This is a genomic window from Pseudomonas sp. CFBP 5748 (assembly GCF_053850495.1).
This window is the reverse complement of the sequence record NZ_JBSPTN010000004.1, coordinates 110,058-166,082: the sequence shown is the minus strand read 5'-3', so window position 1 is coordinate 166,082 and position 56,025 is coordinate 110,058. Positions and strand designations below refer to the sequence as shown.

The window sequence follows — 56,025 nt, the reverse complement described above, 5'->3', positions numbered from 1 at the left end:
CAGCACCGCCGCCTGCCATTCGGAAATCTGCAAGCCCAGGGACGGCAGGCCGAAGAAGATGAAAAACAGCTGCACCAGGAACGGCGTGTTACGGATCAGCTCCACGTACACGCCGAAGATCGCCGAGAACGGACGTATGTTCCACGCCCGCACCACGGCCCCGACGATGCCCAGGCCAACCCCGAGCAACGCGCCGATGGCCGTCAGTTCCAGGGTGAACAAGGCACCGCGCAGCAGCAGCTCGGTGTTTTGCACCACCGGCAGAAAATCGAACTGATAAGCCATGCTCAGCCTCTCAAGCGACGGTCAGAGGTCGGCCGGCAGCGGCTGCTTGAGCCAGGTCTGGGAGTTCTTTTCCAGGCTGCCATCGGTCTTGGCGGTGGCGAGGATCTGGTTGACCTTGTCCAGCAGCGCGGGCTCGTTTTTGTTCACGCCGACGTACACCGGCGAGTCCTTGAGTTTCACCTTCAGCGCCGGGACACGCTTGGGGTTGCGCTCGCTGATGGCGACCATTACCACGTTGCCGCTGGCAATCAGGTCCACCTGGCCGGCCAGGTAGGCGGCGATGGTCGAGTTGTTGTCTTCGAAGCGCTTGATGGTGGCGCCTTCGGGGGCGACCTTGGTCAGCTCGATGTCTTCGATGGCGCCACGGGTGACGCTGATGGTCTTGCCCTTGAGGTCATCCAGGCCATTGATGGCTGCGTCGGGCGGGCCGAACACCGCCAGGTAGAACGGCGCGTAGGCACTGGAAAAGTCGATGACCTTTTCCCGCTCGGGGTTCTTGCCCAGGCTGGAGATGACCAGGTCGACCTTGCCGGTGGTCAGGAATGGGATGCGGTTGGTGCTGTTGACCGGCGTCAGTTCAAGTTTGACCTTGAGCTGGTCGGCCAGCAGTTTCGCAGTGTCGATGTCCAGGCCACGGGGCTTCATATCCGGGCCTACCGAGCCGAACGGGGGAAAGTCCTGGGGGACGGCGACCTTGAGCGTGCCACGCTTGACCACGTCTTCCAGGCCATCGGCGTGGGCGGGTAGCTGACAGAGCATCAGGCTGGCAAACAGGGCAGTGAGCAGGGCGCTGCAACGCTGAATCATGGCGAATCTCCGCAATCGGTGATGTGATTTCTGCGTTCGGACAGAGCACAGGCCATGCCAAACCGCCCGTTATTGCGCCAAAGCCACGGTTTTGCTGGTGGGAGACGGTCTGACTGGTCTGAACAGTTGCGCTGCATTTCGCACCGTTATCGGGCGTCGGTATTTGTCGCCGAACCCTGCTGGGGCACGACTTGCCGGGCGCGTCGAATAGCTTTACAACTAGCCGCTCACTGGCCCGGTTCGTCTGAAAAATCATGAATTCCATCTCTCGCGCCGTCCCTGAAGTGGCGCTGCAAGCCATTCGCAAACTGATCGCCGATGAAGGCTTCGGGCCTGGCGATGTGCTGCCGTCGCAACGGGACCTGGCGCTGCAACTGGGTGTGAGCCGGGCGTCGCTGCGCGAAGCGCTTTCGTCGTTGAGCGCCCTGGGACTGATCAGCGTGCAGCCGGGCAAAGGGGTGTTCGTGCAATCGCCGGTGGAGCTCTTGCAGAACGAGCCGACGTCGCGCTGGCCCTTCGCGGCTCAGGCTTCGCCAGTGGATATCTTCCAGTTGCGCTACGCCCTGGAAGGTTTCGCGGCGGGGCTGGCGGCGGTGACGCTGAGCGCCGATGAACTCGACACACTGCAAGACAACGTGGAAGCCATGCGCCGGGAGTTGAAGATCGGGGATTTCGACGCCGCGGCGCGCCTGGATTTCGAATTTCATCGGCGAATCCTGCTGGCCAGCGGCAACCAGGCCATGCTGAGCATTCTCACGGCCAGCGCCGAACTCTTCCTGGAAAGCCAGAAACTACCGTTCATCAGGGCGGAGCGGGCGATGGAAACCTGGCAGGAACATCGCAAGATTCTTCGCGCATTGGCTCGCCGCGCTTCGGGCGCCGCACAAAAAGCCATGCAGGAACATGTACGTAACGCTGCGCTGCGTACCGGGATTTCCTTCGTGGCCCCGGCTGCCTCGTGACTGGCGCTATACCCAAATACATCCGCCACCATAGCGAGACTCAATCAACTGCGGCTTCCTGAACCCGGGAAGGGCCGCTATGATGGGCCACGTTTTTTTGCTGACAACCCCGGAGATTTCCATGAGCAGCGATCTGATCAAACACGTTAGCGACGCTAGCTTCGAGGCTGACGTACTCAAGGCCGAAGGCGCGGTACTGGTCGACTATTGGGCTGAGTGGTGCGGTCCGTGCAAAATGATCGCCCCGGTCCTGGACGAAATTGCCGAGACTTACAAAGGCAAGCTGACCATCGCCAAGCTGAACATCGACGAAAACCAGGAGACTCCGGCCAAGCACGGCGTGCGTGGTATCCCGACTCTGATGCTGTTCAAGAACGGCAACGTCGAAGCCACCAAGGTGGGTGCGCTGTCGAAGTCGCAACTGGCTGCTTTCCTCGACGCCAACATCTAAGCGCCGAATGCCATTGAAAAAGCCCCGCAAATCGCGGGGCTTTTTCGTTATTCGGGGCTAGACGCTCGCAAACCCAGGTGTTACATTCGGCCCCGCACTGGTTTCTCCATTGCCCCCTGCAAGCCGTCGCCGACGCACTCCTTTCGAATAAGTACGCGATCCTGTCGCCTTCTCCGCGGCGCGGCCTCATTAAGCCAAAAGCTTAATTTCCCCCCTCCATAAATGATTACGTCATTCCTATATGAATCTGACTGAACTCAAGCAAAAGCCGATTACCGAACTGCTCGAATTGGCCGAACAGATGGGCATAGAAAATATGGCCCGTTCGCGCAAGCAGGACGTGATTTTCTCCCTGCTCAAAAAGCACGCGAAAAGCGGCGAGGAAATCTCCGGTGATGGCGTGCTGGAGATTCTCCAGGACGGCTTCGGCTTTCTCCGCTCTGCAGACGCTTCCTATCTCGCTGGCCCAGACGATATCTACGTCTCGCCGAGCCAGATCCGCCGTTTCAACTTGCGCACCGGTGACACCATCGTTGGCAAGATCCGTCCTCCGAAGGAAGGCGAGCGTTATTTCGCGCTGCTCAAGGTCGACACGATCAACTTCGACCGTCCGGAAAACGCGAAGAACAAGATTCTCTTCGAGAACCTGACCCCGCTGTTCCCGACCGTGCGCATGAAGATGGAAGCCGGCAACGGTTCCACCGAAGACCTCACCGGTCGTGTCATCGACCTGTGCGCACCCATCGGCAAAGGCCAGCGTGGTCTGATCGTGGCACCGCCGAAAGCGGGCAAGACGATCATGCTGCAGAACATCGCGGCCAACATCGCCCGTAACAACCCTGAAGTTCATCTGATCGTGCTGCTGATCGACGAGCGTCCGGAAGAAGTGACCGAGATGCAGCGCACCGTGCGCGGCGAAGTGGTCGCCTCGACGTTCGACGAGCCGCCGACCCGCCACGTGCAGGTTGCCGAAATGGTGATCGAGAAGGCCAAGCGCCTGGTCGAGCACAAGAAAGACGTGGTGATCCTGCTGGACTCCATCACCCGTCTGGCCCGTGCCTACAACACCGTGATCCCGAGCTCCGGCAAGGTGCTGACCGGTGGTGTCGATGCCCACGCCCTGGAGAAACCGAAGCGTTTCTTCGGCGCCGCGCGCAACATCGAAGAAGGCGGCTCGCTGACCATCATCGCCACCGCGCTGGTTGAAACCGGCTCGAAGATGGACGAAGTGATCTACGAGGAATTCAAAGGCACTGGCAACATGGAATTGCCTCTGGATCGTAAGATCGCCGAAAAGCGCGTCTTCCCGGCCATCAACATCAACCGTTCCGGCACCCGCCGCGAAGAGTTGCTGACGGCCGATGACGAGCTGCAGCGTATGTGGATCCTGCGCAAACTGCTGCATCCGATGGACGAAGTCGCCGCCATCGAGTTCCTGGTCGACAAGCTGAAACAGACCAAGACCAACGATGAGTTCTTCCTGTCGATGAAACGCAAGTAAATCGAACAGGCTAGCAAGAGCCGGGGAAACCCGGCTTTTTGCTATCTGCGCATTCACTAATTTGAGCGGGCGGCGTTAAACTCGGGCCCCGAACGCCACGGCCACCATGAGGCTTTTGCATGCAGTATCGCGACTTGCGCGACTTTATCAGCGGGCTGGAACAGCGCGGCGAACTCAAGCGCATCCAGGTGCCGGTGTCTCCAGTGCTGGAAATGACCGAGGTCTGCGACCGCACTCTGCGGGCCAAGGGGCCGGCATTGTTGTTCGAAAACCCAACCGGTTATGACATTCCGGTGCTGGGCAACCTGTTCGGCACACCGGAACGCGTGGCCCTGGGCATGGGCGCCGAAGCGGTTAGCGAACTGCGCGAGATCGGCAAGCTGCTGGCGTTCCTCAAGGAACCCGAGCCGCCGAAAGGCCTGAAGGATGCCTGGTCCAAGCTGCCGATTTTCCGCAAGATCATTTCCATGGCGCCGAAAGTCGTCAAGGACGCCATCTGCCAGGAAGTGGTGATCGAGGGCGACGATGTCGACCTGGCGATGCTGCCCGTGCAGACCTGCTGGCCAGGCGATGTGGGGCCGCTGATCACCTGGGGCCTGACCGTCACCAAAGGCCCGAACAAGGATCGCCAGAACCTGGGTATCTATCGCCAGCAGGTGATTGGCCGCAACAAGGTCATCATGCGCTGGCTGAGCCATCGCGGCGGCGCTCTGGATTATCGCGAGTGGTGTGAAAAGCACCCTGGCCAACCATTCCCGGTGGCAGTGGCCCTGGGCGCGGACCCGGCGACTATTCTCGGCGCCGTCACGCCCGTGCCTGACAGCCTCTCCGAATATGCGTTCGCCGGCCTGTTGCGCGGCAACCGTACCGAGTTGGTGAAGTGCCGTGGCAACGACCTGCAAGTGCCGGCCACCGCCGAGATCATCCTTGAAGGTGTGATCCATCCCGGCGAGATGGCTGATGAAGGCCCGTATGGTGACCACACCGGATACTACAACGAAGTCGACAGTTTCCCGGTATTCACCGTCGAACGCATTACCCATCGGATCAAACCGATTTACCACAGTACCTACACCGGCCGGCCGCCGGATGAACCGGCCATTCTCGGCGTGGCGCTGAACGAAGTGTTCGTGCCGATCCTGCAGAAGCAATTTCCGGAAATCACCGATTTCTACCTGCCGCCGGAAGGCTGTTCGTATCGGATGGCCGTGGTGACCATGAAGAAGTCGTATCCTGGGCATGCCAAGCGGGTGATGCTCGGGGTCTGGTCGTTTTTGCGACAGTTCATGTACACCAAGTTCGTTATCGTCACAGACGACGATATCAACGCACGGGACTGGAACGATGTGATCTGGGCCATCACCACGCGCATGGACCCCAAGCGCGATACGGTGATGATCGAGAATACGCCGATCGACTACCTCGACTTCGCCTCGCCGGTGTCCGGCCTGGGGTCGAAGATGGGGCTCGATGCCACGCATAAATGGCCCGGTGAAACCACCCGTGAGTGGGGCCGGGTTATCGTCAAGGATGAAGCCGTTACCCAACGGATCGATGCCATCTGGAATCAGTTAGGAATAGATTGATGCGTGTAACCTTGCAGCCGTCCGGAGCGGTGCTGGAGATCCGGCCCGCAGAGCGGATTCTCGATGGCGCGCGGCGCCTGGGCTATGAATGCCCGCAAAGCTGCCGCAATGGCAACTGCCACGTCTGTGGTGCGTTGTTGGTGGAAGGCCGTGTGGAACAGGCTGGCGAGGTGCGCGATCACGGTGAGATTTTCACCTGCATCGCCGAGCCTCTGGAGGACTGTGTGGTGTTGTGGGATGGCGTGCTGGCGCCGGGTGAGTTGCCGGTCCGCAACCTGGCCTGTCAGGTCATCGAGTGCGCCGAGGTGGGCGGCGATGTCTGGCGGGTACGCCTGCGTGCGCCCGCGGGCAAGCCGCCGCGTTATCACGCGGGGCAGTATCTGTTGATCGAACGCGAAAACGGCGAAAAGTCGGCGTTCTCCCTGGCCTCCGCGCCGCACTCGGGGCGCGACCTGCAGTTGCACGTATTAGTGCGCGAAAGTAGTGCGCAGGCGCTGCTGGAGCAACTGCGGCGCAACCCCAACGTGCGCGTCGAAATGCCTTTCGGCGATACCCACCTGTCCGAGTTGCCGGACGGTCCATTGGTGCTGATCGCCGCCGGTACCGGGATGGCGCAGATGCACAGCCTGATCGAGCACTGCCGCGCTGCGGGGTTCAAGCACCCGGTACACCTGTATTGGGGCGTGCGACGACCGGAAGACTTTTACGAAATCGAGCATTGGGACGAGTGGAAAAAGCTGCCGAACCTGTTCCTGCACAAAGTCGTCAGCGATTTGTGTGGATGGCAAGGGCGCTGCGGGATGCTCCATGAGGCGGTGTGCGAGGACATCAGCGACCTCTCTAGTGTGCATGTCTACGCCAGCGGTTCGCCCGCCATGATCTACGCCACGCTCGACGCGCTGGTGGAGGCTGGAATGGACGCCCACCAAATGCGCGCCGATGTGTTTGCGTATGCGCCGCGGGCTTGAGCCATTCTTGAAACTTGATTGAGGTCTGCTTTTTTGTGGCGGTGGGTGTGGGAACAAAGCTTGCTCGCGATACAGGCGCCTCAATTTCTGAAAGACCGCATCGCCCTCATCGCGGGCAAGCCTTGCTCCCACGGCGGGGATAAATCCCCTCACCACAGGTGATATATCTGCCGATATATCGATTCGATATTTAGCCCCAGGGCTAGATGTCGTTAAGGTATATGCCCGCGCCCTCGGCATTCATGGCATCCAACTTGCGTGGATTCCCATAAGTGTCAGCGCCCTGACGGCGCGCTATCCAACTTCCTGCCCCGCGAGGAGCCACACGCTACCGGCCATGACCGCTATCGAATCCGTCATTCCCTGTGCACCGTATCCGCCACGCCTTGACCTGGGGCCGCAGCTGACCCGTGAACAACTGCTTGCCTCGATGCAATCGACCATGAGTCGTCACCAGGGCGGTCCGGTCTGGCTGTTCGCTTACGGTTCCTTGATCTGGCGGCCGGAATGCACGGCGGTGGAGCGGATGCGCAGCCGGGTTCATGGCTATCATCGCGGTTTGTATTTGTGGTCTCACGAACACCGCGGCACCCCGGAATTGCCGGGGTTGGTGTTCGGTCTGGATCGCGGTGGTTCGTGCAGCGGGTTTGCTTATCGCTTGCCGCAGGAGAATCTCGAGGACTCGCTGTTTGCCCTGTGGCAGCGCGAGATGCCGTTCCCGTCCTATCGTCCCCATTGGCTCAGTTGCCGTCTCGAAGATGGCAACCGGGTGCAAGCCCTGGGTTTTGTGCTGGAACGGCACCTGCCCAGCTATGCCGGCAACTTGCCGGACCATGTGCTGAGCCAGGTGTTCGAAAGCGCCTGCGGGCGTTACGGCAGCACCCGCGATTATGTCGAGCAGACCATCCACGCCCTGCGTAGCCACGCCATGCCAGACCGGAATCTGGAGGCGCGGCTCAAGCGCTGTAAATCGGCGTTGGATCAGGCGATCGCTTCGCGGCTCTGACTGGCGACTTGCTTGTGCCACAGGGTTGGCGCGAGGAACGCCATCGCCAGCAGGCAAGCTCCCACCAACAGCACAAAGCCACCGTTCCAGCCGAAGTGGTCCACGGTGTAGCCCATGGCGGCACTGGCCGCCACTGAACCACCCAAGTAGCCGAACAAACCGGTGAAACCTGCGGCGGTGCCGGCGGCTTTCTTCGGCGCCAGTTCCAGGGCCTGCAAACCGATCAGCATCACCGGGCCGTAGATCAGAAAACCAATGGAAACCAGGGCAATCATATCGACGGTCGGGTTGCCGGCCGGGTTCAGCCAGTACACCAGCGTTGCCACGGTCACCATCGCCATGAATACCATGCCCGTCAGGCCACGGTTGCCACGGAAGATCTTGTCCGACATCCAGCCGCACAGCAGCGTGCCGGGAATGCCGGCCCATTCGTACAAGAAGTACGCCCAGGACGTTTTATCCACGGTGAAGCCCTTGGCTTCCTTGAGGTAGGTCGGCGCCCAGTCCAGCACGCCATAGCGCAACAGGTAAACGAAGACGTTGGCCATGGCGATGTACCAGAGCATTTTGTTGCGCAGCACGTATTTGACGAAGATTTCCTTGGCGCTGAATTCGTTCTCGTGACTGGCGTCGTAGCCTTCCGGGTAATCGTTCTTGTATTTCTCGATGGGCGGCAGGCCTACCGATTGCGGGGTGTCGCGCATGGTCACGAAGGCAAACAGGGCAACCAGCAGGGCCACGGCAGCCGGTACATAAAACGCCGCATGCCAGTCGTTGAACCAGCCCATCCCCAGCAGGAACAGCGGGCCGATCAGGCCGCCGCCGACGTTATGCGCCACGTTCCACACCGAGACAACGCCGCCGCGTTCTTTCTGCGACCACCAGTGCACCATGGTCCGTCCGCTCGGCGGCCAGCCCATGCCCTGGGCCCAGCCGTTGATGAACAGCAGAATGAACATCATGGTCACGCTGGACGTCGCCCAAGGCGCGAAACCGAAAACGAACATCACCCCAGCCGACACCAGCAAACCGAATGGCAGGAAGTAGCGCGGGTTGGAGCGGTCGGACACCAGGCCCATCAGGAACTTCGAAAGCCCGTAGGCGATGGCGATGGCCGACATGGCCAGGCCCAGCTGACCGCGGGTATAGCCCTCATCGATCAGGTACGGCATGGCCAGGGAGAAGTTCTTGCGCAGCAAGTAATACCCGGCGTAGCCAATGAAGATGCCGGCGAAGATCTGCCAGCGAAGGCGTCGGTAGGTGCTGTCTATTTTTTCTTCAGGCAGAGACGCCTGGTGTGCGGCAGGACGAAAGAAAGCAAACATTCAAGGGCTCCAGGTTCTTGTTATGACTGCGAATGCGAATGTTACAGTTTCGTTACCGAAAATAGCATTGCTTGTTGGTCGATAAACAGAGAAAAAAGCCCTGGGTAATGTTCTTAAATGAACACGTCGCTCCGGCATACGCTGATGACGTCGTAGGAATTGTCTTGTCTGGATTTTTCGCGCTCACATGTCTTGGTGGCGGGACAGAACAGTGGGAAACGTCCTTCAACTAAACGGGAAGTCTCGCCATTTAGCCAATGAGGTCCGGTCTTTACCCTTCACCTTTCTGCCAGCGCTGGCATTCAGGTGAGGGGTCAAGGTATGAGGTGGTGCGTTGTGATGCTGTTGCTGTGCTTGTCCGGTACGAGTTGGGTGATGGGTGTGTTGTTGGTGCCCAAGAGTCCTTGGACGGTGGGCAATGAACATCGGGAGCAGACGCACGTCCTGGCGCCGTTCGAGTTCCGCCTGGATGACGGGCCTTTGGATGACAGTAAATGGAGCCAGGCCTGGGAGTGCTCGGACATCAATGCACTTGGGGCTAACTATGGATGCAAGGTTTGCTCCCGTTCCGTTCCACGCGCAGCTACTTGTCCAATGTGTTTTTCGTCAAGCAGATGTCGGATGTCGAGCGTCTGGCCTTGATCGCCTGCTTCAACAGGCACGTGCCCATGATCGCGAAGCACTGCGGGAGTTTTCCTGCGTCACGGTATGTGAGGATGTTGCCGAAGGAGATTCGCGCGTTGTTCTAGTGCTTGCCAATAGCGGTCCGCGGCTTCAGGCACCCGGACCGCTGTGACGCTTCAACGCACCTGCACAACCACCTTCCCCACCGCCTTGCGCTGCCCCAGGTCATTGATCGCCTGGGCGGCATTGCTCAGTGGATACACCTGCGACACCAGTGGCTTGAGCTTGCCTTCGGCGAACCAGCCAAACAGTTGCTGGAAATTGGCGGCGTTGTCCTGGGGCTGGCGTTGGGCGAAGGAGCCCCAGAACACGCCCACTACGGCGGCGCCCTTGAGCAGGGCGAGGTTCACCGGCAGCTCGGGGATGCGCCCGCTGGCAAAACCGACTACCAGCAGCCGGCCATTCCAGGCGATGGCGCGGATGGCCTGGTCGAACAGGTCGCCACCCACCGGATCGTAGATCACATCGGCGCCCTGGCCGTCGGTGAGTCGCTTGATTTCATCCTTGAGGCTGGTTTCGCTGTAGTTGATCAACTCGTCGGCGCCAGCGGCCTTGGCCACGGCGAGTTTTTCTGTGCTACTGGCGGCGGCGATGACCCGGGCGCCCATGGCCTTGCCGATCTCTACCGCAGCCAGGCCAACCCCGCCGGATGCGCCGAGCACCAGCAGGGTTTCGCCGGGTTGCAAGTTGGCCCGTTGCTTGAGGGCGTGCATCGAGGTGCCGTAGGTCATGCTGAAGGCGGCAGCGGTGTTGAAGTCCATGGACGCCGGGATTGGCAACACGTTATAGCCTGGCACCGCCACCTGCTCGGCAAAGCTGCCCCAGCCGGTCAGCGCCATGACCCGATCACCGACCTTCAGGTGGCTGACATTTTCACCCACCGCACTGACCACGCCCGCCGCTTCGCCACCAGGGGAGAACGGGAAGGGTGGCTTGAATTGATATTTGCCCTCGATGATCAGCGTGTCAGGGAAGTTCACCCCGGCGGCGTGCACGTCCAGCAGCACTTCGTTCTTCTTCGCGACGGGGCTGGCGACGTCTTCCAGCACCAGCGATTCGGCGGGGCCGAATTCTTTGCACAGCACGGCTTTCATCAGGGCTATTCCTTTGGGAGTGATGGCCGATAAGTGTAGGTGTGAGAGTCGATGGGTCAACGAGCATGCCTTGCCCTGATAGCTGGCCATAAGCTTGTGCTTGAACGGCGGGGCGGTATGCTGGGCCGCAAACCGGATGAGGAGTCAAATGTGAAAGCGTGGATCATGTTGATGCTGGCCCTGTCGTTGCCTGCGGCGGCGATGGCCGAAGAGGCCAAAGAAGGCGAGGCGCCGAAAGTCAGTTACATCACCCTTAGCCCGCCCTTTGTCGGCAATTATGGGCTCGACGGTACAGCCAAGCTGAAGGTCTACAAGGCCGATGTGGCCTTGCGCGTGACCGGTGATGCTGCCGTGGCGGCGGTAAAGGCCAACGAGCCGCTGATTCGCAACCAGTTGGTTGCGCTGTTTGCCCAGCAGACTACCGAGGCGATGAACAACCTGGAAGCCAAGGAAAAGCTGCGTCAGGAAGCGTTGAAGCAGACCCAGCAGGTGATGAACGACGAGACCGGCAAGCCGATGGTGGATGATCTGTTGTTCAACAACCTGATCATTCAATAAATCGCCAGAGTCGCCGCCTTTGGCAGTGCCGCAATTTTCTCGGGGCTGTCAAAGGCGGCTTTTTTCATCACGACGCCAGGCTTTTGCGAAACCGCCCCAGGGCGACGGCAAAGAACAGGAGCCCGATCGCCGCCAACGCCAGCACGTCCGGCCATACCACCTCAACGCCTGCGTCACGGAACAGGATCGCCGCGCTGAGGCTGACGAAATGGGTCGAGGGCGACCCTTGCATCACCCATTGCAACCATTGCGGCATGCTGTCCAGCGGCGTGCTGCCGCCCGACAACAGCAGCATCGGAATAATGACGGGGATCGACAGTAGCCCGAACTGCGGTGTCGAGCGGGCCAGGGTGGCGAGAAAGATGCCCAGTGCGGTGCTGGCGAACAGGTAGAGTGCGGTCACCAGCAGAAAGAGAAGCATGGAGCCGGCAAGCGGCACCCCCAACGCGAACTTGACGATAATTTCCAGCGACGCCCAGGTGCAGAGCACCACTACCAGCATGTTGCTCCAGATTTTCGCCAGCATGATCTCCAGTGCCGTCAGCGGCAGTACCAGCAAGTGATCCAGGGTCCCGTGCTCGCGCTCGCGTAGCAGCGCGGTGCCCGTCAGGATGATGGCCAGGATGGTGATGTTGTTGACGATCTGGATCACCGCCAGAAACCACCCGCCCTCCAGATTGGTGTTGAACAACGAACGGGTAGTCAATTTCACGGGGGTTAGTTCGCTCGCTTGCGCCTGGCCGCTGTAGGTCAGCAGTTCCTGTTGGAAAATCCGCCCGATGTAACCGGCGCCCATGAATGCCTGGCTCATGGCCGTGGCGTCGACGTTCAATTGCAGCGCCGGTTCGCGTCCGGCGAGCAGGTCGGCCTGGAAGTTGGCGGGCACGTTAATGACAAAGGTGTAGCGGCCACTGTCCATGACCTTGTCCAGTTCGGCATAGGGCAGCGCCACCGGGCTCTGGAACTCCGGTGGTTGCAGGACCTGGGCCAGTTGGCGTGACAGGTGGCTCTGGTCTTCATCCACTATCGCCACGCTGGCGTTGTGGACGCCGATCACCGAGCCTGCGGCCGGCATGTAGATCGCCACGGTAAAGGCATAGCCTAGAAACAGCAGCAGGACCGAGTCGTAGCGCAGGCTGGTCAGTTCCTTGAGCCCAAGACGCCAGATATGTGAAAGCGTATGCATCAGGCCTCCTGCTTTTTCAGCATGACCAGGCTGAGCCCGGTGAACCCCAGGAAGAACCCGAATAACGCCAGGCATTGCGGCCACAGCTGGCGCAGATCCAGGGCCTTGGTGAAAGTGCCGACAGCGATGTCCAGGAAATAACCGGCGGGAAACAACTGGCCCATTACCGAGGCGGCGCCTTCCAGGGATGAGCGCGGCACGATCAGCCCCGAGAATTGGATTGTCGGCAGGCTGGTGATGATCATGGTGCCGAGAATCGCCGCGATCTGGGTGCGAGTGAACGCCGAGATCAGCAACCCCATGCTGGTGGTCGCCAGCACATAGAGCAGGCCGCCCAATGCCAGCGTCAGGCCACTGCCCTTGAACGGCACGCCGAACAGCCAGCGGTTCATCGCTGTCAGCAGGGCCAGGTTGATCAGGCTGACCGCCAGGTAGGGCACTTGTTTGCCCAAGAGGAACTCCAGGCGGGTCAGCGGGGTGGCGTAGAAGTTGGTGATCGAACCCAGTTCCTTTTCCCGCACGATGCCCAAGGCCGTCAACATGGCCGGAATGAATGCCAGGATCAGCGCCATGACTCCTGGGCCGATGGCGTTGACGCTGACCACGTCCTGGTTGTAGCGGAAGCGGGTTTCCAGCTTGGCCGCGGCCTGGCGGTTTCGCGCCGGGCTGCTCTGTTCGACCAACTGTTCGAGATTGGCTTGATGCACAGCCTGGACGTAGTTGCGACTGGTCTCGGCGCGAAACGGCATGCCGCCGTCGAGCCAGGCGCCGACGGTGGGTTGGCGACCGGCGTACAGGTCACGACCGAAGCCGGGTGGTATTTCCAGGGCCAGTTTGATTTCCGAACGTTGCAGGCGCCGATGCAACTCGCTGGCGCCTTGGATGACCGGCTGCTCGTCGAAATAGCGCGAGCTGCGAAACGCTTCCAGATAAGCGCGACTTTGCGGGCTCTGATCCTGATCAAACACAGCGAAGGCGAGTTTTTCCACGTCCAGGGAGATGCCGTAGCCGAAGATCACCATCATGAACAACGCGCCGAGCAGGGCGAACGCCATCCGCACTTTGTCTCGCAGCAGCTCCTTGCCTTCGCGGCTGGCGACGGCCCACAGTCGACCAAGGCTGAGGCCGTGTCGGTCCTGGGGGGCGCCGGCGGTGTCGAGGGCCACGGGGGTGGTGTCTTGTGGCGTCTCGCCCTGGGCTTGTTCCAGGCAGGTGACGAACGCCGCTTCCAGGGTCTGGCCGTTGAACTGCGCCTGCAGGGCTGCCGGTGTGTCACAGGCCAGGACTTTGCCAGCGTGCATCAGCGAAATGCGGTCGCAGCGTTGAGCTTCGTTCATGAAGTGCGTGGAGAGAAAAATCGTCACGCCCTGCTCGCGAGACAGCTCGATCAGCAGCCGCCAGAAGTCATCCCGCGCGGCCGGGTCAACGCCTGAGGTCGGTTCGTCGAGGATCAGCACTTCCGGGCGATGCAGCACCGCCACCGCCAGGGACAAGCGCTGGCGCAGGCCCAGGGGTAACGCACCGGAAGGTTGGTCGGCGAGGTCCTGCAGATTGAAGCGCTTGATCAGCTCTTCGATGCGGGCGCCGCTTTGGGCCTTGGGCAGGTCGAACAGCTCGGCGTGCAGGGCCAGGTTCTGCCGTACGCTCAACTCCCCATACAGCGAAAAGCTCTGCGACATGAACCCCACGCGTTTGCGGGTGGCCAGGTCCTTGGCGTCCACCGGCTTGCCCAGCAGGCGGGCCTCGCCTTCGCTGGCGGGCATCAGCCCGGTCAGCACTTTCATGGTGGTGGTCTTGCCGCATCCGTTGGAACCCAGGAAACCAAAGATCTCACCGCGACCGATCGCGAAGCTGACCTTGTCGACTGCGGTGAAGTCACCGAAGCGCAGGGTAAGGTCATGGGCTTCGATGGCGATGTCGGCAGTACCGTTGGTCCTGGGAGGGATCGTCAGCGGCTCGGCGTTGTGGCCGCTGTCGCCCTGGAAATGAGTGAAGGCCGAGTTGAGTTTTCCATCGGGTGTGACGGCAGCCAGTTCGGCACTCAACCCCTTGGCGATCAAGCGCCCGTTGTCGAGCATCAGGCAATGCTCGAATTGTTCGGCTTCTTCCATATACGCCGTGGCGACCAGCAGGGTCAGTTGCGGTCGTTGTCGGCGTACGTCTTCTATCAGTTCCCAGAAGCGTCGGCGGGACAGGGGATCCACCCCGGTGGTGGGTTCGTCGAGAATCAAAAGGTCGGGTTCATGGATCAGTGCACAGCACAGGCCGAGCTTTTGTTTCATGCCCCCCGACAGCTTGCCCGCCGGGCGGTCGGCAAAACGTTGCAGGTCGGTCGCCAGCAACAACTTGCCCATACGCTGTGCGCATTCGGCCCGCGAGAGCCCGAACAATGTACCAAAGAACCGGATGTTCTCGCGGATCGACAAATCAGGGTAAAGGTTGCCCCCCAGACCTTGAGGCATGAACGCAATGCGTCGATAGAGGGTGTTGCGATGGTGGCGATCCTCGATCGATGCACCCAGTACCTGCAATTGACCGCATTGGAGTTTCTTCACCCCGGCAATCAGCCCCAGGAGGCTCGATTTGCCGGCGCCGTCGGGGCCAATCAGACCGCAGCGAGTGCCGGCGGGCAGGCTGAAGGCGATATCGCTCAAGGCCACATGCTGGCCGTAGCGATGTTCGAGACCCGAAGCCTGTAGCGCCGTTTCGCTCTGGGTGGCGCTCATTGCAGGTTGGCCGGCCAGTCGATGGGGGCGGTGCGCACGTAGCCGGCGCCGGGCATGCCGGGTTTGGCCTGGGGCACTTCACCGGGCTGGGTCAGGTGCACTTTGACGCGGAACACCAGTTTCTGGCGCTCATCACGGGTCTCGACTTCCTTGGGGGTGAATTGGGATTTGGCCGCGACGAAGCTGACCTTGGCCGGCAGCGGTCGCTGAGGCAGGGCGTCGAGTAGCAGTCGCGCTTCATCGCCTACCGCCAGTTTCCCGGCCACGGATGCCGGCAGATACAGGTTCATGTATTGGTCGTTCGGATCGATCATCAGCAGCACCCGGCCGCCGGCGCCCAGCACTTCGCCCGGTTCGGCCAGACGCAACTGGATCACGCCGTCGAGGGGGGCGCGCAAACTGCTGTCGTCGATTTCGCTGGTCAGTTGGGCCACCTGGGCCTGGGTCGCGCCGATGGCGGCCGTCGCCGCCGATACCTGGGCCCGGGCTGCGTTAACCGCAGCGTTGGCGGTGTCGACGCGGGCTTGCTGCTGGTCAATGACCTGGGCGCTGGCGTAACCGCGTTTGAACAGTTCCTGGCTCCGTTTGAGTTCCTGGTGAGCGAGCAATTGTTCGCTCTGGCGCAGTTGCACATTGGCCTCGGCGGCGGCGAGGTTTTCCCGGGCGCGCACCACTTCGGCCTCAGCCTGGTTGCGCTGGGCCTCCAGGGTGCGGGTGTCCATGCGCGCCAGCAATTGGCCCTTGAGGACGTTGTCGCCTTCATCGACATGAACCTCGGCCAGGCGTCCGGGCGTCTTGCTGGCGATCTGGACTTCGGTGGCCTCAAGGCGCCCGTTGCCCATGCTCAGGCCTTCTGGCAAGCGATCATGCAGCGACTTCCAGTAGCCGAACCCACCGGCGGCCAGCAACACAGCCAGCAGGGCGAGGGCAAAAAAACGCGAGGTACGAGGGTTTGTCGACATGTCCGGCATCCTGCGGCTGTAGCATTGCAGTTTGCTGGATCAGTGCCCGGTCCAGCTTGATGTCCATCAACTCATGGGTGATCAGCGCAAGGCAATCACCGCCGCCCACTGTTCGGCGGTTACCGGCATCACCGACAGTCGCGAGCCTTTCTGCACCAGCGGCATTTCCGCCAGGGCGGTCTGCTGCTTGAGATAGTCGAGCTTCAGCACGTGGGGGAAGGTTTCGACATGGGTTACGTCGATCGCGGTCCAGGGGTTTTTATCCGGGCTGGCCTTGGGATCGAAGTAATGACTGTCAGGTTCCAGTGCCGTTGGATCAGGGTAGGCCGCTCGCACGATCTGTCCGATGCCGGCGATACCTGGCTCCGGGCAACTGGAGTGGTAGAAAAAGAATGAGTCGCCCACCGCCATGGTCCGCAGGAAATTGCGCGCCTGGTAGTTGCGCACCCCGTCCCAGCGCGCCTGGCCGAGCTTTTCCAGGCCTCGGATGGACAACTCGTCGGGCTCGGACTTCATCAACCAATAGGCCATGATTTCTACTCCTGGGCGGTGTTGAGAAAAAAAGTTCAGCGATTTTATGACAAACCGACAGTCGGTTGACGCCAGAGTTTGCGTGTCAGAGCAGGTTGCCGCAAAATGCCGGCCTTCCAAGCTTGACGCTGCTGCACGGCCAATAAGAAAACCGCTGCTGTCATCGTGTGTGATGTGCCTTGAGGGGGGCAATCGATGAAACGCAAACCGGATTTGCTGTGGATCCTGGTCATTCTGTTCGGCCTGGGGGTCGTGACCACGGGTTACGCTCAAAGCTTGTGGGCCAACAAGACCGACGCGCCGGTGGACATCATCCAACCCGCGCCATCGATCAAACGCTGAACCTGTCTTCCAGGCGCCGCTGATTCTCGCGGCGTCTATTGCACCAGATACCAATGCCTGTCGCTGACCGTTCCCTGCAGCGGTACGTCCCAGCTTGCCTGCGCCAATCGTTCGACCTTCTGACATTCATGGGCCAGCCCCAGCAGCGTTGGCTTGCGCCATTGCTTGCGTCGCGCCAGATAGGCCAGGCTGCGGTCATAGAAGCCGCCGCCCATGCCCAGTCGGCCCCCCGCATCGTCAAACCCCACCAGCGGCAATAACACCAGATCCAATGTCCAGACCTTGCGCTGCCGGGCGATGTTCTTGCGTGGTTCAGGGATACGAAAACGGTTGGGCTGCATTTTTTCGCCAGGTTGGATGCGTTGAAAAACCATCTTGGTCCGGGGCCATGGACTGAGCACCGGCAGATAAGTGGCCTTGCCCCGGCGCTGGGCGGCGCGCAGTAGCAGGCGCGGGTCGATCTCGCCATCGTTGGGCAGATACAGGGCGATGTGGCGGGCGCGACGAAACAGCGGATGCTGGGCCAATTGCTTGTAGAGCCCGTGGGCGGCTTGCCGTTGCTGGGCGGGTGTCAGGGCGCGACGGGCCTGGCGCAGCAGGCGTCGAAGTTGCGGGCGGGGCAGCAGCGCGGGTTCGGTCATATCGATGCTTCACGGAGTCGGTGACGGAGCACAGCGTAACCGCAAAACAGGGCCTTCAGAAATGTCGACGGCGCAAACAACAATGCCAGTCCACTTGGACTGGCATTGTTTGAAATCAGGCTCCCCGGATGAACCGCTGTCGGCTTAGCCCTTGAACCCGAAAGTTCAAGGTGGAAGTTGCAGGGGGCGTTAAGGCTTTCCGTCAAGCGGACATGCACACCGGCCCCAACGTGCAACCCCCGTGGTTGTGCGTATCGGCTCAGGGACATCACCAACTGGCAAGCACCCCAGGGAGTGAGGCGAGTATACCCCAGGCAGCCTCGCGAATCAGCCCTTGCTGACGTCCGGATCGGTGGCCAGCACCAGATCCACCCGATCGAGCAGGTCCCGTACCTGCTCACGGGTCGAGCCGCTGACCTGCAGGTCAGGCGTATCCTGGCGATGGAGCAGGTCGTGGGTAATGTTCAAGGCTGCCATCACGGCAATGCGGTCGGCGCCGATGACTTTGCCGCTGCTGCGGATCTCGCGCATCTTGCCGTCCAGGTAACGGGCGGCACTCACCAGGTTGCTACGCTCTTCCTGGGGGCAGATGATCGAATATTCTTTGTCGAGGATCTGCACGGTAACGCTATTGCTTGAACTCATGAGTCTTGCTCCAGGGCCTTGAGGCGCGAAATCATCGATTCGACCTTACGCCGGGCGATTTCGTTTTTTTCAATGAGGTGCGCGCGTTCCTCGCGCCAGGTCTTTTCCTGAGCTAATAGGAGTCCGTTTTGGCTCTTAAGTTGCTCGACCCGGTCAATTAGCAATTCGAGTCTGGCCATCAGCGCTTGCAGGTCGGTGTCTTCCATTGTGTCCACTGAAGAATGTGTCTGATGGGGATAGGGGTCGCACAGCCTTTAATGGTCTTGGCGAGTCTGTCGATGTAGGATACAAGGCCTCCATTCTAGACATAGCGCCGTCTGGCGCCTAGCTGCCCATGCCCATTCAGAATTCCCCGTATCAAGCATTCGCCACCCTGCTGAGCACCAGCGGTCATCCTGTCTCGCCTGCCGAACTGCACGGCCTGCTGCTCGGTCGCAGTTGCGCCGGCGCCGGCTTCGATGCCGACGGCTGGTTGGCCGACGCCGCCGAGTTGCTGGAAGGCGAACCACAAGACAACGTTCGTAATGCCTTGATCGGCCTGCAAGAGATGGTCAAGGGCGAGCTTACCAGCGACGACATGACCGTCGTCCTGCTGCTGCCCACCGACGATGCGCCGTTGGCTGACCGCGCCGCTGCGTTGGGCCAATGGTGCCAGGGTTTCCTCGCCGGCTTCGGCTTGACCCGCCGCGAATACGCGTTGAGCGACGAGGCCAAGGAAGTGTTGCAAGACCTGGCGGCGATCTCTCAGGTCCAGGACGCCCTGGAAGAGTCCGATGACGGCGAAAGCGACTACATGGAAGTGATGGAGTACCTGCGGGTCGCACCATTGCTATTGTTCACCGAGACCAAGAAAACCGATGCAGCGGCGGCCAAGCCGTCCTTGCATTAATTTTTTAGAGGGAACACCGTCTGCCCATGATTCATATCCCGAAATCGGAATACAGCCGTCGCCGCAAGGCCCTGATGGCGCAGATGGAGCCCAACAGCATCGCAATCCTGCCCGCCGCCGCCGTTGCGATCCGCAACCGCGACGTCGAGCACATCTACCGCCAGGACAGCGACTTCCAGTACCTCAGCGGCTTTCCCGAACCGCAAGCGGTACTGGTGCTGATGCCTGGCCGCGCCCATGGCGAGTACATCCTCTTTTGTCGTGAGCGCAACGCCGAACGTGAGTTGTGGGATGGCCTGCGCGCCGGCCAGGAAGGGGCGATGCGTGACTACGGCGCCGACGACGCATTTCCCATCACGGACATCGACGACATCCTGCCGGGCCTGATCGAAGGCCGCGACCGGGTGTATTCGGCCATGGGCAGCAATCCGGAATTCGATCGGCACCTGATGGAGTGGATCAACGTGATTCGTTCCAAGGCCCACCTCGGCGCCCAGCCGCCGAACGAATTCGTTGCCCTGGATCACTTGCTGCACGACATGCGCCTGTATAAATCGGCGGCAGAAGTAAAAGTGATGCGCGAAGCGGCGCGGATTTCCGCCCAGGCGCACATCCGGGCGATGCAGGCGGCGCGTGCGGGGTTGCATGAATACAGCCTGGAAGCCGAGCTCGACTATGAGTTCCGCAAGGGCGGGGCGAAGATGCCGGCCTATGGCTCGATCGTCGCGGCGGGGCGTAACAGCTGCATCCTGCATTACCAGCAGAACGACGCGCCGCTCAAGGACGGAGACCTGGTGTTGATCGACGCCGGTTGTGAAATCGATTGCTACGCCAGTGATATCACCCGTACCTGGCCGGTCAACGGCAAGTATTCGCCTGAGCAGAAAGCGATCTACGAAGTGGTGCTGGCGGCCCAGGAGGCCGCGTTTGCCGAGATCGCGCCGGACAAACATTGGAACCAGGCCCATGAAGCGACGGTGCGGGTCATTACCGAGGGCCTGGTGCGACTTGGGCTGTTGGAAGGCGAGGTGGATGAGTTGATCGCCAGCGAAGCCTACCGGGCGTTCTACATGCACCGCGCCGGCCACTGGCTGGGCATGGACGTACACGACGTGGGCGAATACCGGGTCGGTGGCGAGTGGCGGGTACTGGAAGTCGGCATGACGCTGACCGTGGAGCCGGGCATCTACATCAGCCCGAATAACCGCAGCGTCGCGAAAAAATGGCGCGGCATCGGCGTGCGTATCGAGGATGACGTGGTAGTGACCAAGACCGGTTGTGAAATCCTGAGCCAAGGCGTCCCCAAAACGGTCGCTGACATCGAGGCCTTGATGGCCGCCGCACGGACGCAAGCAGCATGAGCCGGGTCAATCTGGCGATCATCGGCGGCGGCCTGGTCGGCGCGAGCCTGGCGCTGGCCCTGCAGGCCGGTGCCAAGGCCCGGGGCTGGAAGATCATGCTGATCGAGCCCTTTGCCCCGGGCAATGCCTGGCAGCCGAGCTACGACGCCCGCTCTTCGGCGTTGTCCTACGGGGCCCGGCAGATTTATCAACGGTTGGGTGTCTGGCAGGAAATTTCCCGTCGCGCCGAGCCGATCAAACAGATTCACGTCTCCGATCGCGGACGGTTCTCCACGGCGCGCTTGTCGGCCATGGAAGAGGGTGTGCCGGCGCTGGGCTATGTGGTGGAAAACGCCTGGCTCGGCCAGTGCCTGTGGCAAGGCCTGGACACCGAAGTGGTCAGTTGGCGCTGCCCGGCGCAGGTCACCCGGATGGAGCCACTGGTTGGTGGTTATCGCCTGACCCTCGACGACGAAACCACCCTGGAATGCGACCTGGCCGTGTTGGCTGACGGTGGCCGTTCAGGCCTGCGGGAGCAATTGGGCGTCGGCGTGCGCAATCGGCCTTATGACCAGAGCGCATTGATCGCCAACATCACACCCAGCGAAGCCCACAACGGCATGGCCTTCGAACGCTTCACCGATGACGGGCCGATGGCTTTGTTACCGTTGCCGGAAAATCGTTGTGCGCTGGTCTGGACCCGACAGGGCATGGACGCGCAACGGCTGGCGGCCCTCGATGAGCGCAGTTTTCTCAGCGAATTGCAGGGCGTGTTCGGTTATCGCCTGGGCACGTTGAAGCAGGTTGGCGCGCGACACCTGTATCCGTTGGCGCTGGTGGAGGCCGAAGAACAGGTACGCCCGCACCTGGCGATCCTGGGCAATGCCGCCCATAGCCTGCATCCGATTGCCGGACAGGGGTTCAACCTGTCCCTGCGCGACGCCCAGGCCCTGGCCGATGCCTTGCTCGACAGCGACAGCGAGCCGGGTGATTTCGCCGTGTTGCAAGCCTATCGCGAGCGCCAGCGAATGGATCAGACCCTGACCGTCGGTTTTTCCGACCAGGTCACGCGTCTGTTCAGCAGTAACCTGCCGCTGGTGTCCCTGGGGCGTAACCTCGGCCTGCTGGGCCTCGACCTGCTGCCGCCGGCCAAGCGCTGGTTCGCCCGCCAGGCCATGGGCCTTGGAACGCGACCCGATGCTTAAGGCAGGGGCCGTTATTTCTTTTCATGGGCGGCCAATGCCGCCCGCAAAACAGGCTTAGAGCATGGAATTGCGTGCAGATCTGTTGATCGTCGGTGCCGGCATGGTCGGCAGCGCCCTGGCGCTGGCGTTGCAGGGCAGTGGCCTGCAAGTGCTGCTGCTCGACGGCAGCCCGATGAGCGTCAAACCTTTCGATCCCCAGGCCGCGTTCGAGCCGCGGGTCAGCGCCTTGTCGACAGCGAGCCAGCGGATCCTCGATCGCCTGGGTGTCTGGGACGGCATTACGGCCCGACGTGCGAGCCCCTATAGCGACATGCACGTCTGGGACGGCAGTGGCACCGGGCACATCCACTTTTCGGCGGCCAGCCTGCACGCCGAGGTGCTCGGGCACATTGTCGAGAACCGCGTCGTGCAAGACGCTTTACTGGACCGTTTGCATGACTGCGACCTGGGCCTGCTGGCCAACGCACGGCTGGAGCAAATGCGCCGTTCCGGCGATGACTGGCTGCTGACCCTGGCTGACGGCCGCACCTTGCGCGCGCCGCTGGTCATCGCCGCCGATGGCGCGAATTCCGCTGTGCGCCGCCTGACGGGCGTGGCGACGCGAGAGTGGGATTATCTGCATCACGCCATTGTCACCAGTGTGCGCAGCGCCAAGCCCCATCGCACGACGGCCTGGCAGCGCTTTACCGACAACGGTCCGCTGGCGTTCCTGCCGCTTGCGCGCGACGGCCAGCACGATTGGTGCTCGATCGTCTGGTCCACTACCCCTGGCGAGGCGCAGCGCCTGATGGCGCTCGATGACACTGAGTTCTGCAGTGAGCTGGAGCGGGCCTTCGAAGGCCAGCTTGGCACGGTCCTGAGCGCCGACCCACGCCTGTGCGTGCCGCTGCGCCAGCGTCATGCCAAGCGCTACGTGGCCGAAGGGCTGGCGTTGATCGGTGATGCCGCCCACACCATTCACCCGCTGGCTGGACAAGGGGTGAACCTGGGGTTCCTCGACGCCGCGGTGCTGGCCGAAGTGCTGTTGCAGGCGGCCGGGCGCGGCGAGCGACTGGCGGACGTGAAGGTGTTGAGCCGCTACGAGCGCCGCCGCATGCCCCATAACCTGGCGTTGATGGCGGCGATGGAAGGTTTCGAGCGGCTGTTCCAGGCCGATCCGTTGCCGTTGCGTTGGTTGCGTAACACTGGGCTGAAATTGGTGGACAGCCTGCCCGAGGCCAAGGCGCTGTTCGTGCGCGAGGCGCTGGGGTTGACGGGGGATTTACCGGATTTGGCCAAGGCCTAGATTTTTGTCGGGGCCAAAGGCCTCATCGCGAGCACAAAAACACAGCACATCTCCTAGCTGCAACATTTGGAAATGTGTCTGGCAACTGTTCGATTGTGGTGCCAAATGTGAGTCCTTATCATTTGCGCTCGTTCACAATCGAGAGACTGCTCCCATGTTGGCATCCAAGCGTCTGCTGTCCGTCCTCGCCTTGTCCCTGATCGGCGCTACTGCCGCCCAGGCCGCCGACGAGGTGGTGGTCTACTCCTCGCGCATCGATGAACTGATCAAGCCGGTTTTCGATGCCTACACCAAGAAAACCGGTGTATCGGTGAAGTTCATCACCGACAAGGAGGCGCCGCTGATGCAGCGGATCAAGGCCGAAGGCGAGAACGCCACCGCCGACCTGCTGCTTACCGTCGACGCCGGCAACCTCTGGCAAGCCGAGCAGATGGGCATTCTCCAGCCATTCTCCTCCCCGGTGATCGACGCCAACATCCCCTCCCAATATCGCGCTGCTTCCCACGCCTGGACCGGTTTGAGCCTGCGGGCGCGGACCATTGTCTATTCCCCCGACCGGGTCAAACCGGGTGAGCTGACCACCTACGAGGCCCTGGCCGGCAAGGAATGGGAAGGTCGCCTGTGCCTGCGCACCTCGAAGAAGGTCTACAACCAGTCCTTGACCGCGACCCTGATCGAAACCCACGGTGCGGAAAAAACCGAGGAAATCATCAAGGGCTGGGTCAAGAACCTCTCCACCGATGTGTTCTCCGACGACACTGCGCTGCTCGAGGCGATCAATGCCGGGCAGTGCGATGTCGGCATCGTCAACACCTACTACTACGGCCGCCTGCACCAGCAGAAGCCGGACCTGAAGGTCAAATTGTTCTGGCCGAACCAGGCTGACCGTGGTGTGCACATCAACCTCTCGGGCATCGGCCTGACCAAGTACGCACCGCATCCGGAAGCCGCGAAGAAATTGGTGGAGTGGATGACCACGCCTGAAGCCCAGAACATCTTCGCCGACGTGAACCAGGAGTTCCCAGCCAACCCGAAGGTGGAGCCATCCAAGGAAGTGGCGGCCTGGGGCAAGTTCAAGGCTGATACCTTGCCGGTGGAAGTGGCGGGTAAACGCCAGGCTGAAGCTATTCGCTTGATGGATCGCGCTGGCTGGAATTAAAAAGCCTCAAAGATCGCAGCCTGCGTCAGCTCCTGCATGGGATCGTGTTCCAATGTAGGAGCTGGCGCAGGCTGCGATCTTTTTTTTGCGGTTTAATACGCGTTTGATGACTGCCTCGAGGCTTTCCCTTGACCCACACCGTCCAACGCCGCTGGTACCCCCTGGTCTTCGCCATCGCCGCGTTGGTCCTGCTGCCCTTGAGTGTCCTGTTGCTGTCCTGGCAGAGCATCGACCAGCAGATCTGGTCCCACCTGTGGGATACGCAAATGCCCCGCTTGTTGGGCAATACCCTGACGCTGATTCTTGGCGTGGGCGTTGGTGTGACGTTGCTGGGCGTCAGTCTTGCCTGGCTCACCAGTCTGTGTGAGTTCCCCGGTCGACGTTGGCTCGACTGGGCATTGATGCTGCCGTTTGCGATTCCCGCGTACGTGCTGGCGTTTGTCTTCGTCGGCCTGCTGGATTTCGCCGGCCCGGTGCAAACGCTGCTGCGTGAAGGGTTCGGCAGCGGCCTGCGCCTGCCCCGGGTCCGCTCCACCGGCGGAGTGATCCTGGTGCTGGTGCTGGTCTTTTACCCTTATGTCTATCTGCTGGCGCGCAGTGCATTCCTGGCCCAGGGCAAGGGGTTGATGGAAGCGGCCCGGGTGCTCGGGCAGACACCATGGCAGGCGTTCTGGCGAGTAGCGCTGCCGATGGCCCGGCCGGCCATCGGTGCGGGGGTGGCGTTGGCGCTGATGGAGACCCTGGCGGATTTCGGCGCAGTGTCGGTGTTCAACTTCGACACCTTCACCACCGCCATCTACAAGACCTGGTACGGCTTCTTCAGCCTCTCCAGTGCAGCCCAATTGGCCAGCCTGCTGTTGCTGGCGGTGATGCTGGTGCTCTATGGCGAACGCCGGGCCCGCGGCGCCCACCGAGCCAGCAACGAACGACCCCGGATCAAGGCGCTTTATCACTTGCGAGGCGTCAAGGCCGTGGCGGCCAGTGGCTGGTGCTTTTTGGTGTTTGCCTGCGCCTTTGTCATCCCGATGCTGCAGTTGCTGGTGTGGTTCTGGCAGCGCGGTCGCTTTGATCTGGACGAGCGTTATGGCGGGCTGATCGTCCATACCCTCTACCTCGGTGGTCTGGCGGCGCTGCTCACCGTTTGCGTGGCCTTGCTGCTGGCTTTTGCCCGGCGTTTGGCGCCAACCCGTCCCATTCGCACCGGCGTCGCCCTGGCGAACCTGGGTTATGCCTTGCCCGGTTCGGTGCTGGCGGTGTCGATCATGCTTGCGTTCAGCTATCTGGACCGCGAGCTGGTCATCCCGCTGTCAACCTTGCTCGGTGGCGCGGGCAAACCCTTGTTGCTGGGCAGCCTGTCGGCGCTGTTACTGGCGTATCTGGTGCGTTTCCTGGCGGTGGCCTACGGTCCGTTGGAAAGCAGCCTGGCACGCATCCGCCCGTCGCTGCCCGAAGCGGCACGCAGTCTTGGGGTCAGTGGGCCACGACTGTTTTTCAAAGTGTATCTGCCGTTGCTGTTGCCCGGCACCTTGAGCGCGGCGTTGCTGGTGTTCGTCGACGTACTCAAGGAAATGCCCGCAACCCTGCTGATGCGCCCGTTCGGCTGGGATACGCTGGCGGTGCGGATCTTCGAAATGACCAGCGAAGGGGAGTGGGCCCGGGCCGCCTTGCCGGCGCTGACTCTGGTGTTGGTGGGACTCTTGCCGGTCATCGGATTGATACGACGTTCCGCCCATCAAAACAGTTAGGTGTCAGTCCTACATCATGCGGCTACAATGCGCGGCATTCGGTGCGGTCCGTCTGTCGGACCGGGTAACTGAGAGCGGCTGAAAGCGCCTTTTTCCAGGTGTTCGCGCTGTGCAGTGCCCGTCCGCACCTTCGCCAAGCCCGGAAGGAGAAACCCATGGGACAGCGTACGCCTCTGTATGACCTTCATCTCGCCCTAGGCGCGAAGATGGTCGATTTTGGCGGTTGGGATATGCCTTTGCATTACGGCTCGCAAGTCGAAGAGCACCATCAGGTGCGTCGCGACTGCGGTGTGTTCGATGTATCCCACATGACCGTGATCGACGTGGCCGGTCCCCAGGCCAAAGTCTGGTTGCAGCGCTTGCTGGCCAATGATGTCGATCGCTTGCAGGACACAGGACGTGCCTTGTACAGCACCATGCTCAATGAGCGCGGCGGCATCGTCGACGACATGATCATCTACCGGGTCGAGGACGGTTATCGGCTGGTATTCAACGCCTCGACCCGTGATCAGGACCTGGCCTGGATGCAGGCGCAACTCGGCGAGTACGACGTGCAACTGCATGAGCGCGCCGAATTGGCGATGCTGGCGATCCAGGGCCCCCAGGCCCGGCACAAAATCGCTGAGCTGGTCACGCAATCGCGCGGTCAGTTGATCCAGCAACTCAAGCCCTTCGAAGGTCGTGCCGACGGTGACTGGTTCATCGCCCGTACCGGCTACACCGGTGAGGACGGGTTGGAAATTGTCCTGCCCGCCCACGAAGCCCCGAGTTTTTTCAACGATCTGGTAGGCGCTGGCATCTCTCCCATCGGTCTCGGCGCTCGCGATACCCTGCGCCTGGAGGCCGGCATGAACCTCTACGGCCAGGACATCCACCAGGACGTTTCCCCATTGGCCTCGAACATGGCCTGGAGCATTGCCTGGGAACCGGCGAGCCGCCAGTTTATCGGGCGCAGTGCACTGGAAGCCGAACTTGCCGGCGGTGTGCAGCACAAATTGGTTGGGTTGGTGCTGGAGGAGCGCGGCGTTTTACGCGCCCATCAGGTGGTTCGCATCGCCAATGTTGGCGAAGGAGAGATCACCAGTGGTAGTTTTTCTCCTACGCTTAGCAAGTCGATCGCCCTGGCACGTGTTCCGATGGCCACCGCCGACCGTGCCGAGGTAGAAATTCGTGGTAAATGGTATCCGGTACGGGTGGTCAAACCGACCTTCGTCCGCCATGGTAAAACCCTGATCTAACCTTTTACGGCGGGCCGCTGGCCGCTGACACTTTCTCTTGAGGACACAGAATATGAGCGATATCCCTGCCGAACTGCGTTTTGCCGAAAGCCATGAGTGGGCTCGCCTGGAAGCTGACGGTACCGTCACCGTGGGCATCAGCGACCACGCGCAGGAAGCCTTGGGTGATGTGGTTTTTGTCGAACTGACAGAGGTCGGCAATGTTTTTGCCGCGGGGGACCAGGCCGGTGTGGTGGAGTCGGTAAAAGCGGCTTCCGATATCTACGCGCCGATTGCTGGTGAAGTGATCGCGGTCAACGAAGAGCTGGGTGACTCGCCGGAGCTGCTGAACTCTGATCCGTATGGCGCCTGGATTTTCAAGCTCAAGCCTTCCGACGCCAACGCTGACTTGGCCAAGCTGCTTGATGCGGCGGGCTACAAGGCCGCTATCGGCGAGTAACCCGGATTTCATGTGGGAGCGAGCAAGCCCGCTCCCACAGGGAACGGAGTACAGCGTTGGAATATTTACAGATAAAAAAATGCCGCTCAATCGAGCGGCATTTTTCATGGGCCTGGAATCAGTCCTGGGCGACGGCGTTTTTCGCCAGGATCGCGTTGGCCAGTTCCATGTCGGTGGCTTGCAGGCCTGGGTTGTCGGCACGCACTTTCTGCATCGCCGCTTCCAGGTAAGGGCCGCGGATACCGCCATCACTGGCGACGAAACTGCCGGCGTCGTCCTGGGCGGCGACGATCAGCTTGTGATCCTTGAAGGTCAGGTAGGTGGAACCGGTGGTCGCACCGGATGAGATGACGTTACGCCAAAACGTGTCGGCCATTGCCGAGCCAACAGGAAGAGACAGCAAGGCTAGGGTAGCGACAGCAAGTTTGAGACGCATGATAGGTGACTCCACTGGGTTAACTATGACTTTGGATTACCTGCGCCTCGATTCAGTTCCATGACTTGTCAGTCAGCCCGTTCAACCTTAAGCACCACACCTTCCTGCGCCACCACCCTGACTCGGGTGCCAACGGACGACTCGGGACCTTTGGCCAGCCACACACTGTCGGCCACCTTGATCTTGCCGCGGCCATCGACAATCGCCTCATGAACCTGGAACACCTTGCCGATCAGCTCCTGCCCGCGCAGATTCAGGTGCGGCTGATCGCTTTCACGAATGGCGCTGCGCTGGCGTCGCCACCAGTACAGCGCTGTCGCGATGGCGAACAGGCCGAACAACAGGAACTGCATCTCCCACGGCATTTGCGGCAGGATGAAGGTCAACACGCCGACGGCTGCGGCGGCCATGCCGATCCACAGCAGGTACCCGCCGGCACCGAAGACTTCCAGGATCAGCAGGATGACGCCCAACGCCAGCCAGTCCCAGTACGACATTTGTTGCAGGAATACCCACATACGTGCGCCTCAGGCTTTCTTGCCGTCGAAAGTGGCCTTGACGATCTCACCGATGCCGCCGACTGCGCCGATGACCTGGCTGGCTTCCAGCGGCATCAGGATCACCTTGCTGTTATTGGCCGAGGCCAGGCGACCCAGGGCGTCGATGTATTTTTGCGCAACGAAGTAGTTCACGGCCTGGACGTTACCGTCGGCAATGGCTTGGGACACCACTTTGGTGGCCAGGGCTTCGGCTTCTGCCTGGCGCTCGCGGGCCTCGGACTCAAGGAATGCGGCTTGGCGGCTGCCCTCGGCTTCAAGGATTTGCGCCTGTTTCTTGCCTTCGGCGGTGAGAATAGCCGACGCTCGCAGGCCCTCGGCTTCCAGGATCTGGGCGCGCTTGATGCGTTCGGCTTTCATCTGTCCCGACATGGCGGCCATCAGGTCGGCCGGTGGGCTGATGTCCTTGATCTCGATCCGGGTGATCTTGATACCCCACGGCGCCGTGGCTTCGTCGACGGTGCGCAGCAATTTTTCATTGATGCCGTCGCGTTGGCTCAGCATCGCGTCCAGCTCCATGGACCCCAGTACGGTACGGATATTGGTTTGCAGCAGGTTGCGGATGGCGTGTTCGAGGTTGTTGACCTCGTAGGCAGCCTGGGCCGTATTGACCACCTGGAAGAAGCATACGGCGTCGATCTGCACCGTGGCGTTGTCGGCGGTGATGACTTCCTGGGGCGGGATGTCCAGCACGCTCTCCATGACATTGATCTTGCGACCAATGCGATCCATCACCGGGATGATGATGTTCAAGCCGGGCTTGAGGGTGTTGGTGTAGCGGCCGAACCGCTCGACGGTCCATTGATAGCCCTGGGGCACGACCTTGAAACCCATGAACAGAATGGCGACCACGAGGCCGACAAAAAGTAAAAGTACGCTACCGATCTGCATGACTGTTCCCTGTTCGAATGAAATGACTGGCGAGCCCTGAGTGTAGGGCAAGCGGCCATTATCTTCCCTATGAGGGAGCAAACCTATGTGGGAGCAAAGCTTGCTCGCGATGCGGGCGCCTTGCTTCCCCGGCAGACTGCGTCGTCTTCATCGCGGGCAAGCCTTGCTCCCACAGCTAGGGTAAGCCCTCTAGGCACAGAAACTGTGGCGCTACTTTTGTTCGCTCTGTGGCGTCACTCGCAGCACTTCCTCAACAGTGGTCAACCCGGCCGCCACCTTTTGTGCCCCCGACAGTCGCAGGCTGCGCATCCCCTCCTTGAACGCCTGGCGGCGCACCGCCAACAGGTCGGTATCGGGGTGGATCAATGCCTTGACGCTGTCGGTCAGTTGCATGATTTCGTAAACCCCGGCGCGGCCGCGATAACCGGTGTCGCGGCACTCCAGGCAACCAACGGCCTGTTGGGCGTTGCTTGGCAGTGGAGCCTGCCAGGGCCGCGTCAGGGTTTGCCAATCGTCGTCGTCCAGGGTCAGGGGCGCCTTGCAATGAGGACACAGGGTGCGCACCAGGCGCTGGGCCATGACCCCAAGCACCGTGGCCTTGATCAGGTAATGGGGCACGCCGAGCTCCAGCAGGCGGCTGATGGCGCTCGGTGCATCGTTGGTGTGCAGCGTCGACAGTACAAGGTGCCCGGTGAGTGCCGCCTGGATCGCCATTTCGGCGGTTTCCAGGTCGCGGATCTCACCGATCATGATGATGTCCGGGTCTTGCCGCATCAGCGCGCGTACGCCAGCGGCGAAGGTCAGGTCGATATTGTGCTGGACCTGCATCTGGTTGAAGGACGCCTCGACCATTTCAATCGGGTCTTCGATGGTGCAGAGGTTCACCTCTGGCGTCGCCAGTTTCTTGAGGGTGGTGTAGAGGGTGGTGGTCTTGCCGGAGCCGGTAGGCCCGGTCACCAGGATGATGCCGTTGGGCTGACGGGTCATGTCCTGCCAGCGGCGCAGGTCATCGGCCGAGAAACCGAGCTGGTCGAAGTCCTTGAGCAGCACTTCCGGATCGAAGATCCGCATCACCATTTTTTCGCCGAACGCTGTCGGCAAGGTCGACAAGCGCAATTCCACTTCGCCGCCGTCCGGGGTCTTGGTCTTGACCCGACCGTCCTGGGGTTTGCGTTTTTCCGCGACGTTCATCCGTCCCAGGTTCTTGAGGCGACTGATGATTGCCATCGTCACCTGCGGCGGGAACTGATAAACGGTGTGCAGCACCCCGTCGATGCGAAAGCGTACGGTGCCCTGTTCACGTCGGGGCTCGATGTGGATATCACTGGCCCGCTGTTGGAAGGCATATTGGAACAACCAATCGACGATATTGACGATATGCGCATCGTTGGCGTCCGGCTCCTGGTCGCTGGCGCCCAGGTTGAGCAACTGTTCGAAATTGCTCAGGTTGCTCGGTTGATGGTCGACCGTGGTGGCGCCGCTGACCGATTTGGCCAGGCGATAGAACTCCACGCTCAGGCGCTGGATATCCACCGGGTTGGCGACCACCCGTTGGACGGGGAGCTTGAGCACGTGGGTCAGGTCCGCTTCCCAGCTACTGACATAAGGCTGGGCGCTGGCCACGATGACAGCATCGCGATCGACCGCCACCGCGAGAATCTTGTGGCGCTGGGCAAAGGCATAGGACATCAGTGGGGTCACGGCTGCCACGTTGATTTTCAGCGGGTCAATGCGCATGTAGGGCTGACCCGCCTGCTGGGACAACCACAGGGTCAGGCTCTCCAGGTCCAGGCGTTTGCCAGGGCGACTGAGATCGTCCAGATGCTGGTTGGCGATGAACTCCAGTGGATGCAGCTGGGGACTGGTGCTGTGGCGTCGGCGGGCGTTGAGCGCGGTTTCGGCTGAATCCTGGCTGATGAAGCCCTGGGCGACCAGTTGGCGCAGCAGATCGTTGAGGTCCAGCCAGCGGTCCTGAGTGGCGTGTTTGGTGGACATGTGGGTTCCTATTGGACAATTGCAGCAAAGCCGCGATACAGACGCTTCGGCGTCCTCGCTCGGTCTGCAAAAGAATAGTCCCGACCCTATGGATCGTTGGGCCACTACCCGACCAATGCGTTTCGAATCCTTGCCAGATTGCCCTCAGCCCGCCGCCTGGACCGCCTCAACCCGCGCAATATCAGCGTCTTGCAGGTCCACCGAACACACGCTGATCAAGTTACGCAATTTTTCCGCGATGACCTGGGCACGATGCCAGCTCAGCCCGTCCAGGACGACCTCCAACGACAGCAAATCGTCGTGGCGCTCGACGTGTACCTGCTGCGGGGTCAGGCCCTGCAGGGCAAACAGGTTCAATGCCCGGCACAGCAGATCCGGTTCGACTTCGGCCAGTAAATGGTAGTGCGCGCGGCAATGGGCATTTGCGCTGTGCCAGACGTCGGTGCGGGTCGGGGCAGTGGCGACGGCTTCAATTGGGGGCATGTTCAGTCTCCTTGGGGGCGGGAGAAATATTTACATGCGCTGCCGGGTATTTCTTATCTAAGATGAGTACTTTCGAGATCAATGCGAATTGCATGATTCTATAACTGGCTTATTTGGGGTTTATTAATGCATAGCGAGCTGGACAGCTACGACCGCAGGATACTTGCACTGCTGCAAGAGGATGCTTCGCTGTCCAGTGCGCAGATCGCCGAGCAGGTGGGGTTGTCCCAATCGCCATGCTGGCGACGGATTCAGCGGATGAAGGAGGAGGGAATCATTCGCGGCCAGGTGACATTACTGGATCGCAAGAAAATCGGCCTCAATACGCAGATCTTCGCCGAAATCAAACTCAACGCCCACGGTCGGTCGAATTTCACCGAATTCACCGAGGCGATTCGCGGCTTTCCCGAAGTGCTGGAGTGTTACGTGCTGATGGGGTCGGTGGATTTTTTGCTGCGTATCGTCACGGCAGACATTGAGGCTTATGAGCGATTTTTTTTCGAGAAGCTGTCGATGGTGCCGGGGATCCAGGAAGTGAACTCGATCGTGGCGCTTTCGGAGATCAAGTCGACCACGAGTTTGCCGGTGGTGCGCTGAGTTCTGCGGTGTCTGTGCCGGCCTCATCGCGAGCAAGCTCGCTCCCACATGGGGGCTCTGTCGTACACACATGTTGTGTCCACTGAAGATCCAATGTGGGAGCTTGCTCGCGATAGCGATATTACAGGCGCAGCAGATGTTGGAAGTTACAGACGCAATAAAGTCTTCCAAGCCCGATTCTGATACACCGCAATCGCCTGTTGCTTGCGCGCATCCAGCGCTTCGTCGGTGATCGGTGCATTGGCCAGTTGCGCCAGTTTGTTCAGCTCGCCGTAGAGGCGATCCATTTCCGGGATCTCCAGCACATGGCGGGCGTGGTGCAGCCAGGCCTGGATGCGTTCGATGCGCGGCAGTTGCTCGGCCAGGTCTTCCGGCTGTTGCTGATAGCGTTGCAGTTGCAGGGAGGTGGATTCTTCGCCCAACAGACGCGGCAGCCAGCTGCCCAGTTGCGCCGCACCCTGGCGGTTGCCACGGGTGTTGCGCTCGGTGGCCCAACTGCGAGCCAGCAGCCAGCGAGAGGTGTTGAGGGAGAACAGGCCCCAGCGTGGGTCTAGCAACTCCTCAAGGAACTGCTCCGGCGCGGCCTTGCGCACGTCTTCATCGTCCAGGCCGGCCTGGACCAGCGGGCGCCAGTCTTCCAGCAGGGCGTCGAGGGCCACGCGCAAATCATGCGTCGATTGGCGCGGTGCGGCCTGGCCGAGGCTGCTGAGCAGGGCGCGCAGTTCGGCGAGGTTTTCCACCCAGTCCTGCAACAGGCGCCAGTGGCCGTTGAAACGATATTGCTCGGCCAGACGCTGGCTGCTGCCGAGCAAATGCCAGCTCAGCGCGGCGAAGGCGTCGTCCAGCGGCATTTCAGCGGTCAGTTGCGGGGCCGGCAGGCTCAGGGCGTAGCTGCCCGCATCATGCAGGCGATAGCCACGCTCGGCCTTGCTGATGTCGCAGGGCATCAAGGGCAGGGTCGCGGCCAGTTCGGCCGCCAGTTCCAGCAGGGCGGCGGGTTCGCCTTCGCGCAGCTCCAGCTCCAGCTCGCAGATCTCTTCCTTCTGCGTGCCGACCACCACGTGGCCCAGGTCCAGCGCGGCTTCGATGACCACTTTGCTCTTGCCACGACCCCAGGCGATTTCCGCGCGTTCGCGAACGAAGTCGGTGGTGAAAATCGCCTTGAGGGTTTTCTTGTCCAGCTCGGCCAATGCCTCGGGCCAGCATTCGCCGTCGAGTTTTTTCAGGTCAAGCTTGGCCTTGGGCAGGTGCCAATCGTATTCGTTGCGCTCGGACAGGCCGGCGATGCTCTGGCCACGGGTCTTGAGGGTCTGGATCACTTCTTCGCCGTCGCGACGCAGGCGCAGGGCAACCTTGGCCTGGGCCAGGTCACGCTCTGGGGTGTCGAAGTACTGGTTCATCAGCTCATGGCGTTCCCAGCCACTTTTGTTGCGTTTTTTCAGCAGCGGGTGCTCGCGCAAGGCTGCCAGGGTCTCGCGGCTGACGCGGAGTTTGATTTCGGTTTCTTTCTGCATGGCCGGAAAATCCAGGGATCGGGTGCGCAGCCGGAGGAAGGTGTGGCTGCCAAGGCCGTGCAGTGTACAGGACTCATCCGTCCTACGCGCCGCGACACGTGCGCCGGATGGTTCTATGATGGACGTCAATTTGTAAGTCCGGAGTCAGCGATGCCTTTGCCGTCCATGAAAGATCAGTTCGCTGCCCTGATCGCCGCGCCTTCAGTCAGCTGTACCCAGCCCGGGCTGGACCAGTCCAACAGTGCCGTGATCGAGCTGCTGGCGGGCTGGCTCAGTGACCTGGGGTTTTCCTGTGATATCCAGCAGGTCAGCCCCGGAAAGTTCAACCTGCTGGCCAGTTTCGGCAGTGGTCCCGGTGGCCTGGTGTTGGCCGGCCACAGCGACACGGTGCCGTTCGACGGCGCGTTGTGGCAGACCGACCCGCTGAAGCTCACCGAGGTTGATGGCCGCTGGGTCGGCCTGGGCAGCTGCGATATGAAAGGCTTTTTCGCCTTGGCCATCGAAGCGGTCAAGCCGCTGCTGGACCAACCGTTCAAGCAACCGCTGCTGATCCTCGCCACCTGTGATGAAGAAAGCTCCATGGCCGGCGCCCGGGCCCTGGCCGATGCCGGGCGTCCGTTGGGGCGCGCGGCGGTAATCGGTGAGCCAACCGGCCTCAAGCCAATCCGCTTGCACAAAGGCGTGATGATGGAGCGCATCGACATTCTCGGGCGCAGCGGTCATTCCTCCGACCCGAGCCTGGGCCACAGCGCCCTGGAAGCCATGCACGACGCCATGGGCGAACTGCGCGGCTTGCGCCTGCAATGGCAGCGTGAATTCCGTAACCCGCAATTCACGGTGCCGCAGCCGACCCTGAACTTCGGCTGCATCCATGGTGGTGACAACCCCAACCGGATTTGCGGCCAGTGCTCCATGGAATTCGACCTGCGGCCCTTGCCCGGCATGGACCCGCAGGTGTTGCGGGCGGCGATCCAGCAGAAGCTCGACCCCATCGCCGAACGCCATAAAGTCAAGATCGACTACGCACCGCTGTTCCCCGAAGTGCCACCATTCGAGCAGGCCGAAGACTGCGAGCTGGTACGGGTGGCCGAGCGACTCACCGGCCATCGTGCCGAAGCAGTGGCGTTCGGCACCGAAGCGCCTTATCTTCAGCGCCTTGGCTGCGAAACCCTGGTGCTTGGTCCTGGCGATATCGCCTGTGCCCACCAGCCGGGTGAGTACCTTGAAATGTCACGTTTGCAACCTACCGTACAACTGTTGCGTCAGTTGATCGGACATTACTGCCTGACGCCGGTCACCGCCGGCTAAATTGCCCGTATCCGGGCCCGTATTCATGAGGAGAACGCGCGTGTCGCCAAGCCTGTTCCGACGATAACCACCAGCCCGCTGTGCGTTCCGTTTCGTCTTTTTTCGGCTGTTATTTATTACAGGCCCAGGTTCATGCCCGAATACGTCAATTGGCTTCGTCACGCTTCGCCTTACATTAACGCCCACCGCGATTGCACTTTTATCGTCATGCTGCCCGGCGATGGGGTGGAACACCCTAATTTCGGCAACATCGTCCATGACTTGGTGCTGCTGCACAGCCTCGGCGTGCGCCTGGTGCTGGTCCATGGTTCGCGCCCGCAGATCGAAACCCGCCTCGCTGCGCGGGGCCTGACACCCCATTACCACCATGGCATGCGCATCACCGATGCGGCCACACTGGAGTGCGTGATCGATGCGGTCGGCCAGTTGCGCATCGCCATCGAGGCACGCCTGTCCATGGACATGGCGTCCTCGCCCATGCAGGGCTCACGGCTGCGAGTCGCCAGCGGCAACCTGGTCACCGCGCGCCCCATCGGCGTGCTGGAAGGCGTGGACTATCACCACACCGGCGAAGTGCGCCGAGTCGATCGCAAGGGCATCAATCGCCTGTTGGACGAGCGCTCCATCGTGCTGCTGTCGCCGTTGGGTTATTCGCCCACCGGAGAGATTTTCAACCTCGCCTGTGAAGACGTCGCCACTCGGGCGGCCATTGACCTGGCGGCCGACAAATTGTTGCTGTTCGGTAGCGAACAGGGGTTGATCGGTGAGGATGGCCGGCTGGTGCGCGAGTTGCGTCCGCAACAGGTCCCGGCTCATATCCAACGCCTGGGCAGCGACTATCAGGCCGAACTGCTGGATGCGGCGGCCCAGGCCTGCCGTGGTGGCGTGGCGCGCAGCCATATCGTCAGTTACGTCGAGAACGGGGCGCTGCTGGCTGAACTGTTCACCCGTGATGGCAGCGGTACGCTGGTGGCCCAGGAGCAATTCGAAGTGGTACGCGAAGCGGCCATCGAAGACGTTGGCGGCTTGCTGGACCTGATCAGCCCATTGGAAGAGCAGGGCATCCTGGTGCGGCGCTCCCGCGAAGTGCTGGAGCGCGAGATCGAACAGTTCAGCGTGGTCGAGCGCGAAGGCATGATCATTGCCTGCGCGGCGCTGTACCAGATCGCCGATTCGGATGCCGGGGAACTGGCCTGCCTGGCGGTGAACCCGGAATACCGTCACGGTGGCCGGGGCGATGAACTGCTGGAACGGATCGAGACCCGCGCCCGCGCCAAAGGACTCAAGACTCTGTTCGTGCTCACCACCCGCACCGCCCACTGGTTCCGCGAGCGCGGTTTCGAGCCTAGCAGTGTCGAGCGCCTGCCAGCGGCGCGGGCATCGCTGTACAACTATCAGCGCAACTCGAAAATTTTCGAGAAATCCCTATAAGCCTGATGCTTCATCCTGCTTAGGACTTGTCGCAAGGCTGCGAGCTTTTTGATTCCAGACAAGGATCGCTTGGAGGAAGACCTTCAAGATCGCAGCCTTCGGCAGTCGGCCTCAAGCGCCCGGCATCCTGGGCCCAGGCACGTCTGCGACAAAAAATCATTCAGTAATCAGTCACCTGGCCGATATGCCGGGTTACGGTTTGACGGTGTTTTGATGTCGGCTATATTTCCAAATCAGCTGAAAACTTAAGAAACAATTCTTTTTGGAATTATAGAGAATCCATTATTCTGCCGCCCGATGTAGCTGGGTTAGACCTTGGTCGTAGTCACAAATGGTTACGATTGACTTGTCAGTCACGGTCTGGCGCTAATCGCGCATCCGCGGATTCCGGGCGTTCGATCCGGAGCCAAAGATACACAAGAATTAGAAAACGAGAGGAGCGAAGCATGAACAAGTCCACCTTGGCCCTGGCTGTGGCCGTTGGGGTTTTGGCGCAGCAGGCAGGCGCCGCCGGTTTTATCGAAGACAGCAAGGCGTCTGTCAGTTCCCGCACCCTGTACTTTGATAACGATAACCGTGAAACTGGCGGTTCCGACCAGCGTGAGACGGCCACCGGTCTGAAGTTCGACTACAAGTCCGGCTTCACTCAAGGCGTCGTTGGTTTTGGTATCGATGCCCAGGCACTGGTGGGTATCCACCTTGATGGCGGCAAGGGCCATCACCCGGACAACAACTCCTTCGTCCCAAGCGATACCGATGGCTCCGCTGTAAGCAACTGGAGTCGCATGTCGGGTAACGTCAAGGCGCTTTTCTCCAAGACCGAGGCCCATCTGGGTGGAGCCCTTGCGCCTAACCTGCCGATCCTGGTCGCCAGTGATGGTCGTCTGCTGCCGCAAACCTTCGAAGGTGGCACCATCACCTCCAAGGACCTGGACAACGTGACGTTCAATGCCGGTCAGTTGGAACATGCCACGGGCCGTGCGTCGAGCAACAGCACCGGCTTGTCAGTGAACGGCGCTACAGAGGAAAGCAATCAGTTCCGCTACGCCGGTGCTGACTGGAAGGTCACAAAGGACCTGACGCTGCAGTATTACTACGCCAACCTGCAGGACTTCTACAAACAGCACTTCCTGGGTGCGGTGCACGTGTTCCCGATCAGCGAAGGCCAGTCGTTCAAGACTGACTTGCGTTACTTCGACAGCAGCTCCGATGGCCGTAACGGCGATGCGGGCTATACCTTCAATAACAACCAAGGCTATGCCAAGAACCCGGGCGAGGTCGATAACAAGACCTGGAGCGCCATGTTCACTTATACCCTGGGCGGCAGTGCGTTCCTGTTGGGTCATCAGCAAGTCGGTGATGACGGCGGTTTCGTCTATCTGAACCAGGGCAGTCTGCGCAGCGATGCCGGTGGTTTTGAAGGGGCCGGTGGTTCGAGCTTCTACCTGTTCACCGACAGCATGATCAACGCGTTTGTCCGTGCCGGTGAAAACACCACCTTCGGTCAATATTCGTACGACTTCACGGGCCTGGGCGTTCCAGGCTTGAAGGCATCGGTTGCCTACCTGCGTGGTGACGACGTCAAAACCGTCTCCGGCGCAAGCGAATATTCCGAGTGGGAACGTGACATGCGTGTGGATTACGTAGTCCAGCAGGGCGCGTTGAAAGGCTTCGGTACTACAGTGCGTCACGGTACCTACCGCAGTAGCGGTGTTGGCGCTAGCCAGGATCAGACCCGTCTGATCTTCAACTACACTTACAACTTCATGTAAGACGTAGCGAAACGAAAAAAAGCCTCGCCCGGCAACACGCCGGGCGGGGCTTTTACGTTTTCAGGTCAGGCCCACCCCTGTAGCCTTCCCCGAACCTTCTCCTCTTTTCAGCAACTCGAGGCCTTCTCGAAACCTCGGAAATGATCTTGGGCCGGTATGCGGAATGGCGCCAGTGAACAGTTTTTTATATTCGCTAATGATCTAAATAAATGGGTATTCATTCTTTTTAAAGCAATGAAAACCGGTGCACAGTTGGCCCCACAACAACCAACCAGGAGCCGCACCATGAGCCTCAGACTCGGCGACATCGCCCCAGACTTCGAACAGGATTCCAGCGCCGGCAAGATCCGCTTCCACGAATGGCTTGGCGACAGTTGGGGCGTACTGTTTTCCCACCCGGCGGACTTCACGCCGGTGTGCACCACCGAACTGGGCTTTACCGCCAAACTCAAGGATGAATTCGCCAAGCGCGGTGTCAAGGCCATTGCCCTTTCGGTAGATCCGGTGGACTCGCACCACAAATGGATCGAGGACATCAATGAAACCCAGAACACGGTCGTCAACTTCCCGATCCTGGCCGACGCCGACCGCAAAGTGTCTGACCTGTACGACCTGATCCACCCCAATGCCAGCGATACCTTGACCGTGCGTTCACTGTTCGTGATCGACCCGAACAAGAAGGTGCGCCTGACCATCACTTACCCGGCCAGCACCGGGCGCAATTTCCACGAAATCCTGCGGGTGATCGATTCGTTGCAGCTGACCGACAACTACAAAGTCGCCACCCCGGCCAACTGGCAGGAGGGTGATGAAGTGGTGATCGTGCCGTCGCTCAAGGATGAAGAGGAGCTCAAACAGCGTTTCCCCAAAGGCTATCGCGCCGTGAAGCCCTACCTGCGCCTTACCCCGCAGCCCAATCGCTGACGCAAAACCTGAACCTGTGGGAGCGAGCTTGCTCGCGATGACGTCGGATCTGCCAACGACGATGTCGACTGATACACCGCTATCGCGAGCAAGCTCGCTCCCACAGGGGAATCACTGTGCACCAAGGGTTTTGGCCGTTTCGACGGCCTTTTTTTATGCCCTGAATAAGGCAATTTTAATATATCTATAACGAATAACTAAATGAATAAATATGATTTAAAGATATATATGTCTCCCTGTTATGGTTGGCCCCATACAGCGAGATCGCCCACCGCGAATCGCACGTGACATTTAAGGAATGGTTGGCATGTTGGTCGTCTCACTCGGTGGCAGTCCCAGTCAGCGCTCCCGTTCCGGCGTGCTGTTGGAGCGCTCGCAACGCTGGTTGCAGCAGCAAGGTGTGGAAGTGGTGAGCTATCAGGTGCGCGATTTTCCGGCTGAAGATCTGCTTCATGCCCGCTTCGACAGCCCGAAGGTGGTCGATCTGCTCCAGCAGATCGAGAACGCCGATGGCTTGTTGATCGCCACACCGGTCTACAAGGCGTCTTTTTCCGGTGCGCTGAAGACCGTGCTGGACTTGCTCCCTGAACGTGCCCTGGCCCATAAGGTGGTGCTGCCCATGGCCACTGGCGGCAGCATCGCCCATATGCTGGTGGTGGATTACGCCCTCAAGCCAGTGCTGTCGGCGCTCAAGGCCCAGGAAATGCTCCACGGTATTTTTGCCGAGGACAGTCAGATCGCTTACGGCGAAGGCAACGCTCAGGCGCAATTGACGCCGGCATTGCAACAACGCCTGAACGAAGCGCTGGAACAGTTTTTCAGCGCCATGGCCCGTCGGCCCAAGCCGTTGGACCCTAGCGTGTTGAACGAACGTTTGTTGAGTGCTCGCTGGAGCATTTGAACCCGTAACCCCAGATTCACCTCACCTTACTCAGCCGCCAACGGCCCAGCAGGTGCAGCCAAAACCCCACAGCAAAAAGGAGAGGCGCCATGCGCACTGTCATTTTGCGTCGCGGGCTGGTCGCTCTGTTTGCTGCGGCTGTGTCCTTCGGCGTCGTTACCCAGGCTCAAGCCGAGACCTTGCGGATCGGTTATCAGAAGTACGGCACCCTGGTGCTGCTCAAGGCCAAGGGCTCTCTGGAAAAACGCCTCGCAGCCCAAGGCGTAGACGTGCAATGGACCGAATTTCCCGGCGGCCCGCAACTGCTTGAAGGCTTGAACGTCGGCTCCATCGACTTCGGCGTGACCGGTGAAACCCCGCCGGTGTTCGCCCAGGCGGCGGGTGCCGATCTGCTCTACGTCGCCTACGAACCGCCAGCGCCCGCCAGCGAGGCCATCCTGGTGCCCAAGGGTTCTCCTATCCAGTCGGTGCAAGACCTCAAGGGCAAGAAAGTCGTGCTGAACAAAGGCTCCAACGTTCACTACCTGCTGGTGCGGGCGCTGGAAGATGCCGGCCTGAAATACTCCGATATCCAGACGGTTTTCCTGCCGCCGGCCGACGCCCGTGCCGCGTTCGAGCGTGGCAGTGTCGACGCCTGGGTGATCTGGGATCCGTACCAGGCTGCCGCCGAACAGCAGTTGCAGGCGCGCACCCTGCGTGATGGCAAAGGCATTGTCGACAACCATCAGTTCTACCTCGCCACCAAACCCTATGCGCAGAAGAACCCCCAGGTCATCACGGCGCTGGTGGAGGAAGTGCGTGCAGTGGGTGAGTGGTCCAAGGCCAACCCTGAAGACGTGACCAAACAGGTATCGCCGCTGCTCGGCCTGCCTGCCGATATCACCCTGACGTCGGTGAAACGCCAAGGCTACGGGGCGTTGTTCCTCACGCCGGAGGTGGTGGCGGCGCAGCAGAAAATCGCCGACAGCTTCTATCAGCTCAAATTGATTCCCAAGCCCTTGAGCATCAAGGACGTGATCTGGACGCCGCCGGCAACCGTCGCGAACGCGCAGTAATTCGATTCCTTAGGAGACTACTCCATGAGCCTCAATATTTTCTGGTTCCTGCCCACCCACGGCGACGGCCATTACCTTGGCACCGCCGAAGGCGCCCGCGCCGTCGATCACGGCTACCTGCAACAGATCGCCCAGGCGGCGGATCGACTGGGTTTCGGTGGCGTGCTGATTCCCACCGGGCGCTCCTGCGAAGACTCCTGGTTGGTGGCTGCGTCGTTGATTCCGGTGACCCAGCGCTTGAAATTCCTCGTTGCCCTGCGCCCCGGGATCATTTCCCCGACGGTGGCGGCGCGTCAGGCCGCGACCCTGGACCGGTTGTCCGGCGGGCGCGCGTTGTTCAACCTGGTGACCGGCGGTGACCCGGACGAACTGGCTGGCGACGGCCTGTTCCTGGACCATGAGCAGCGCTATCAGGCTTCGGTGGAATTCACCCGCATCTGGCGCCGGGTGCTGGAAGGCGAAACTGTGGATTACGACGGCGAACACATCAGTGTGAAGGGCGCCAAGCTGCTCTATCCGCCGATCCAGCAACCGCGTCCACCGCTGTATTTCGGCGGTTCATCGGAAGCGGCCCAGGACCTGGCTGCCGAACAGGTGGAAATGGTGCTGACCTGGGGCGAGCCGCCGGCGGCCGTGGCGGAAAAGATCGAACAAGTGCGGGTCAAGGCCGCCAAGCTCGGCCGCACCGTGCGCTTCGGCATCCGCTTGCATGTGATTGTGCGTGAAACCAACGCCGAAGCCTGGCAAGCGGCTAACCGATTGATCTCCCACCTGGACGACGAGACCATCGCTCGGGCCCAGGCTTCACTGGCGCGCTTCGATTCGGTGGGCCAGCAACGCATGGCTGCGTTGCACGGTGGCCGTCGCGACAAGCTGGAAGTCAGCCCCAACCTCTGGGCCGGCGTGGGCCTGGTCCGTGGCGGCGCGGGTACGGCGCTGGTGGGCGATGGCCCGACCGTGGCGGCGCGGGTCAAGGAATACGCCGATCTTGGCATCGACACCTTTATTTTCTCCGGTTATCCACACCTGGAGGAGTCCTACCGCGTGGCCGAGTTGTTGTTTCCACACCTGGACGTGGAGCGCCCGGAACTGCCGAAAAGCCAGGGTTATGTCAGCCCGTTCGGTGAAATGGTCGCCAACGACATCCTTCCCAAAGCCGCGTCGCAGAGCTGAGGCGGCCATGAAGAAAATCATCCACAACCTGGCGCCCTGGGCGGTGCCGCTGTTGCTGTTGGCGGTGTGGCAACTGTCGGTGTCGGCAGGCTGGTTATCCACGCGAATCCTGCCGGCACCCGTGGCGGTGATCGAAGCCGGGGTCAACCTGGTGCGCAGCGGCGAGATCTGGACGCACCTGGCCATCAGCAGTTGGCGGGCAGCGGTTGGTTTCCTGATCGGCGGCGGCATCGGCCTGGCCCTGGGTTTCATCACTGGCCTGTCGAAATGGGGCGAGCGCCTGTTGGACAGTTCCGTGCAGATGGTCAGGAACGTGCCGCACCTGGCGCTGATTCCGCTGGTCATCCTGTGGTTCGGCATCGACGAGTCGGCGAAGATTTTCCTGGTGGCCCTGGGTACGTTGTTCCCGATCTACCTGAACACCTACCACGGCATTCGCAACGTCGATCCGGCGCTGGTGGAGATGTCCCGCAGCTACGGCTTGTCCGGTTTCAGCCTGTTTTGGCAGGTGATTCTGCCGGGGGCCTTGCCTTCGATCCTGGTGGGCGTGCGCTTTGCGCTGGGCTTCATGTGGCTGACGTTGATCGTGGCGGAAACCATCTCGGCCAGTTCCGGCATCGGTTATCTGGCGATGAATGCCCGCGAGTTCCTGCAGACCGATGTGGTGGTGCTGGCGATTCTTTTGTACGCCGTACTCGGCAAATTGGCCGACCTCGCCGCCCGTGGACTGGAGCGGGTCTGGCTGCGTTGGCACCCGGCGTATCAAGTGAACAAGGGAGGTGCCGCATGACCGCCCAACAACCTCCACGGCTGCTGCGAGGCATTCCCCTGGCCGTGCGCAAGCTGCAAAAGACCTTCGGCTCGCGTCAGGTGCTGCGGGACGTCGACCTGCATATTCCGGCCGGGCAGTTCGTGGCGGTGGTCGGCCGCAGCGGCTGTGGCAAAAGTACCTTGCTGCGTTTGTTGGCCGGTCTCGACCAGCCCACGGGTGGGGAGTTGCTGGCTGGCTCCGCGTCCCTGAGTGCCGCACGGCAAGACACACGGCTGATGTTCCAGGACGCGCGCTTGCTGCCCTGGAAAAAAATCATCGACAACGTCGGCCTCGGGCTAACAGGCAACTGGCGGCCCCAAGCGTTGCAGGCACTGGAAACGGTGGGCTTGGCCGACCGCGCCCATGAATGGCCGGCGGCACTGTCTGGCGGACAGAAACAACGGGTGGCCCTGGCTCGCGCGCTGATTCACCAACCGCGCCTGTTGCTGCTCGACGAACCTCTGGGAGCGCTGGACGCCCTGACCCGTATCGAGATGCAGCAACTGATCGAAAACCTCTGGCAGACGCACGGCTTTACCGTGCTGCTGGTGACCCATGACGTCAGCGAAGCGGTGGCGATCGCCGACCGGGTCATTCTGATCGAAGACGGTCAGGTTGGTCTCGACCTGGCCATCGACCTGCCACGCCCACGGGTTCGCGGCTCACATCGCCTGGCGAGCCTGGAAACCGAAGTCCTCAACCATGTGCTGTCCTTGCCCGGCCAACCGCCGGAACCCGAACCCGTTTCACCCTTGCCCACGCAACTGCGTTGGGCGCAATAACTTCATCCATACAGGAATCGACACCATGACGATCAAAGCCATCAACGTACGCAACCAGTTCAAAGGCACCATCAAGGAAATCGTCGAAGGCGACGTGCTGTCGGAAATCGACGTACAGACCGCTTCCGGCATCGTCACCTCGGTCATCACCACCCGTTCGGTCAAGGAGCTGGAACTGGCTATCGGCAGTGAAGTGATCGCTTTCGTCAAATCCACCGAGGTGTCGATCGCCAAGTTGTGAACGAGCTTGACCCACAGCCCCGGACGGCGTGAGCTCTTCGGGGCTTTCTGTTTTTTTGGCGGCCTGCTAATGCGCTTTGTTGAGGTTAGGAGGGGGCTGCTGCGCAGCCCAGCGGGAGCAAGCTCCCTCGCCACGGATGAGGCGGTTCAAGTATCAGACGGCTTCACGCTTGGGCAAATACGGCGGCAGATACAACCCCAGGTACGCATCGAACACCCGCATGCCTTCCTCGGCCATGCGTGGAGTGATCTGGTTGTGTTGTTGCACCGAGCGGGCGTAGACGCGGTCGCCCAGTTCCATGGCCAGGGCGAACACGTCGACGTCGGTGGGCAAGTTCGGCAGCTCGAAATGGCGGTCGAACAGTTTATGCATCAGGTCGCCCAGCTCGAGGTCGTGCTGACGGTCGGCCTGGGTGACTTCGGTCAGGCCGTGTTGGGCCAGGATCAATTGGCGGGCGGCGGCGTCCTGGCTGTAGATGGTGAGCATGCGCTGCTCCACCAGCCGCGACAGGTCGTGCCAGTGGTTCAGCGCTTGATGGTCAATGGGCGCCTGCAGGCAGGCGCGGAAGGCCGCGTGGACGTCAGCGGTCAACGCTTCAAGCAGCGCCGGGACGCTGGCGAAGAAGTGGTAGACGGAGGAGGGCGGGATCCCGGCGCGCTCGGCGACACTGTAGATCGACAAGCTCGCCACACCTTCGGCGGCAAGCAGCGTACGGGCGGCATCGAGAATGCTGTCGATCCGGGCCTGGCTGCGTGCGCGGGGTTTGCGAGGGGTGGCGATGCGCGTCATGAGTGTCTCCTGGGGGCTGCCGGGCATTGTACGCAGAGCCGGCGGATGGTCCATACCTGCACTTGGGAGCAAAGGAACTCCTGTGGCGAGGGAGCTTGCTCCCGCTGGGCTGCGAAGCGGCCCTGAAATCAGCCACTGCAGTGTTTCAGGTTGACCGCTTTCGCATTTTTGGGGCTGCTGCGCAGCCCGGCGGGAGCAAGCTCCCTCGCCACGATGTTGGTGAGCATCCATAAAAAAACGCCGCAGCCCTTAAGGGGCGCGGCGTTTTTCTTTACAGCCACCGCTTACACGGTATGCAGGTACCAGTTGTACTCGAGGTCGGAGATGGAGTGTTCGAACTCCTCCAGCTCACTTTCCTTGCAGGCCACGAAGATATCGATGTATTTCGGATCGATGTACTTGGCCATGACTTCGCTGTCGTCCAGTTCGCGCAGGGCATCGCGCAGGTTGTTCGGCAGGCTTTGCTCGTTCTGCTCGTAGCTGTTGCCTTCCACCGGCGCACCGGGCTCGATCTTGTTGACCAGGCCATGGTGCACGCCTGCCAATACTGCCGCCATCAGCAGATACGGGTTGGCATCGGCACCGGCAACACGGTGTTCCAGGCGAACGGCATCGGCGGAGCCGGTGGGCACGCGCAGGGCTACGGTGCGGTTGTCCAAGCCCCAGGTCGGCGAGTTCGGCACATAGAACTGTGCGCCGAAACGACGGTAGGAGTTGACGTTCGGGCAGAGGAAAGCCATCTGCGCCGGTAGGGTCTCGAGCACACCGCCGATCGCGTGACGCAGTGCGGCGTTCTGCTCGGGATCCTCGCTGGCAAAAATATTCTTGCCATCCTTGTCCAGAATCGAAATGTGGACGTGCAGACCGTTGCCCGCCTGGCCTGGATACGGCTTGGCCATGAAGGTGGTGTCCATTTCATGGTCGTAGGCGATGTTCTTGATCAGGCGCTTGAGCAGTACCGCGTAGTCGCAGGCCTTGATCGGGTCGGCCACGTGGTGCAGGTTCACTTCGAACTGCGCCGGGGCACTTTCCTTGACGATGGCGTCGGCGGGAATGCCTTGCTCCTTGGCCCCTTCCAGAATGTCCTGGAGGCAATCGACATATTCGTCGAGGTCGTCGATCAGGTAGACCTGTGTCGAGTGTGGGCGTTTGCCGGAGATCGGCGAGCGGGGCGGTTGTGGGCGTCCATTCACGTTCTCCTGGTCGATCAGGTAGAACTCCAGCTCGAATGCGGCGCAGATGGTCAGGCCCAGTTCATCGAACTTGGTCACGACCTGGCGCAGGACTTCACGAGGGTCGGCGAAGAAAGGCTCGCCTTCCAGTTCGTGCATGGTCATCAACAGTTGTGCGGTAGGACGCTTCTGCCAGGGCTCATTGCACAGGGTGTCAGGGATTGGATAACAGATTCGGTCAGCGTCGCCGATGTCCAGGCCCAGGCCGGTGCTTTCCACCGTAGAGCCATTGATATCCAGAGCAAATAGAGAGGCCGGCAGGTTGATGCCTTTCTCGTAAACCTTGTGGAGGCTGGTGCGTTCGATGCGCTTGCCGCGCACCACACCATTCATATCCGCAATCAGAAGGTCAACGTACAGAACCTCAGGATGTTCCTTAAGGAACGCGTTCGCTTCGTTAAGCTGAACGGCACGCGGGGGTACCGACATGATGCAACACCTTTGTTGTTAAAAATATCAATCATTGATCTCTTCGAAAGCCAGTCAACCCGAACGGCATGCCGAAGTCAAGCAGGGCTTTTTTTGCCCTAAAAAAGCACCTGCGGAGCTTTTTTGAGGCAATTTAGGGCGTTTTTTCCCCTTTGCCGGGCTTGGCGCCCGCAGGCTTGAGCGGGCCGTGTTGTATTTTTTACGGGGGTGTTGTGTAAAAAAATGAACAAGGCTAAGCTCGATTCAAACCCATAACAGCAATAATACCGGGGTGCTTCATGTCTCGCCTGCCGTTAATCGGCGTCACCACCTGCTCCAAGCAGATCGGTCTGCATGCGTATCACATCAGTGGCGATAAATATTCCCGGGCTGTCGCGACAGCCGCCAAGGGCTTGCCAGTGCTGATCCCGTCCCTGGCGGATTTATTCGCTCCGTCCGATATTCTGGACAGCCTGGACGGCATTCTTTTTACCGGCTCTCCTTCTAATGTAGAACCTTTTCATTATCAGGGCCCCGCCAGCGCGTCGGGCACTGCTCATGATCCTGCACGGGATGCCACCACCCTGCCGCTGATCCGCGCCGCAGTCGATGCGGGGGTCCCGGTGCTGGGCATCTGCCGTGGCTTCCAGGAAATGAACGTAGCCTTTGGCGGCAGCCTTCACCAAAAAGTTCATGAGGTCGGAACCTTCATCGACCATCGTGAAGACGACACACAATCGGTAGATATTCAGTACGGCCCGGCCCACGCCATGCATATCCAGCCTGGCGGCGTCCTCGCCGGCCTGGGCCTGCCGCCGGTGATTGAAGTCAACTCGATCCACAGCCAGGGCATCGAGCGCCTGGCCCCCGGTCTGCGGGCCGAAGCGATGGCGCCGGATGGCCTGATCGAGGCGGTCTCAGTGACACAAGGCAAGGCTTTTGCTTTAGGTGTGCAGTGGCACCCTGAATGGGAGGTAAGCTCGAATCCGTACTACCTTGCGATTTTCCAGGCATTTGGCGATGCCTGCCGTGCAAGGGCAACACAACGCGACGCCGATGCGTCAAACAACGCCTGACTACTAATAGCAGCCAGGAAACTCACGCCTAGAGGCATTTATGAGTAACAACCTCGACCAGCTCACCGATTGGTTGAAAGACCATAAGATCACAGAAGTCGAATGCATGATTGGCGACCTGACCGGTATCACCCGGGGCAAGATCTCGCCGACCAACAAGTTCATTGCTGAAAAAGGCATGCGCCTGCCCGAGAGCGTTCTGCTCCAGACCGTTACCGGCGACTATGTCGAAGACGACATCTATTACGAACTGCTCGACCCAGCCGACATCGACATGATCTGTCGCCCGGACGAGAACGCAGTGTTCCTTGTGCCCTGGGCCATCGAGCCCACCGCCCAGGTTATCCACGACGCCTACGACAAGCAGGGCAACCCCATCGAGCTGTCGCCGCGCAACGTGCTCAAGAAGGTGCTCAAGCTCTATGCCGACAAGGGTTGGCAGCCGATCGTCGCGCCGGAAATGGAGTTCTACCTGACCAAGCGCAGCGACGACCCCGATTTCCCGCTGCAGCCGCCCGTTGGCCGCTCCGGTCGCCCGGAAACCGGTCGCCAGTCTTTCTCGATTGAAGCGGCCAACGAATTCGACCCGCTGTTCGAAGACGTCTATGACTGGTGCGAATTGCAGGAGCTGGACCTCGACACCCTGATCCACGAGGACGGCACGGCGCAGATGGAAATCAACTTCCGTCACGGCGATGCCCTGTCCCTGGCCGACCAGATCCTGGTGTTCAAGCGCACCATGCGCGAGGCGGCGCTCAAGCATGACGTGGCCGCCACCTTCATGGCCAAGCCCATGACCGGCGAGCCGGGCAGCGCGATGCACCTGCACCAGAGCATCATCGACAAGGAAACCGGCAAGAACGTCTTCTCCAATGAAGACGGGACCATGAGCGAGCTGTTCCTGCACCACATCGGTGGCCTGCAGAAATTCATCCCCGAGCTGTTGCCGCTGTTCGCCCCCAACGTCAACTCGTTCCGCCGCTTCCTGCCGGACACCTCGGCACCGGTGAACGTGGAGTGGGGCGAAGAGAACCGCACCGTGGGCCTGCGGGTACCGGATGCCGGGCCGCAGAACCGTCGGGTGGAAAACCGCTTGCCAGGCGCCGACGCCAACCCGTACCTGGCGATTGCCGCCAGCCTGCTGTGTGGCTTCATCGGCATGGTCGAAGGCATCAACCCGAGCGCGCCGGTGGTGGGCCGAGGCTACGAACGCCGCAACCTGCGTTTGCCGCTGACCATCGAAGACGCCCTGGAACGCATGGAAAACAGCACCACCATCGAGAAATACCTGGGCAAGAAATTCATCACAGGCTACGTCGCGGTCAAGCGGGCCGAGCATGAAAACTTCAAGCGCGTGATCAGTTCGTGGGAGCGGGAATTCCTGCTCTTTGCCGTCTGAAGCGCTGGGCGGGCTGCTTCAGGCAGCCTCGCCCCCACCGATATGAAAGGAGAATTCGCATGACCCGCAACAACCCGCAGACCCGTGAATGGCAAGCCCTGAGCAACGATCATCACCTGGCGCCGTTCAGCGACTTCAAACAGCTCAAAGAGAAAGGCCCGCGTATCATCACCCACGCCAAGGGTGTGTACCTCTGGGACAGTGAAGGTAATAAGATCCTCGATGGCATGGCCGGCCTCTGGTGCGTGGCGGTCGGTTACGGCCGCGATGAACTGGCCGACGCCGCCAGCCGGCAGATGCGCGAGCTGCCTTATTACAACCTGTTCTTCCAGACTGCCCACCCGCCAGTGCTGGAACTGTCCAAAGCCATCGCCGACATCGCCCCTGAAGGCATGAACCATGTGTTCTTCACCGGCTCCGGCTCCGAAGGCAACGACACCATGCTGCGTATGGTCCGTCACTATTGGGCGATCAAGGGCCAGCCGAACAAGAAAGTCATCATCAGCCGCAAGAACGGCTACCACGGTTCGACCGTGGCCGGCGCGAGCCTGGGCGGCATGACGTATATGCATGAACAAGGCGACTTGCCGATCCCTGGTATTGTCCACATCGCCCAGCCGTACTGGTTCGGCGAAGGCGGCGACATGAGCCCCGAAGAGTTTGGCGTCTGGGCGGCCAATCAACTGGAAGAAAAGATCCTGGAGGTTGGGGTGGACAACGTCGGCGCCTTCATCGCCGAGCCGATCCAGGGTGCCGGCGGCGTGATCGTACCGCCGGACAGCTACTGGCCGCGCATGAAGGAAATCCTCGCCAAGTACGACATCCTGTTCGTGGCCGACGAGGTGATCTGTGGTTTCGGTCGTACCGGTGAGTGGTTCGGTACCGATCACTACGGGTTGAAACCGCACATGATGACCATTGCCAAGGGCCTGACCTCCGGCTACATCCCAATGGGTGGCCTGATTGTGCGTGACGACGTGGTCGAGGTGCTTAACGAAGGCGGCGATTTCAACCACGGGTTTACCTATTCCGGTCACCCGGTAGCCGCGGCGGTGGCCCTGGAAAACATCCGTATCCTGCGCGACGAAAAGATCATCGAGCGTGTCCATGGGGAAACGGCACCCTATTTGCAGAAGCGTTTGCGGGAACTGAACGATCATCCGCTGGTGGGTGAAGTGCGCGGAGTCGGTTTGCTGGGGGCAATCGAGCTGGTTCAGGACAAAGCCACGCGCAAGCGCTATGAAGGCAAGGGTGTGGGCATGATCTGCCGGCAGTTCTGTTTCGATAACGGGCTGATCATGCGCGCGGTGGGCGACACCATGATCATTGCGCCGCCGCTGGTGATCAGCAAGGCCGAGATCGATGAGTTGGTGACCAAGGCGCGGCAATGCCTGGACCTGACGCTCAGTGCGTTGCAAGGCTAAGTGCTAGGCTCTGAGCGAGGTGCCTGCAAGGGCCTCGCCCGGTGAGAACAAAAGGCCGGGCTTGTGTTGAAAGCCTGCCCTGTAACTTGCCAGACTACCGCCTGTTCAAGTTGCCAGAGAGTCGGCTACTGAACTGTGGCTAAGAAGAATAACTGGAGCACTTTTTCATGAAGGCATTAGGCATGAAGACATTAGGTATGAAGATAGCTGGCAAGACCCTCCTCGCCATGTCCCTGATGGGCGTGATGGCGGGTGCCGTTCAGGCGGACGATAAAGTGCTGCACGTCTATAACTGGTCCGACTACATTGCGCCGGACACCGTCGCCAAGTTCGAGAAAGAGTCGGGGATCAAAGTCGTCTACGACGTGTTCGACAGCAACGAAACCCTGGAAGCCAAGTTGCTGGCCGGTAAATCCGGTTATGACATCGTGGTGCCGTCGAACAACTTCCTGGCCAAGCAGATCAAGGCCGGGGTCTACCAGAAACTCGACAAGTCCAAGTTGCCCAACTGGAAAAACCTCAATACCGACCTGCTCAAGGCTGTTTCGGTAAGCGACCCGGGCAACGAACACGCCTTCCCGTACATGTGGGGCTCGATCGGCATCGGCTTCAACGCCGAGAAGGTCAAGGCCGCGCTGGGTGCCGACGCACCGACCAACTCGTGGGACCTGCTGTTCAAGCCGGAGAACGCGGCGAAGCTGAAATCCTGCGGCATCAGCTTCCTCGACTCGCCGACCGAGATGATTCCGGTGGCGCTGCACTACTTGGGCTACCCGACCGACAGCCAGGACAAGAAACAACTGGCTGAAGCCGAGGCACTGTTCCTCAAGATCCGTCCTTCGATTGGCTACTTCCACTCGTCCAAGTACATCTCTGACCTGGCCAACGGCAACATCTGCGTAGCAGTCGGCTACTCGGGCGATATCTACCAGGCCAAGTCCCGTGCTGCCGAAGCCGGTGGCAAGGTAAAAGTCAGCTACAACATTCCGAAAGAAGGGGCTGGCAGCTTCTTCGACATGGTCGCCATCCCTAAAGATGCCGAAAACGTCGAAGGTGCCTACAAGTTCATGACCTTCCTGCAAAAGCCGGAAATCATGGCTGAAATCACTGACACCGTGAGCTTCCCGAACGGTAACGCGGCGTCTACGCCGCTGGTCAGCAAGGAAATCACCAGCGACCCGGGCATCTACCCTCCGGCGGATGTGCAAGCCAAGCTCTACGCGATTGCCGACCTGCCAGCCGCGACCCAGCGGATCATGACCCGCAGCTGGACCAAGATCAAATCCGGTAAATAAGCCGGCCTGAAGCATCTTCCTGTTGTCGCCGTCATCACGACGGTGACAACAGGAGCAATTAAATGACTAAAAGTTTTGCTGGATCGGTTTATCGAGGGTAAGTTGCGCGCCGGTTTTGTTGCAGGGTCCATCGTGGCCAGGTAACGGGGGCAACTTGGGCCCAACTATTTAAGAGGACCTCCACGTGCCTGTTTTTTCTTTGCTACGCAATGCCCTGCTGGTCGGCGCGGGCCTGACGCTTGCCGTCAGTGTCCAGGCGGCGTCCACCGTGCATATTTATAACTGGTCGGACTACATCGGCGAGACCACCCTGGCGGACTTCGAAAAAGCCACGGGCATCAAGCCGGTGTATGACGTGTTCGATTCCAACGAAACCCTGGAAGGCAAGCTGCTGGCCGGGCGTACTGGTTACGACGTGGTCGTGCCGTCCAATCACTTCCTGGGCAAGCAGATCAAGGCCGGGGCGTTCCAGAAACTCGACAAGTCGCAGTTGCCCAACTACGCCAACCTCGACCCTGCGCTGCTCAAGCGCCTGGAAAAGAACGACCCGGGCAATCAATACGCCGTGCCTTACCTGTGGGGCACCAATGGCATCGGCTACAACGTCGAGAAGATCAAGGCTGTCCTGGGCGTCGACAAGATCGACTCGTGGGCCATGCTGTTCGAGCCGGAAAACATCAAGAAGCTCTCCAGCTGCGGTGTCTCGTTCCTCGACTCCGGTGACGAGATGATCCCGGCGATGCTCAATTACCTGGGCCTGGACCCCAACAGTGAAAACCCTGAAGACTACAAGAAGGCCGAGGCCCAGCTCCTCAAGATCCGGCCTTACGTGACCTACTTCAATTCCTCCAAGTACATCTCCGATCTGGCCAACGGCGAGATCTGCGTGGCCGCCGGTTTCTCCGGCGACATCTTCCAGGCCCGCGAACGTGCCAGCGAAGCCGGCAAGGGCGTCGATATCGCCTATGTGATTCCCAAGGAAGGCGGCAACCTCTGGTTCGACATGCTGGCGATCCCGCGCGACGCCTCCAATGTCAAGCAAGCCCACGCGTTCATCAACTATGTGCTCAAGCCTGAGGTCATCGCCCAGGTCAGCGACGTTGTCGGTTATGCCAACCCGAACCCCAAGGCTGGCGAACTGATGGACCAGAAAGTACGCACCGACGAGGCGGTTTACCCACCGCAAGCGGTCGTCGACAAACTGTACGTCAACTCCGAGTTGCCGCCCAAGATCCAACGACTCATGACCCGCAGCTGGACCAAGGTCAAGTCGGGTAAATAGCGTTAAGCGCGCTCTAACTATCCAAGGCTCGTCCGTGTAGGACGAGCTGCAAATTCTGTGGGAGTTTCGTAAATGGCAGTTGCCTCCGGCGCCTATAAGAAAGCCCTCGAGGGCGACCAGACACCCAAGCAGGTGCTGGTCAAAATCGATCGGGTCACAAAGAAGTTCGACGAGACGATTGCCGTGGACGATGTGTCCCTGGAAATCAAGAAAGGCGAGATCTTCGCCTTGCTCGGCGGTTCGGGATCGGGCAAGTCCACCTTGCTGCGCATGCTGGCCGGTTTCGAGCGGCCCACGGAGGGGCGCATTTTCCTCGACGGTGTGGACATCACCGACATGCCGCCCTATGAGCGGCCGATCAACATGATGTTCCAGTCCTATGCCTTGTTCCCCCACATGACCGTGGCGCAGAACATCGCCTTCGGCCTGCAACAAGACAAGATCCCGAAAGCCGAGATCGACGCCCGCGTGGCCGAAATGCTCAAGCTGGTGCAGATGAGCCAGTATGCCAAGCGCAAGCCGCACCAGCTCTCCGGCGGCCAGCGCCAGCGTGTGGCCCTGGCCCGTTCCCTGGCCAAGCGACCCAAGCTGTTGCTGCTCGACGAACCGATGGGGGCCCTGGACAAGAAGTTGCGTTCGCAAATGCAGCTTGAGCTGGTCGAGATCATCGAGCGGGTCGGCGTAACCTGCGTCATGGTGACCCACGACCAGGAAGAGGCCATGACCATGGCCGAGCGCATCGCGATCATGCACCTGGGCTGGATCGCCCAGATCGGCAGCCCGATCGACATCTACGAAACCCCCACCAGCCGGCTGGTTTGCGAGTTCATCGGCAACGTCAACATCTTCGAGACCGAGGTGGTGGACGATGCCGAAGGCCACGCAGTACTGACTTGCAAGGATCTGGACCGCAACATCTATGTGGGCCACGGCATCAGCACCTCTGTGCAGGACAAGTCGGTAACCTACGCCATTCGCCCGGAAAAACTGCTGGTCACCGCCGAGCAGCCGACCTGCGAAAACAACTGGTCCAGCGGCAAGGTGCATGACATTGCTTACCTGGGTGGCCACTCGGTGTTCTACGTCGAGTTGCCAAGCGGCAAGCTGGTGCAATCCTTCGTCGCCAACGCTGAACGCCGTGGCCAGCGTCCGACCTGGGGCGACCAGGTGTTCGTCTGGTGGGAAGACGACAGCGGCGTGGTGCTTCGCTCATGAACATGCGCAAACTCAAACGCCGACTCGACCGAATAACGCCCGGTGGCCGTCAACTGGTCATCGGGGTGCCTTTCATCTGGCTGTTCCTGTTTTTCATGCTGCCGTTCTTCATCGTCCTGAAGATCAGCTTCGCTGAAGCCGATGTGGCCATTCCGCCGTACACCGAGATCTACAGCTACGTCGACCAGAAGCTGCAGGTGCTGCTCAACCTCGGCAACTACGTGATGTTGAGCGACGATGAGTTGTACATCGCCGCCTACCTCGGTTCGCTGAAGATGGCCCTGATCAGCACCGTGCTGTGCCTGCTCATTGGCTACCCGATGGCCTACGCCATCGCCAACGCCCGTAAAGAGATGCAGACGGTGTTGGTGCTGCTGATCATGATGCCGACCTGGACCGCGATCCTGATCCGCGTCTACGCGTGGATGGGCATCCTCAGCAACAACGGCCTGCTCAACGGCTTTTTGATGAGCATGGGCTGGATCGACGAACCACTGCAGATTCTCAATACCAATCTGGCGGTGTACATCGGCGTTGTCTATTCGTACCTGCCGTTCATGATCCTGCCGTTGTACGCCAACCTGGTCAAACACGACACCAGTCTGCTGGAAGCCGCTTCCGACCTGGGTTCGAGCACCTTCAACAGCTTCTGGAAGATCACCGTGCCGCTGTCCAAGAACGGCATCATCGCCGGTTGCATGCTGGTGTTCATTCCGGTGGTGGGCGAGTTCGTGATCCCGGAACTGCTCGGCGGTCCGGAAACCCTGATGATCGGCAAAGTGCTGTGGCAGGAATTCTTCAATAACCGTGACTGGCCGGTGGCTTCCGCCCTGGCGGTGGTGATGCTGGCGATCCTGATCGTGCCCATTATCCTGTTCAACCGCAGTCAGGCCAAAGAAATGGAGGGCAAGGAATGAAGCGCTTCAGTTTTTCAAGCCTGATGCTGGTGCTGGGTTTGCTGTTCATCTACGCGCCGATGCTGATCCTGGTGATCTACTCGTTCAACGCCTCCAAGCTGGTGACGGTGTGGGGCGGCTGGTCGATCAAGTGGTACGTTGGCCTGCTGGACAACAGCCAGTTGATGGGCTCGGTGATGCGCTCGCTGGAAATCGCCTGCTACACGGCGATTGCCGCGGTGGCCCTGGGTACGCTGGCGGCTTTCGTGCTGACCCGCATCACCCACTTCAAGGGCCGCACGCTGTTCGGCGGCCTGGTCACCGCGCCGCTGGTGATGCCGGAAGTGATCACCGGTCTGTCGCTGTTGCTGCTGTTCGTGGCCATGGCACAGATGATCGGCTGGCCCCAGGAGCGTGGCATCATCACGATCTGGATCGCCCACACTACGTTCTGTGCCGCTTATGTGGCGGTGGTGGTCTCGGCGCGCTTGCGTGAGCTGGACCTGTCCATCGAAGAGGCCGCCATGGATCTGGGGGCGCGGCCATGGAAGGTGTTCTTCCTGATCACCATCCCGATG

Annotated in this window: 54 protein-coding genes and 1 other RNA gene (2 of these 55 running past the window's edge); 35 read left to right on the top strand and 20 right to left on the bottom strand. The window is 60.6% G+C overall.

Annotated features, from left to right (window positions below; translation table 11 throughout):
• Together ACWNZ1_RS10795 and ACWNZ1_RS10790 are read right to left on the bottom strand one after the other, a co-directional pair.
• Nucleotides 1-285, bottom strand: partial view of an amino acid ABC transporter permease gene (locus tag ACWNZ1_RS10795; protein ID WP_135847707.1) — the 5' end (the start) only. 384 nt of this gene lie to the left of the window's left edge; 285 of the gene's 669 nt are visible here — the first part of the coding sequence; its start codon is at nt 283-285; the stop codon falls past the left edge of the window.
• Between the two features lie 21 nt (nt 286-306).
• On the bottom strand, nt 307-1,092 hold the full coding sequence (locus ACWNZ1_RS10790; RefSeq protein ID WP_135847706.1) for a transporter substrate-binding domain-containing protein: 786 nt from the start codon (nt 1,090-1,092) through the stop codon (nt 307-309).
• A gap of 254 nt (nt 1,093-1,346) precedes the next feature.
• On the opposite strand from ACWNZ1_RS10790, the gene ACWNZ1_RS10785 reads away from it, so the two are divergent.
• From ACWNZ1_RS10785 to ACWNZ1_RS10760, 6 genes are all read left to right on the top strand, one after another.
• Nucleotides 1,347-2,054, top strand: a complete 708-nt coding sequence (locus tag ACWNZ1_RS10785; protein ID WP_135847705.1) for a FadR/GntR family transcriptional regulator — start codon at nt 1,347-1,349, stop codon at nt 2,052-2,054.
• Nucleotides 2,055-2,175: 121 nt separating this feature from the next.
• The gene (gene trxA / locus ACWNZ1_RS10780; protein WP_003177349.1) at nt 2,176-2,505 is read left to right on the top strand and encodes a thioredoxin TrxA; all 330 of its coding nucleotides are present in this window, start codon (nt 2,176-2,178) and stop codon (nt 2,503-2,505) included.
• 241 nt (nt 2,506-2,746) lie between these two features.
• Entirely contained in the window at nt 2,747-4,006 is a 1,260-nt protein-coding gene (rho, locus tag ACWNZ1_RS10775; protein ID WP_025216061.1) for a transcription termination factor Rho, read from the top strand.
• A gap of 119 nt (nt 4,007-4,125) precedes the next feature.
• The gene (gene ubiD, locus ACWNZ1_RS10770) at nt 4,126-5,592 is read left to right on the top strand and encodes a 4-hydroxy-3-polyprenylbenzoate decarboxylase (RefSeq protein WP_135847704.1); all 1,467 of its coding nucleotides are present in this window, start codon (nt 4,126-4,128) and stop codon (nt 5,590-5,592) included.
• Complete coding sequence (locus tag ACWNZ1_RS10765; protein ID WP_135847703.1) at nt 5,592-6,560, top strand: CDP-6-deoxy-delta-3,4-glucoseen reductase; 969 nt, start codon at nt 5,592-5,594, stop codon at nt 6,558-6,560. The genes ubiD and ACWNZ1_RS10765 overlap by 1 nt, the downstream gene beginning before the upstream one ends.
• 337 nt (nt 6,561-6,897) lie before the next feature.
• Entirely contained in the window at nt 6,898-7,566 is a 669-nt protein-coding gene (locus tag ACWNZ1_RS10760; protein WP_256453909.1) for a gamma-glutamylcyclotransferase, read from the top strand.
• On the opposite strand, the gene glpT is transcribed toward ACWNZ1_RS10760, so the two are convergent.
• A complete protein-coding gene (glpT, locus tag ACWNZ1_RS10755) occupies nt 7,542-8,891 on the bottom strand; it encodes a glycerol-3-phosphate transporter (protein ID WP_256453908.1) in 1,350 nt (449 codons plus the stop codon). The genes ACWNZ1_RS10760 and glpT overlap by 25 nt on opposite strands.
• Nucleotides 8,892-9,691: 800 nt before the next feature.
• Complete coding sequence (locus ACWNZ1_RS10750) at nt 9,692-10,669, bottom strand: NADPH:quinone oxidoreductase family protein (RefSeq protein ID WP_135847700.1); 978 nt, start codon at nt 10,667-10,669, stop codon at nt 9,692-9,694.
• Between the two features lie 150 nt (nt 10,670-10,819).
• On the opposite strand from ACWNZ1_RS10750, the gene ACWNZ1_RS10745 reads away from it, so the two are divergent.
• Nucleotides 10,820-11,227: a flagellar basal body-associated protein FliL gene (locus ACWNZ1_RS10745; RefSeq protein ID WP_135847699.1), complete on the top strand. Its 408-nt coding sequence runs from the start codon at nt 10,820-10,822 to the stop codon at nt 11,225-11,227.
• A gap of 67 nt (nt 11,228-11,294) precedes the next feature.
• On the opposite strand, the gene ACWNZ1_RS10740 is transcribed toward ACWNZ1_RS10745, so the two are convergent.
• The 4 genes from ACWNZ1_RS10740 to ACWNZ1_RS10725 all read right to left on the bottom strand — a co-directional run bounded on the left by ACWNZ1_RS10740 (nt 11,295) and on the right by ACWNZ1_RS10725 (nt 16,632).
• A complete protein-coding gene (locus ACWNZ1_RS10740; protein ID WP_135847698.1) occupies nt 11,295-12,413 on the bottom strand; it encodes an ABC transporter permease in 1,119 nt (372 codons plus the stop codon).
• Nucleotides 12,413-15,139, bottom strand: a complete 2,727-nt coding sequence (gene rbbA / locus ACWNZ1_RS10735) for a ribosome-associated ATPase/putative transporter RbbA (RefSeq protein ID WP_456027628.1) — start codon at nt 15,137-15,139, stop codon at nt 12,413-12,415. The genes ACWNZ1_RS10740 and rbbA overlap by 1 nt, the downstream gene beginning before the upstream one ends.
• A complete protein-coding gene (locus ACWNZ1_RS10730; protein ID WP_135847696.1) occupies nt 15,136-16,101 on the bottom strand; it encodes an HlyD family secretion protein in 966 nt (321 codons plus the stop codon). Before ACWNZ1_RS10730 ends, rbbA begins: the two co-directional genes overlap by 4 nt.
• An 81-nt stretch (nt 16,102-16,182) precedes the next feature.
• Nucleotides 16,183-16,632 carry an EVE domain-containing protein gene (locus tag ACWNZ1_RS10725; RefSeq protein ID WP_135847695.1) on the bottom strand — a complete coding sequence of 150 codons (450 nt, stop codon included), beginning with the start codon at nt 16,630-16,632 and terminating at the stop codon, nt 16,183-16,185.
• Between the two features lie 195 nt (nt 16,633-16,827).
• On the opposite strand from ACWNZ1_RS10725, the gene ACWNZ1_RS10720 reads away from it, so the two are divergent.
• A complete protein-coding gene (locus tag ACWNZ1_RS10720; RefSeq protein ID WP_178084287.1) occupies nt 16,828-16,974 on the top strand; it encodes a hypothetical protein in 147 nt (48 codons plus the stop codon).
• 35 nt (nt 16,975-17,009) lie between these two features.
• Here the strand turns inward: ACWNZ1_RS10720 and ACWNZ1_RS10715 are convergent, their stop codons facing one another.
• From ACWNZ1_RS10715 to ACWNZ1_RS10700, 4 genes are all read right to left on the bottom strand, one after another.
• A complete protein-coding gene (locus ACWNZ1_RS10715; RefSeq protein WP_135847694.1) occupies nt 17,010-17,615 on the bottom strand; it encodes a 5-formyltetrahydrofolate cyclo-ligase in 606 nt (201 codons plus the stop codon).
• 117 nt (nt 17,616-17,732) lie between these two features.
• A non-coding RNA gene (ssrS, locus tag ACWNZ1_RS10710) (6S RNA) lies at nt 17,733-17,912 on the bottom strand.
• A 30-nt stretch (nt 17,913-17,942) separates the two neighbouring features.
• On the bottom strand, nt 17,943-18,260 hold the full coding sequence (locus tag ACWNZ1_RS10705; protein WP_003177364.1) for a cell division protein ZapA: 318 nt from the start codon (nt 18,258-18,260) through the stop codon (nt 17,943-17,945).
• Complete coding sequence (locus tag ACWNZ1_RS10700) at nt 18,257-18,466, bottom strand: TIGR02449 family protein (protein ID WP_003177365.1); 210 nt, start codon at nt 18,464-18,466, stop codon at nt 18,257-18,259. The genes ACWNZ1_RS10705 and ACWNZ1_RS10700 overlap by 4 nt, the downstream gene beginning before the upstream one ends.
• 128 nt (nt 18,467-18,594) lie before the next feature.
• On the opposite strand from ACWNZ1_RS10700, the gene ACWNZ1_RS10695 reads away from it, so the two are divergent.
• The 8 genes from ACWNZ1_RS10695 (at nt 18,595) to gcvH (ending at nt 27,560) form a co-directional block, all read left to right on the top strand.
• Nucleotides 18,595-19,149: a YecA/YgfB family protein gene (locus ACWNZ1_RS10695; RefSeq protein ID WP_135847693.1), complete on the top strand. Its 555-nt coding sequence runs from the start codon at nt 18,595-18,597 to the stop codon at nt 19,147-19,149.
• A gap of 26 nt (nt 19,150-19,175) precedes the next feature.
• On the top strand, nt 19,176-20,510 hold the full coding sequence (gene pepP, locus ACWNZ1_RS10690) for a Xaa-Pro aminopeptidase (RefSeq protein ID WP_135847692.1): 1,335 nt from the start codon (nt 19,176-19,178) through the stop codon (nt 20,508-20,510).
• Nucleotides 20,507-21,694, top strand: a complete 1,188-nt coding sequence (gene ubiH, locus ACWNZ1_RS10685; RefSeq protein ID WP_256453904.1) for a 2-octaprenyl-6-methoxyphenyl hydroxylase — start codon at nt 20,507-20,509, stop codon at nt 21,692-21,694. Before pepP ends, ubiH begins: the two co-directional genes overlap by 4 nt.
• Before the next feature lie 67 nt (nt 21,695-21,761).
• Nucleotides 21,762-22,979: a 2-octaprenyl-3-methyl-6-methoxy-1,4-benzoquinol hydroxylase gene (locus tag ACWNZ1_RS10680; protein ID WP_178084344.1), complete on the top strand. Its 1,218-nt coding sequence runs from the start codon at nt 21,762-21,764 to the stop codon at nt 22,977-22,979.
• 154 nt (nt 22,980-23,133) lie between these two features.
• Nucleotides 23,134-24,138 carry an extracellular solute-binding protein gene (locus tag ACWNZ1_RS10675; protein WP_135847689.1) on the top strand — a complete coding sequence of 335 codons (1,005 nt, stop codon included), beginning with the start codon at nt 23,134-23,136 and terminating at the stop codon, nt 24,136-24,138.
• Nucleotides 24,139-24,266: 128 nt separating this feature from the next.
• Nucleotides 24,267-25,883 (top strand): ABC transporter permease, encoded by a 1,617-nt coding sequence (locus ACWNZ1_RS10670; protein ID WP_135847688.1) that lies wholly within the window; start codon nt 24,267-24,269, stop codon nt 25,881-25,883.
• A gap of 155 nt (nt 25,884-26,038) precedes the next feature.
• Nucleotides 26,039-27,121: a glycine cleavage system aminomethyltransferase GcvT gene (gene gcvT / locus ACWNZ1_RS10665; RefSeq protein ID WP_135847687.1), complete on the top strand. Its 1,083-nt coding sequence runs from the start codon at nt 26,039-26,041 to the stop codon at nt 27,119-27,121.
• A 52-nt stretch (nt 27,122-27,173) separates the two neighbouring features.
• Complete coding sequence (gcvH, locus tag ACWNZ1_RS10660; RefSeq protein ID WP_256453903.1) at nt 27,174-27,560, top strand: glycine cleavage system protein GcvH; 387 nt, start codon at nt 27,174-27,176, stop codon at nt 27,558-27,560.
• Between the two features lie 118 nt (nt 27,561-27,678).
• Here gcvH and ACWNZ1_RS10655 read toward each other — a convergent pair whose 3' ends face one another.
• The 5 genes from ACWNZ1_RS10655 to ACWNZ1_RS10635 form a co-directional block, all read right to left on the bottom strand.
• A complete protein-coding gene (locus tag ACWNZ1_RS10655; RefSeq protein ID WP_170846005.1) occupies nt 27,679-27,999 on the bottom strand; it encodes a DUF2388 domain-containing protein in 321 nt (106 codons plus the stop codon).
• Between the two features lie 65 nt (nt 28,000-28,064).
• Nucleotides 28,065-28,514: an NfeD family protein gene (locus ACWNZ1_RS10650; RefSeq protein WP_135847685.1), complete on the bottom strand. Its 450-nt coding sequence runs from the start codon at nt 28,512-28,514 to the stop codon at nt 28,065-28,067.
• Between the two features lie 9 nt (nt 28,515-28,523).
• On the bottom strand, nt 28,524-29,444 hold the full coding sequence (locus tag ACWNZ1_RS10645) for an SPFH domain-containing protein (RefSeq protein WP_135847684.1): 921 nt from the start codon (nt 29,442-29,444) through the stop codon (nt 28,524-28,526).
• A gap of 210 nt (nt 29,445-29,654) precedes the next feature.
• Nucleotides 29,655-31,439 (bottom strand): GspE/PulE family protein, encoded by a 1,785-nt coding sequence (locus ACWNZ1_RS10640; protein WP_265072494.1) that lies wholly within the window; start codon nt 31,437-31,439, stop codon nt 29,655-29,657.
• Nucleotides 31,440-31,583: 144 nt separating this feature from the next.
• Nucleotides 31,584-31,922: a hypothetical protein gene (locus tag ACWNZ1_RS10635; RefSeq protein ID WP_135847682.1), complete on the bottom strand. Its 339-nt coding sequence runs from the start codon at nt 31,920-31,922 to the stop codon at nt 31,584-31,586.
• Between the two features lie 126 nt (nt 31,923-32,048).
• On the opposite strand from ACWNZ1_RS10635, the gene ACWNZ1_RS10630 reads away from it, so the two are divergent.
• Nucleotides 32,049-32,519 (top strand): Lrp/AsnC family transcriptional regulator, encoded by a 471-nt coding sequence (locus ACWNZ1_RS10630; protein WP_003206662.1) that lies wholly within the window; start codon nt 32,049-32,051, stop codon nt 32,517-32,519.
• A gap of 146 nt (nt 32,520-32,665) precedes the next feature.
• On the opposite strand, the gene ACWNZ1_RS10625 is transcribed toward ACWNZ1_RS10630, so the two are convergent.
• Nucleotides 32,666-34,033: a CYTH domain-containing protein gene (locus ACWNZ1_RS10625; RefSeq protein ID WP_456027627.1), complete on the bottom strand. Its 1,368-nt coding sequence runs from the start codon at nt 34,031-34,033 to the stop codon at nt 32,666-32,668.
• A gap of 150 nt (nt 34,034-34,183) precedes the next feature.
• Between ACWNZ1_RS10625 and argE the strand changes: the two genes are divergently transcribed.
• From argE to ACWNZ1_RS10575, 10 genes are all read left to right on the top strand, one after another.
• Nucleotides 34,184-35,341: an acetylornithine deacetylase gene (gene argE, locus ACWNZ1_RS10620; RefSeq protein WP_456027626.1), complete on the top strand. Its 1,158-nt coding sequence runs from the start codon at nt 34,184-34,186 to the stop codon at nt 35,339-35,341.
• A 132-nt stretch (nt 35,342-35,473) separates the two neighbouring features.
• Entirely contained in the window at nt 35,474-36,772 is a 1,299-nt protein-coding gene (gene argA, locus ACWNZ1_RS10615; RefSeq protein ID WP_135847679.1) for an amino-acid N-acetyltransferase, read from the top strand.
• A 446-nt stretch (nt 36,773-37,218) separates the two neighbouring features.
• Nucleotides 37,219-38,544, top strand: coding sequence for an OprD family outer membrane porin (locus ACWNZ1_RS10610; protein WP_256453901.1), 1,326 nt, complete (start codon nt 37,219-37,221; stop codon nt 38,542-38,544).
• A gap of 285 nt (nt 38,545-38,829) precedes the next feature.
• Nucleotides 38,830-39,468, top strand: coding sequence for a peroxiredoxin (locus ACWNZ1_RS10605; protein ID WP_135847675.1), 639 nt, complete (start codon nt 38,830-38,832; stop codon nt 39,466-39,468).
• A gap of 307 nt (nt 39,469-39,775) precedes the next feature.
• Complete coding sequence (gene ssuE / locus ACWNZ1_RS10600; RefSeq protein ID WP_135847674.1) at nt 39,776-40,369, top strand: NADPH-dependent FMN reductase; 594 nt, start codon at nt 39,776-39,778, stop codon at nt 40,367-40,369.
• Nucleotides 40,370-40,458: 89 nt separating this feature from the next.
• Complete coding sequence (locus ACWNZ1_RS10595) at nt 40,459-41,424, top strand: sulfonate ABC transporter substrate-binding protein (RefSeq protein ID WP_256453900.1); 966 nt, start codon at nt 40,459-40,461, stop codon at nt 41,422-41,424.
• Between the two features lie 24 nt (nt 41,425-41,448).
• A complete protein-coding gene (ssuD, locus tag ACWNZ1_RS10590) occupies nt 41,449-42,597 on the top strand; it encodes an FMNH2-dependent alkanesulfonate monooxygenase (protein WP_135847672.1) in 1,149 nt (382 codons plus the stop codon).
• Between the two features lie 7 nt (nt 42,598-42,604).
• Complete coding sequence (gene ssuC, locus ACWNZ1_RS10585) at nt 42,605-43,387, top strand: aliphatic sulfonate ABC transporter permease SsuC (protein WP_265072493.1); 783 nt, start codon at nt 42,605-42,607, stop codon at nt 43,385-43,387.
• Nucleotides 43,384-44,190 carry an aliphatic sulfonates ABC transporter ATP-binding protein gene (gene ssuB, locus ACWNZ1_RS10580; protein ID WP_280944521.1) on the top strand — a complete coding sequence of 269 codons (807 nt, stop codon included), beginning with the start codon at nt 43,384-43,386 and terminating at the stop codon, nt 44,188-44,190. The genes ssuC and ssuB overlap by 4 nt, the downstream gene beginning before the upstream one ends.
• Before the next feature lie 25 nt (nt 44,191-44,215).
• Nucleotides 44,216-44,431 (top strand): TOBE domain-containing protein, encoded by a 216-nt coding sequence (locus tag ACWNZ1_RS10575; protein ID WP_003177394.1) that lies wholly within the window; start codon nt 44,216-44,218, stop codon nt 44,429-44,431.
• 153 nt (nt 44,432-44,584) lie between these two features.
• Here the strand turns inward: ACWNZ1_RS10575 and ACWNZ1_RS10570 are convergent, their stop codons facing one another.
• Together ACWNZ1_RS10570 and ACWNZ1_RS10565 are read right to left on the bottom strand one after the other, a co-directional pair.
• Nucleotides 44,585-45,220, bottom strand: coding sequence for a TetR/AcrR family transcriptional regulator (locus ACWNZ1_RS10570; protein ID WP_135847669.1), 636 nt, complete (start codon nt 45,218-45,220; stop codon nt 44,585-44,587).
• A gap of 284 nt (nt 45,221-45,504) precedes the next feature.
• The gene (locus ACWNZ1_RS10565) at nt 45,505-46,881 is read right to left on the bottom strand and encodes a glutamine synthetase family protein (RefSeq protein ID WP_025216023.1); all 1,377 of its coding nucleotides are present in this window, start codon (nt 46,879-46,881) and stop codon (nt 45,505-45,507) included.
• A 278-nt stretch (nt 46,882-47,159) separates the two neighbouring features.
• Here ACWNZ1_RS10565 and ACWNZ1_RS10560 point away from each other — a divergent pair, with 278 nt between their 5' ends.
• The 8 genes from ACWNZ1_RS10560 to ACWNZ1_RS10525 form a co-directional block, all read left to right on the top strand.
• Nucleotides 47,160-47,936 carry a gamma-glutamyl-gamma-aminobutyrate hydrolase family protein gene (locus tag ACWNZ1_RS10560; protein WP_135847667.1) on the top strand — a complete coding sequence of 259 codons (777 nt, stop codon included), beginning with the start codon at nt 47,160-47,162 and terminating at the stop codon, nt 47,934-47,936.
• A 40-nt stretch (nt 47,937-47,976) separates the two neighbouring features.
• A complete protein-coding gene (locus ACWNZ1_RS10555) occupies nt 47,977-49,335 on the top strand; it encodes a glutamine synthetase family protein (RefSeq protein WP_014340745.1) in 1,359 nt (452 codons plus the stop codon).
• Nucleotides 49,336-49,394: 59 nt separating this feature from the next.
• Entirely contained in the window at nt 49,395-50,759 is a 1,365-nt protein-coding gene (locus ACWNZ1_RS10550; protein WP_456027625.1) for an aspartate aminotransferase family protein, read from the top strand.
• A 197-nt stretch (nt 50,760-50,956) separates the two neighbouring features.
• The gene (locus ACWNZ1_RS10545) at nt 50,957-52,054 is read left to right on the top strand and encodes a polyamine ABC transporter substrate-binding protein (protein WP_135848081.1); all 1,098 of its coding nucleotides are present in this window, start codon (nt 50,957-50,959) and stop codon (nt 52,052-52,054) included.
• A 184-nt stretch (nt 52,055-52,238) separates the two neighbouring features.
• The gene (locus ACWNZ1_RS10540) at nt 52,239-53,336 is read left to right on the top strand and encodes a polyamine ABC transporter substrate-binding protein (RefSeq protein ID WP_135847665.1); all 1,098 of its coding nucleotides are present in this window, start codon (nt 52,239-52,241) and stop codon (nt 53,334-53,336) included.
• A gap of 72 nt (nt 53,337-53,408) precedes the next feature.
• Nucleotides 53,409-54,551, top strand: a complete 1,143-nt coding sequence (locus tag ACWNZ1_RS10535; RefSeq protein ID WP_109752527.1) for an ABC transporter ATP-binding protein — start codon at nt 53,409-53,411, stop codon at nt 54,549-54,551.
• On the top strand, nt 54,548-55,468 hold the full coding sequence (locus ACWNZ1_RS10530; protein ID WP_135847664.1) for an ABC transporter permease subunit: 921 nt from the start codon (nt 54,548-54,550) through the stop codon (nt 55,466-55,468). The genes ACWNZ1_RS10535 and ACWNZ1_RS10530 overlap by 4 nt, the downstream gene beginning before the upstream one ends.
• On the top strand, nt 55,465-56,025 hold the 5' portion of the coding sequence (locus ACWNZ1_RS10525) for an ABC transporter permease subunit (RefSeq protein WP_135847663.1). It continues 327 nt past the right edge of the window; 561 of the gene's 888 nt are visible here — the first part of the coding sequence; its start codon is at nt 55,465-55,467; its stop codon lies off the right edge, out of view. Before ACWNZ1_RS10530 ends, ACWNZ1_RS10525 begins: the two co-directional genes overlap by 4 nt.

Excerpts from the sequence above, each read along its gene's own strand:
- ACWNZ1_RS10790 (WP_135847706.1), bottom strand. The coding sequence starts at position 1,092 with ATGATTCAGCGTTGCAGCGCCCTGCTCACTGCCCTGTTTGCCAGCCTG.
- ACWNZ1_RS10785 (WP_135847705.1), top strand. The coding sequence starts at position 1,347 with ATGAATTCCATCTCTCGCGCCGTCCCTGAAGTGGCGCTGCAAGCCATT.
- trxA (WP_003177349.1), top strand. The coding sequence starts at position 2,176 with ATGAGCAGCGATCTGATCAAACACGTTAGCGACGCTAGCTTCGAGGCT.
- rho (WP_025216061.1), top strand. The coding sequence starts at position 2,747 with ATGAATCTGACTGAACTCAAGCAAAAGCCGATTACCGAACTGCTCGAA.
- ubiD (WP_135847704.1), top strand. The coding sequence starts at position 4,126 with ATGCAGTATCGCGACTTGCGCGACTTTATCAGCGGGCTGGAACAGCGC.
- ACWNZ1_RS10765 (WP_135847703.1), top strand. The coding sequence starts at position 5,592 with ATGCGTGTAACCTTGCAGCCGTCCGGAGCGGTGCTGGAGATCCGGCCC.
- ACWNZ1_RS10760 (WP_256453909.1), top strand. The coding sequence starts at position 6,898 with ATGACCGCTATCGAATCCGTCATTCCCTGTGCACCGTATCCGCCACGC.
- glpT (WP_256453908.1), bottom strand. The coding sequence starts at position 8,891 with ATGTTTGCTTTCTTTCGTCCTGCCGCACACCAGGCGTCTCTGCCTGAA.
- ACWNZ1_RS10750 (WP_135847700.1), bottom strand. The coding sequence starts at position 10,669 with ATGAAAGCCGTGCTGTGCAAAGAATTCGGCCCCGCCGAATCGCTGGTG.
- ACWNZ1_RS10740 (WP_135847698.1), bottom strand. The coding sequence starts at position 12,413 with ATGCATACGCTTTCACATATCTGGCGTCTTGGGCTCAAGGAACTGACC.
- rbbA (WP_456027628.1), bottom strand. The coding sequence starts at position 15,139 with ATGAGCGCCACCCAGAGCGAAACGGCGCTACAGGCTTCGGGTCTCGAA.
- ACWNZ1_RS10730 (WP_135847696.1), bottom strand. The coding sequence starts at position 16,101 with ATGTCGACAAACCCTCGTACCTCGCGTTTTTTTGCCCTCGCCCTGCTG.
- ACWNZ1_RS10725 (WP_135847695.1), bottom strand. The coding sequence starts at position 16,632 with ATGGCCTATTGGTTGATGAAGTCCGAGCCCGACGAGTTGTCCATCCGA.
- ACWNZ1_RS10720 (WP_178084287.1), top strand. The coding sequence starts at position 16,828 with ATGAAACGCAAACCGGATTTGCTGTGGATCCTGGTCATTCTGTTCGGC.
- ACWNZ1_RS10715 (WP_135847694.1), bottom strand. The coding sequence starts at position 17,615 with ATGACCGAACCCGCGCTGCTGCCCCGCCCGCAACTTCGACGCCTGCTG.
- ACWNZ1_RS10705 (WP_003177364.1), bottom strand. The coding sequence starts at position 18,260 with ATGAGTTCAAGCAATAGCGTTACCGTGCAGATCCTCGACAAAGAATAT.
- ACWNZ1_RS10700 (WP_003177365.1), bottom strand. The coding sequence starts at position 18,466 with ATGGAAGACACCGACCTGCAAGCGCTGATGGCCAGACTCGAATTGCTA.
- ACWNZ1_RS10695 (WP_135847693.1), top strand. The coding sequence starts at position 18,595 with ATGCCCATTCAGAATTCCCCGTATCAAGCATTCGCCACCCTGCTGAGC.
- pepP (WP_135847692.1), top strand. The coding sequence starts at position 19,176 with ATGATTCATATCCCGAAATCGGAATACAGCCGTCGCCGCAAGGCCCTG.
- ubiH (WP_256453904.1), top strand. The coding sequence starts at position 20,507 with ATGAGCCGGGTCAATCTGGCGATCATCGGCGGCGGCCTGGTCGGCGCG.
- ACWNZ1_RS10675 (WP_135847689.1), top strand. The coding sequence starts at position 23,134 with ATGTTGGCATCCAAGCGTCTGCTGTCCGTCCTCGCCTTGTCCCTGATC.
- gcvT (WP_135847687.1), top strand. The coding sequence starts at position 26,039 with ATGGGACAGCGTACGCCTCTGTATGACCTTCATCTCGCCCTAGGCGCG.
- gcvH (WP_256453903.1), top strand. The coding sequence starts at position 27,174 with ATGAGCGATATCCCTGCCGAACTGCGTTTTGCCGAAAGCCATGAGTGG.
- ACWNZ1_RS10650 (WP_135847685.1), bottom strand. The coding sequence starts at position 28,514 with ATGTGGGTATTCCTGCAACAAATGTCGTACTGGGACTGGCTGGCGTTG.
- ACWNZ1_RS10645 (WP_135847684.1), bottom strand. The coding sequence starts at position 29,444 with ATGCAGATCGGTAGCGTACTTTTACTTTTTGTCGGCCTCGTGGTCGCC.
- ACWNZ1_RS10640 (WP_265072494.1), bottom strand. The coding sequence starts at position 31,439 with ATGTCCACCAAACACGCCACTCAGGACCGCTGGCTGGACCTCAACGAT.
- ACWNZ1_RS10635 (WP_135847682.1), bottom strand. The coding sequence starts at position 31,922 with ATGCCCCCAATTGAAGCCGTCGCCACTGCCCCGACCCGCACCGACGTC.
- ACWNZ1_RS10630 (WP_003206662.1), top strand. The coding sequence starts at position 32,049 with ATGCATAGCGAGCTGGACAGCTACGACCGCAGGATACTTGCACTGCTG.
- ACWNZ1_RS10625 (WP_456027627.1), bottom strand. The coding sequence starts at position 34,033 with ATGCAGAAAGAAACCGAAATCAAACTCCGCGTCAGCCGCGAGACCCTG.
- argE (WP_456027626.1), top strand. The coding sequence starts at position 34,184 with ATGCCTTTGCCGTCCATGAAAGATCAGTTCGCTGCCCTGATCGCCGCG.
- argA (WP_135847679.1), top strand. The coding sequence starts at position 35,474 with ATGCCCGAATACGTCAATTGGCTTCGTCACGCTTCGCCTTACATTAAC.
- ACWNZ1_RS10610 (WP_256453901.1), top strand. The coding sequence starts at position 37,219 with ATGAACAAGTCCACCTTGGCCCTGGCTGTGGCCGTTGGGGTTTTGGCG.
- ACWNZ1_RS10605 (WP_135847675.1), top strand. The coding sequence starts at position 38,830 with ATGAGCCTCAGACTCGGCGACATCGCCCCAGACTTCGAACAGGATTCC.
- ssuE (WP_135847674.1), top strand. The coding sequence starts at position 39,776 with ATGTTGGTCGTCTCACTCGGTGGCAGTCCCAGTCAGCGCTCCCGTTCC.
- ACWNZ1_RS10595 (WP_256453900.1), top strand. The coding sequence starts at position 40,459 with ATGCGCACTGTCATTTTGCGTCGCGGGCTGGTCGCTCTGTTTGCTGCG.
- ssuD (WP_135847672.1), top strand. The coding sequence starts at position 41,449 with ATGAGCCTCAATATTTTCTGGTTCCTGCCCACCCACGGCGACGGCCAT.
- ssuC (WP_265072493.1), top strand. The coding sequence starts at position 42,605 with ATGAAGAAAATCATCCACAACCTGGCGCCCTGGGCGGTGCCGCTGTTG.
- ssuB (WP_280944521.1), top strand. The coding sequence starts at position 43,384 with ATGACCGCCCAACAACCTCCACGGCTGCTGCGAGGCATTCCCCTGGCC.
- ACWNZ1_RS10575 (WP_003177394.1), top strand. The coding sequence starts at position 44,216 with ATGACGATCAAAGCCATCAACGTACGCAACCAGTTCAAAGGCACCATC.
- ACWNZ1_RS10570 (WP_135847669.1), bottom strand. The coding sequence starts at position 45,220 with ATGACGCGCATCGCCACCCCTCGCAAACCCCGCGCACGCAGCCAGGCC.
- ACWNZ1_RS10565 (WP_025216023.1), bottom strand. The coding sequence starts at position 46,881 with ATGTCGGTACCCCCGCGTGCCGTTCAGCTTAACGAAGCGAACGCGTTC.
- ACWNZ1_RS10560 (WP_135847667.1), top strand. The coding sequence starts at position 47,160 with ATGTCTCGCCTGCCGTTAATCGGCGTCACCACCTGCTCCAAGCAGATC.
- ACWNZ1_RS10555 (WP_014340745.1), top strand. The coding sequence starts at position 47,977 with ATGAGTAACAACCTCGACCAGCTCACCGATTGGTTGAAAGACCATAAG.
- ACWNZ1_RS10550 (WP_456027625.1), top strand. The coding sequence starts at position 49,395 with ATGACCCGCAACAACCCGCAGACCCGTGAATGGCAAGCCCTGAGCAAC.
- ACWNZ1_RS10545 (WP_135848081.1), top strand. The coding sequence starts at position 50,957 with ATGAAGATAGCTGGCAAGACCCTCCTCGCCATGTCCCTGATGGGCGTG.
- ACWNZ1_RS10535 (WP_109752527.1), top strand. The coding sequence starts at position 53,409 with ATGGCAGTTGCCTCCGGCGCCTATAAGAAAGCCCTCGAGGGCGACCAG.
- ACWNZ1_RS10530 (WP_135847664.1), top strand. The coding sequence starts at position 54,548 with ATGAACATGCGCAAACTCAAACGCCGACTCGACCGAATAACGCCCGGT.